Origin of the sequence: Affinirhizobium helianthi, from assembly GCF_042680945.1 — a bacterium.
GTDB lineage: Bacteria > Pseudomonadota > Alphaproteobacteria > Rhizobiales > Rhizobiaceae > Neorhizobium > Neorhizobium helianthi.
In genome coordinates this window covers 1-44,536 of record NZ_JBHUEQ010000007.1, presented here as the reverse complement: position 1 = coordinate 44,536, position 44,536 = coordinate 1, and the positions used below count along the sequence as shown (strand labels likewise).

The 44,536-nt window shown below is 54.3% G+C and carries 36 protein-coding genes, 5 tRNA genes, 2 pseudogenes and 1 other annotated feature; of the genes and pseudogenes, 29 read left to right on the top strand and 14 right to left on the bottom strand.

Annotated features, from left to right (window positions below; translation table 11 throughout):
- Positions 1-264: 264 nt before the first annotated feature.
- The gene (recJ, locus tag ACFSE1_RS06240) at positions 265-2,067 is read left to right on the top strand and encodes a single-stranded-DNA-specific exonuclease RecJ (protein WP_377397989.1); all 1,803 of its coding nucleotides are present in this window, start codon (positions 265-267) and stop codon (positions 2,065-2,067) included.
- A gap of 113 nt (positions 2,068-2,180) precedes the next feature.
- Here the strand turns inward: recJ and ACFSE1_RS06235 are convergent.
- The 5 genes from ACFSE1_RS06235 to gloA all read right to left on the bottom strand — a co-directional run bounded on the left by ACFSE1_RS06235 (position 2,181) and on the right by gloA (position 4,055).
- Positions 2,181-2,255: transfer RNA gene (locus tag ACFSE1_RS06235), tRNA-Glu, on the bottom strand.
- A gap of 172 nt (positions 2,256-2,427) precedes the next feature.
- Positions 2,428-2,502, bottom strand: a tRNA-Glu gene (locus ACFSE1_RS06230).
- 173 nt (positions 2,503-2,675) lie between these two features.
- Positions 2,676-2,750 (bottom strand) — tRNA-Glu (locus tag ACFSE1_RS06225).
- A 162-nt stretch (positions 2,751-2,912) separates the two neighbouring features.
- A complete protein-coding gene (locus ACFSE1_RS06220; protein ID WP_377397986.1) occupies positions 2,913-3,455 on the bottom strand; it encodes a hypothetical protein in 543 nt (180 codons plus the stop codon).
- 159 nt (positions 3,456-3,614) lie between these two features.
- Complete coding sequence (gene gloA, locus ACFSE1_RS06215) at positions 3,615-4,055, bottom strand: lactoylglutathione lyase (RefSeq protein ID WP_377397983.1); 441 nt, start codon at positions 4,053-4,055, stop codon at positions 3,615-3,617.
- A 213-nt stretch (positions 4,056-4,268) separates the two neighbouring features.
- Here gloA and ACFSE1_RS06210 point away from each other — a divergent pair, with 213 nt between their 5' ends.
- The 16 genes and pseudogenes from ACFSE1_RS06210 (at position 4,269) to ACFSE1_RS06135 (ending at position 22,020) form a co-directional block, all read left to right on the top strand.
- Positions 4,269-4,847, top strand: a complete 579-nt coding sequence (locus ACFSE1_RS06210; RefSeq protein ID WP_377397980.1) for a cold-shock protein — start codon at positions 4,269-4,271, stop codon at positions 4,845-4,847.
- A complete protein-coding gene (locus tag ACFSE1_RS06205; protein ID WP_377397977.1) occupies positions 4,847-5,323 on the top strand; it encodes a DUF192 domain-containing protein in 477 nt (158 codons plus the stop codon). The genes ACFSE1_RS06210 and ACFSE1_RS06205 overlap by 1 nt, the downstream gene beginning before the upstream one ends.
- Before the next feature lie 168 nt (positions 5,324-5,491).
- Positions 5,492-5,568, top strand: a tRNA-Pro gene (locus tag ACFSE1_RS06200).
- A gap of 138 nt (positions 5,569-5,706) precedes the next feature.
- On the top strand, positions 5,707-6,012 hold the full coding sequence (locus tag ACFSE1_RS06195; protein ID WP_377397974.1) for an ETC complex I subunit: 306 nt from the start codon (positions 5,707-5,709) through the stop codon (positions 6,010-6,012).
- A gap of 20 nt (positions 6,013-6,032) precedes the next feature.
- Positions 6,033-6,109: transfer RNA gene (locus tag ACFSE1_RS06190), tRNA-Arg, on the top strand.
- Positions 6,110-6,361: 252 nt separating this feature from the next.
- Positions 6,362-6,859 carry a PIN domain-containing protein gene (locus ACFSE1_RS06185; protein WP_377397971.1) on the top strand — a complete coding sequence of 166 codons (498 nt, stop codon included), beginning with the start codon at positions 6,362-6,364 and terminating at the stop codon, positions 6,857-6,859.
- Between the two features lie 362 nt (positions 6,860-7,221).
- The gene (locus tag ACFSE1_RS06180; RefSeq protein ID WP_377397968.1) at positions 7,222-8,247 is read left to right on the top strand and encodes a DNA adenine methylase; all 1,026 of its coding nucleotides are present in this window, start codon (positions 7,222-7,224) and stop codon (positions 8,245-8,247) included.
- A 6-nt stretch (positions 8,248-8,253) separates the two neighbouring features.
- On the top strand, positions 8,254-10,392 hold the full coding sequence (locus ACFSE1_RS06175; RefSeq protein ID WP_377397965.1) for an ATP-binding protein: 2,139 nt from the start codon (positions 8,254-8,256) through the stop codon (positions 10,390-10,392).
- A gap of 1 nt (position 10,393) precedes the next feature.
- Positions 10,394-11,899, top strand: coding sequence for a hypothetical protein (locus ACFSE1_RS06170; protein WP_377397963.1), 1,506 nt, complete (start codon positions 10,394-10,396; stop codon positions 11,897-11,899).
- 152 nt (positions 11,900-12,051) lie between these two features.
- Positions 12,052-13,740 (top strand): AAA family ATPase, encoded by a 1,689-nt coding sequence (locus ACFSE1_RS06165; RefSeq protein WP_377397960.1) that lies wholly within the window; start codon positions 12,052-12,054, stop codon positions 13,738-13,740.
- A gap of 160 nt (positions 13,741-13,900) precedes the next feature.
- A pseudogene (locus tag ACFSE1_RS19450) lies at positions 13,901-14,675 on the top strand (NYN domain-containing protein).
- A 103-nt stretch (positions 14,676-14,778) separates the two neighbouring features.
- Positions 14,779-17,166, top strand: coding sequence for a hypothetical protein (locus tag ACFSE1_RS06155; protein ID WP_377397957.1), 2,388 nt, complete (start codon positions 14,779-14,781; stop codon positions 17,164-17,166).
- Positions 17,163-17,750 (top strand): hypothetical protein, encoded by a 588-nt coding sequence (locus ACFSE1_RS06150; RefSeq protein ID WP_377397954.1) that lies wholly within the window; start codon positions 17,163-17,165, stop codon positions 17,748-17,750. Before ACFSE1_RS06155 ends, ACFSE1_RS06150 begins: the two co-directional genes overlap by 4 nt.
- Positions 17,751-18,291: 541 nt before the next feature.
- Entirely contained in the window at positions 18,292-18,897 is a 606-nt protein-coding gene (locus ACFSE1_RS06145) for a P-loop NTPase family protein (RefSeq protein ID WP_377397951.1), read from the top strand.
- Positions 18,898-19,457: 560 nt separating this feature from the next.
- A complete protein-coding gene (locus ACFSE1_RS06140; protein ID WP_377397948.1) occupies positions 19,458-20,075 on the top strand; it encodes a hypothetical protein in 618 nt (205 codons plus the stop codon).
- A 46-nt stretch (positions 20,076-20,121) separates the two neighbouring features.
- Positions 20,122-22,020, top strand: coding sequence for an AAA family ATPase (locus ACFSE1_RS06135; protein WP_377397945.1), 1,899 nt, complete (start codon positions 20,122-20,124; stop codon positions 22,018-22,020).
- Positions 22,021-22,140: 120 nt separating this feature from the next.
- Here the strand turns inward: ACFSE1_RS06135 and ACFSE1_RS06130 are convergent, their stop codons facing one another.
- A complete protein-coding gene (locus tag ACFSE1_RS06130) occupies positions 22,141-22,338 on the bottom strand; it encodes a hypothetical protein (protein ID WP_377397942.1) in 198 nt (65 codons plus the stop codon).
- Positions 22,339-22,445: 107 nt separating this feature from the next.
- Between ACFSE1_RS06130 and ACFSE1_RS06125 the strand changes: the two genes are divergently transcribed.
- The 5 genes from ACFSE1_RS06125 (at position 22,446) to hxsA (ending at position 27,675) form a co-directional block, all read left to right on the top strand.
- Entirely contained in the window at positions 22,446-23,021 is a 576-nt protein-coding gene (locus ACFSE1_RS06125; protein WP_377397939.1) for a PIN domain-containing protein, read from the top strand.
- A 201-nt stretch (positions 23,022-23,222) separates the two neighbouring features.
- Positions 23,223-24,053: a hypothetical protein gene (locus ACFSE1_RS06120; protein WP_377397936.1), complete on the top strand. Its 831-nt coding sequence runs from the start codon at positions 23,223-23,225 to the stop codon at positions 24,051-24,053.
- Between the two features lie 549 nt (positions 24,054-24,602).
- The gene (gene hxsB, locus ACFSE1_RS06115; protein ID WP_377397933.1) at positions 24,603-26,012 is read left to right on the top strand and encodes a His-Xaa-Ser system radical SAM maturase HxsB; all 1,410 of its coding nucleotides are present in this window, start codon (positions 24,603-24,605) and stop codon (positions 26,010-26,012) included.
- Positions 26,009-27,091 (top strand): His-Xaa-Ser system radical SAM maturase HxsC, encoded by a 1,083-nt coding sequence (gene hxsC, locus ACFSE1_RS06110; RefSeq protein ID WP_377397930.1) that lies wholly within the window; start codon positions 26,009-26,011, stop codon positions 27,089-27,091. Before hxsB ends, hxsC begins: the two co-directional genes overlap by 4 nt.
- Positions 27,001-27,675 (top strand): His-Xaa-Ser repeat protein HxsA, encoded by a 675-nt coding sequence (gene hxsA, locus ACFSE1_RS06105; protein WP_377397927.1) that lies wholly within the window; start codon positions 27,001-27,003, stop codon positions 27,673-27,675. Before hxsC ends, hxsA begins: the two co-directional genes overlap by 91 nt.
- 137 nt (positions 27,676-27,812) lie before the next feature.
- Here hxsA and ACFSE1_RS06100 read toward each other — a convergent pair whose 3' ends face one another.
- Positions 27,813-29,042 (bottom strand): hypothetical protein, encoded by a 1,230-nt coding sequence (locus ACFSE1_RS06100; RefSeq protein ID WP_377397924.1) that lies wholly within the window; start codon positions 29,040-29,042, stop codon positions 27,813-27,815.
- A 42-nt stretch (positions 29,043-29,084) separates the two neighbouring features.
- Complete coding sequence (locus ACFSE1_RS06095; RefSeq protein ID WP_377397921.1) at positions 29,085-29,858, bottom strand: metallophosphoesterase family protein; 774 nt, start codon at positions 29,856-29,858, stop codon at positions 29,085-29,087.
- A 194-nt stretch (positions 29,859-30,052) separates the two neighbouring features.
- Between ACFSE1_RS06095 and ACFSE1_RS06090 the strand changes: the two genes are divergently transcribed.
- The 4 genes from ACFSE1_RS06090 to ACFSE1_RS06075 all read left to right on the top strand — a co-directional run bounded on the left by ACFSE1_RS06090 (position 30,053) and on the right by ACFSE1_RS06075 (position 34,675).
- Positions 30,053-31,483 (top strand): hypothetical protein, encoded by a 1,431-nt coding sequence (locus ACFSE1_RS06090; protein ID WP_377397918.1) that lies wholly within the window; start codon positions 30,053-30,055, stop codon positions 31,481-31,483.
- Positions 31,483-32,301: a hypothetical protein gene (locus tag ACFSE1_RS06085; protein ID WP_377397915.1), complete on the top strand. Its 819-nt coding sequence runs from the start codon at positions 31,483-31,485 to the stop codon at positions 32,299-32,301. The genes ACFSE1_RS06090 and ACFSE1_RS06085 overlap by 1 nt, the downstream gene beginning before the upstream one ends.
- Positions 32,301-33,680, top strand: coding sequence for a hypothetical protein (locus ACFSE1_RS06080; protein ID WP_377397912.1), 1,380 nt, complete (start codon positions 32,301-32,303; stop codon positions 33,678-33,680). The genes ACFSE1_RS06085 and ACFSE1_RS06080 overlap by 1 nt, the downstream gene beginning before the upstream one ends.
- A gap of 68 nt (positions 33,681-33,748) precedes the next feature.
- Complete coding sequence (locus ACFSE1_RS06075; protein ID WP_377397909.1) at positions 33,749-34,675, top strand: OmpA family protein; 927 nt, start codon at positions 33,749-33,751, stop codon at positions 34,673-34,675.
- A gap of 1 nt (position 34,676) precedes the next feature.
- On the opposite strand, the gene ACFSE1_RS06070 is transcribed toward ACFSE1_RS06075, so the two are convergent.
- The gene (locus ACFSE1_RS06070; RefSeq protein WP_377397906.1) at positions 34,677-35,360 is read right to left on the bottom strand and encodes a thermonuclease family protein; all 684 of its coding nucleotides are present in this window, start codon (positions 35,358-35,360) and stop codon (positions 34,677-34,679) included.
- Positions 35,361-36,082: 722 nt separating this feature from the next.
- On the opposite strand from ACFSE1_RS06070, the gene ACFSE1_RS06065 reads away from it, so the two are divergent.
- Positions 36,083-37,675 (top strand): reverse transcriptase domain-containing protein, encoded by a 1,593-nt coding sequence (locus tag ACFSE1_RS06065; RefSeq protein WP_377397903.1) that lies wholly within the window; start codon positions 36,083-36,085, stop codon positions 37,673-37,675.
- A 70-nt stretch (positions 37,676-37,745) separates the two neighbouring features.
- On the opposite strand, the pseudogene ACFSE1_RS06060 reads toward ACFSE1_RS06065, so the two are convergent.
- Positions 37,746-39,030: pseudogene (locus ACFSE1_RS06060) on the bottom strand (IS3 family transposase).
- Positions 38,577-38,693, bottom strand: a sequence feature (AL1L pseudoknot). Its footprint overlaps the pseudogene before it by 117 nt.
- Between ACFSE1_RS06060 and ACFSE1_RS06055 the strand changes: the two are divergent.
- Entirely contained in the window at positions 39,008-39,355 is a 348-nt protein-coding gene (locus tag ACFSE1_RS06055) for a hypothetical protein (RefSeq protein ID WP_377397992.1), read from the top strand. The pseudogene ACFSE1_RS06060 and the gene ACFSE1_RS06055 sit on opposite strands and share 23 nt — an antisense overlap.
- 8 nt (positions 39,356-39,363) lie before the next feature.
- Here the strand turns inward: ACFSE1_RS06055 and ACFSE1_RS06050 are convergent, their stop codons facing one another.
- The 3 genes from ACFSE1_RS06050 to ACFSE1_RS06040 form a co-directional block, all read right to left on the bottom strand.
- Entirely contained in the window at positions 39,364-39,693 is a 330-nt protein-coding gene (locus tag ACFSE1_RS06050; protein ID WP_377397900.1) for a hypothetical protein, read from the bottom strand.
- 127 nt (positions 39,694-39,820) lie between these two features.
- Positions 39,821-41,992, bottom strand: coding sequence for an AAA family ATPase (locus tag ACFSE1_RS06045; RefSeq protein WP_377397897.1), 2,172 nt, complete (start codon positions 41,990-41,992; stop codon positions 39,821-39,823).
- A 29-nt stretch (positions 41,993-42,021) separates the two neighbouring features.
- Entirely contained in the window at positions 42,022-42,252 is a 231-nt protein-coding gene (locus ACFSE1_RS06040) for a hypothetical protein (RefSeq protein WP_377397894.1), read from the bottom strand.
- Between the two features lie 24 nt (positions 42,253-42,276).
- On the opposite strand from ACFSE1_RS06040, the gene ACFSE1_RS06035 reads away from it, so the two are divergent.
- Positions 42,277-42,588, top strand: coding sequence for a hypothetical protein (locus ACFSE1_RS06035; protein ID WP_377397890.1), 312 nt, complete (start codon positions 42,277-42,279; stop codon positions 42,586-42,588).
- A gap of 973 nt (positions 42,589-43,561) precedes the next feature.
- Here the strand turns inward: ACFSE1_RS06035 and ACFSE1_RS06030 are convergent.
- Positions 43,562-44,302, bottom strand: coding sequence for a hypothetical protein (locus ACFSE1_RS06030; RefSeq protein ID WP_377397887.1), 741 nt, complete (start codon positions 44,300-44,302; stop codon positions 43,562-43,564).
- Positions 44,303-44,536 lie beyond the last annotated feature (234 nt).

The following is a 44,536-nucleotide window of genomic DNA, read 5'->3' as shown; positions in this document are numbered from 1 at the left end:
CCTATGCCGCTATAATCAATCTATGTGCCGCACTCATCAACTCAAAATGAATGTCCACACGCCCTAGAGCGTGCCGCCATCTGCCCGCCTCTTTTCTCACGTGTCTGTTTTTCATTTCACTGCATGTCGAGTCTGCAGCGCAAGCACACGCGTTTCTGCGGCGGCCCTATCAGCGCATGTTCTAGGGCTGTGACTGTGTAATTGCGCGGGGCTTTGCCTAAGTCTGTTGTGCAAGTTTCCCGCTTCGCTTACATCCTTGGTTTCATGAGTGAACCCGTCGATCCTATTCAGCGCGCCTTTCTGGGTATTGAGCAGTCTGTCAGCGGCAACCGCTGGGTTTCCCGGCTGGATCAGGCAGGGCAGAATCGCGCGCTTGCCATAGCGCAACTGCACGGCATTCCAGATTTGATCGCCAGAGTGCTGGCGGGAAGAGGTGTGGCAGTCGATGACGCGCCCGCATTCCTGGACCCTACGATAAGGCGGTTGATGCCAGATCCCAAAACGCTTGTGGATTGCGAAAAGGCAGCATCCCGCCTTGCCGATGCCGTGCAGCGCCGCGAACGTGTTGCCATCTTCGGCGATTATGATGTCGATGGCGCGGCCTCATCAGCACTGCTTTCCCGTTTCCTGAAATATTTCGACGTGCCGGATCACATTTATATCCCGGACAGAATCTTCGAGGGCTATGGCCCAAACCCCGCGGCGATGCGCCAGCTCATCGCCAATGGTGCTAAACTAATCGTGACGGTCGATTGCGGGTCAACCAGCCACGAGGCGCTTGCCGCGGCCGCTGAAGAGAACTGCGATGTGGTGGTGATCGACCACCATCAGATGGGGCCGCAGCTTCCGCCATGTCTTGCTCTGGTCAATCCCAACAGAAATGATGATCTTTCCGGCCAAGGGCATCTCTGCGCGGCAGGTGTTGTGTTTCTGGTGCTTGTGGCGACGGCTCGTATCCTGCGAGAGCGCAACCACCCAAGGGCAAACGCGCTCGATCTGTTGTCCTGGCTGGATCTCGTCGCCCTGGCGACTGTTTGCGATGTCGTTCCGTTGAAAGGTCTTAATCGGGCATATGTCGTGAAGGGACTGATGGCGGCGAGGCATATGGGCAATGCTGGCCTTGCGGCCTTGTTCCGGCGCACGGGGCTTGGTGGCCCTGTCACGCCCTACCATTTCGGCTTTTTGATCGGACCACGCATCAATGCCGGCGGTCGCATCGGCGATGCGGCGCTTGGTAGCCGCCTGCTTACCTTGGACGACTCAATTGAGGCTGAAGAAATTGCCGGGCAGCTGGACGATCTAAACCGTGAGCGACAGGCCATGGAGGCACAAATGCTGGCGGAAGCCGAGGCGGAAGTCATTGCCGAATATGGTGATGGCCAAAACGCATCGGTTATCGTTACAGCACGGGATAATTGGCATCCCGGTATCGTGGGGCTTCTTGCCGCTAGATTGAAGGAAAAGTTTAAGCGTCCGGCATTTGCCATCGCATTTAACGGATCAGGAAAGGGAACAGGTTCAGGGCGTTCCATACCTGGTTTCGATATGGGCAAAATGGTGCGCAGCGCCGTAGAGGATGGATTGCTGGTAAAGGGCGGTGGCCATGCCATGGCTGCCGGTTTGACTGTGCAGCGTAAGAAACTCGGTCTCGTTCGAGCGCATTTTGAGGCGGCTGCACAGGCCGTCGTTCCGGAACTGGTTGCCAATCATGTTCTGAAGATAGATGGTGCACTGGCCGCGTCCGGTGCAACGCTTGCCTTGATCGATCAGTTGGAACAGGCCGGACCTTACGGTTCCGGCCACAGCCAGCCCGTTTTCGCAGTGCCAGCCCACCGAGTTGTCGATGCAAGATTGATTGGTGTCGCGCATGTGAAGGTCGTTCTTCAGGCGCTGGACGGCTCTCGACTGGAAGGCATTGCCTTCCGTGCTGGCGATACACCTCTTGGGCAGCTGCTTTTATCGTCGCGCGGCAGCCAGCTTCATGTGGCGGGCTGTCTTTCAGCGGATCATTGGCAGGGAAGCCGCCGCGTTCAGTTGCGTATACTGGATGCAGCAAAAGCAGCCTGAACCATCACAGAATGCATTTAAGCGACCATTCTGAAGGCACCCAAGGGGGCCGCGTACTCGCGTGAACGCAGCAGAGCAGACGCTACCGTAATCAATGTGACGAATGGGATAAATGGCACGCCCTAGGGGAATCGAACCCCTCTTTCCAGAATGAAAATCTGGCGTCCTAACCGATAGACGAAGGGCGCGTGCTGTGGCGCCCTTATATGGGCGAGATGGCTGTCATGCAAGTGTCAAAATGAAAAAATGAGAGGAAATTTGCTTAGTTTTCCACAGGTTAGGGCGGCATCGAAAATATGCACGCAACAGCGCATACATAGGAGAATGCCTAGCAAGCCGGGAAGAAAATTAAGGAAAAGATGGCACGCCCTAGGGGAATCGAACCCCTCTTTCCAGAATGAAAATCTGGCGTCCTAACCGATAGACGAAGGGCGCGTGCTGTGGGCGCCGTTATAACCGGCAATTTTGGATAAGCAAGCGAAAAAATCGGATTGAGACCAAGTTTTTTCTTTTTGCCTGTTTTGAAAATAGACAAGCATAATCAATCATCAAGCCGGAGAGCCTGACGTGTTGCGTGAACATTATTCTCGAATAAACATAGCGGGAAATGGCACGCCCTAGGGGAATCGAACCCCTCTTTCCAGAATGAAAATCTGGCGTCCTAACCGATAGACGAAGGGCGCGTGCTGTGGCGCCCTTATATGGGGCGACTCGCGGATAGGCAAGAGCCTTTTTCAACGTTCAGCGGAAAAAATTGCATCCTTTGCGGGACTGTGGATTTCGGAGGAAGTTTTCGTAAATACAATGAGTTGTCGATTGGTAGTTAAAGTTGATCTGTGCGTTTTTCACCAAAGGCCGTCCCCGTTCCCGCCTGCGGCAGGCTGTGTTTGTGAGGGTGCCTCTGCTGTTGGCTCCGCGGGTAGCCGTGCGCTGAAAACGCTGCCTGACATGGGGTTTATGTTCCTCACCGGTGCGTATGCAGCAATTCCCTCTGCTGCCGCCACTTGCGCATTGGCCAGCGAGTAAATGCTGTTGGCGCTGGCCGTGACAGCGGTGGGTTGCGTGACCACCTGGCCGAGATCGTTTGCAGGCGTCGCACTTGCGCTGGTGTGCGCCAATGCAGGCGATGCCTTTTGCGTTTGGGTGTCCGGCTTGTGGTTTGCTGCCATCTGGCCTGCCTCGGCGCGCTTCTGAGAGCCTGCCTTGGCAACCATAGGATCCACATAGATTGCGTTCCGCCCGGATTGCCGGCCGGGCGCGGATTGATCCGGGTCTTGAGGTGTTACGGTTTGGGTAAGTTCGACGGGGGTCTGCTTCTTTTCCAATCCCACTTTGGACAACAGGTCGACACTGCATCCGCTGAGGCTGGAGCCAGCGATAAGTGCCATCGCTACTTTGATCAGGCAGGAAGGGAGGTTCCCTATTGGATGCGGCATGAGGACGAACTCTCTCGTTAAAGCGAACGTCCCCATGCTGCTCTTTCAAGCCTGTGTGAAGCTTGGGACTTGGATGAAAGAGTGGCGAAAGAAGCGGCACTCTCCACCGGCTTACCAGCTGCCGGTGTTTGGCATGGAAAGCCAGGGCTCTGCAGGCTCGAGAGCTGGACCTTTCTGAAGCAGCTCTATCGAGATCCCGTCCGGCGACTTGATGAAGGCCATGTTGCCATCCCGGGGTGGACGGTTGATGGTAACGCCCATATCTCGAAGGCGCTGGCAGAAATCGTAGATGTTATCGACTTCATAAGCGAGGTGACCAAAATTGCGCCCGCCAGCATAATCCTCTGTATCCCAGTTGTAGGTGAGCTCAAGCAGCGGGGCCTGACGTTCCGTTCCGCTTGCGACATCTTCTTGTGCCGCTAGAAAGATGAGGGTGAAGCGCCCTTTCTCGTTCTCGATGCGGCGCACTTCCTGAAGTCCGAAAACGCGTGTGTAAAAATCAAGCGATGCATCAAGATCCTTGATGCGAACCATGGTGTGCAGGTAGCGCATGGGTGGCAAAAACCTCTGTTCGAATTGTGCATGGGTTAATATGCAGGCCCTTTGATATGATACGATGAACAGCCTCGGACAAGGCGGAAAGGCTACAAAGCTTTGGAAAAAGAGGGGTGAAGGGCTTGCGCTGGACGATTGGCGCAATGTTAACATATCTTCTAAGAATCAGTTAACCGTGCCATCGTGACGCGTAACCCAGGGGCTAACAGAATGGCTGATAGAATCTCATCGAAAGGCGTTGCCAGTTTCGAAGATCTCGGTGGGGAACCAGTTGAGCTGATCGAGATAACGGGTGTGGTTAAGTGGTTCGATGTCGCCAAGGGGTTCGGCTTCATTATCCCGGATAACGGGATGCAAGATGTTCTTCTGCATGTCACCTGCCTGCGTCGCGATGGATACCAGACCATTCTTGAAGGGACGCGCATAGTTGCCCTGGTTCAGATGAAGGATCGGGGCTACCAAGCCTTTCGCATCCTTTCAATGGATCAATCCACAGCGGTTCATCCATCGCAAATGCCGCCCATGCGGACACATGTTCAGGTCACACCAACGAGCGGGCTGGAGCGTGCTATCGTCAAGTGGTTCAATCGCACAAAGGGATTCGGCTTTTTGACGCGCGGTGAAGGCACCGAAGACATCTTTATTCACATGGAAACACTGCGTCGTTATGGCTTGACGGAACTGCGGCCAGGTCAGGTGGTTCTTGTGCGGTTCGGGGATGGAGACAAGGGGCTTATGGCTGCAGAAATTCATCCAGATGGCCCTTCGATCGTGCCTCGGGCTCACTGATGCACATGGCAAACTTCAAACTTGGATACCTGAGCGCCATATTGGCGCTCTTTCTGTTTATCCCATTGGCTGCACTGGCTCAGCTTCGGTTCGATACCGAACCATTGATTATCCGGACAGCTCAAGGAGAACATCATTTCCATGTGGAATTGGCGATCGATGCACGGCAGCGAGAGCAGGGGCTCATGTTCCGGCAATCCATGCCGGACACAGCCGGAATGCTCTTTGATTTCGAGCAGCCGCGCGTCGTCAACATGTGGATGAAAAACACCTACATCCCCCTCGATATGCTGTTTATTGATCAAGAGGGCAGGATTGAACACATTCACGAGGGTGCAAAACCCCACGATGAAACCGTGATTTCCTCCGGTGGAGCTGTGCGCTTCACGCTCGAATTAAATGCTGGCCTTGTCGATAAATACGGCATCAAGCAAGGCGATCGTGTCTTCAGCAGATGGATCGGTAATCTGGACTGAAGGATTGGTCCGCAACGGTGGAAATTTCGGCCCAGTGTGCTTCTGAGCATATGGCAAATTCGGGGAAACCCGCCCTTCTTGCTTTGGAATGAAAAATTCCCTGTTGGGTGATGAATTTAGGTGTTGCGGGCTGGCATCGAAGCGTGTATCTCGCACACATCGTTGGAACGGAGTGTAGCGCAGTCTGGTAGCGCATCTGGTTTGGGACCAGAGGGTCGGGAGTTCGAATCTCTCCACTCCGACCACCGTTAAAAAGCGGCGGTTAAGCTTCCTCCAACATATTGTGAGGCGTGACGCTTTCCGGTGGTGGACGAAGCCCGCAGCTGGAATTAGATTTCAGCATGTTGCTATTTGCAATATGTGTACCGGAGCGTGAGCAAAAGATGACCGCTAAGATCTATCGTCCTGCAAAAACTGCTATGCAATCTGGCAAGGCGAAGACTCATCTTTGGGTTCTTGAGTTCGATCAGGAAGAGCCTCGCCGGATTGATCCGATCCTGGGCTATACATCTTCTTCTGATATGAAGCAGCAGGTTCGCCTAACGTTTGAAACGCAAGAGCAGGCCGAGGCTTATGCGACCCGTGAAGGAATAGAGTACCGGGTCATTCCGCCGAAAGAAAGCTCGCGTCAGATCGTATCCTACTCCGACAATTTCCGCTTCAATCGTCAGCAGCCCTGGACACACTGAGTTTAGGTGACGATCATCGTGGCCCCTTAGCTCAACTGGATAGAGCAACTGCCTTCTAAGCAGTAGGTCGCAGGTTCGAGTCCTGCAGGGGTCGCCACTATTTGTGTAGCGCCAGATATGCCAAGAATATGTCTGGTGATTTTGCTGGCTTGGTTTGTCCGTCTGCGGGCTGATCGGGTCACTTCGCTGAATTTGAATTGGGCATCATTCACGTTAGGAAAACATAGCTAATCGTTAGGGGCACCCATTTTGTGCCTGGCTCATCATGGATAGTAACGTTTCGCCGGTGATTTCAGGGCATTGTTCTCTGCGAGGTTAATGAAGACCTCGATCTGAAGGAGAACCGAAATTGAAGTATTTAGTATCGTCTTGCGCGCTTAGTGAAACCAGCAAGCCGAGACCCTCGTTCGACATTTCCCGTGTGATTGCCGAGCACGATTGCGTGTTGGCACCTGAGACACTCATCGACATTCAGCGTGGGATTCACCGCCTTTCGATTTACAATCCGAAGCGTGCCGCCGAACTACGCGCATGGTATTCGAACATCGTCGGCTCATGGAGGTTGGTTGAAGGCCTAGCCCTGGAGAAGGCAAAGGTCTTCGCCTCAATGCTCGAGTGCCGCCCACTCAAAACTCTGTGGTTGCCAAACCCGAAGGCGGCAAATCCGAGCTTTGGTTATCATATCGCCATTGCTGCAACTGCGATCGTCCACGAATTGCCTCTGGCTGTAGTGTCTTCTCAGAAGTTCGTTTTGATTGATCGATACTTCCGGCTTCCCGGAATCTACGACGTGGGCAAAGACGTATGGATTTCATCGTTAAGCCAGGATGACCTGAGGGCGGCTTGATACCGAAAGCCGCCCCCACTCTGCGAGACGCGCCAGCTTTGCGAGTAAACCGCGTCTCAGTTGCTCCAGGCGAAACCGAATGGTGTCGCCTGGAGCATTCCACGAGGCAACTATGGCCGGTAAAACTTAACGAAACACCGGCGGGACATGATCCGGTGAATGATTCGCGTCAAACGCTCATCGCATGTGAAAAATTCTTGTTGGTGAGAAAGTCCATAGCGGCATGCGTGTAAGACTTACCGATGATGCTCTTTTATGTAACCTGAGATGTCTACATGGGACACAGGCGAGGATCATGTTGTGAAAAACTTGTCAGCGACATACGTTGATTGAGCGTCACGAATCGCGTTGGGGTTGAGTATATGAGAAGTGAAGTAGGTTCCAATAACGATGTAGACCCAATCGACGTGGTAAAATGGTGTACGCGTTCAGACATCTCTCCTCTTCGTTATCCGGGTGGAAAGCGAAAGCTAGCCCCTTTGATTGCTGACCTGATCTCGAAAACCCGAGTTCGACCCGCGCTATTTGTGGAGCCGTTTGCTGGCGGGGCTTCAGTCTCGATCTCTCTTCTCGAGGCAGACTATGTCGACATGATCGCCTTGGTAGACGCTGATCCTTTGGTCGCATCTTTCTGGGCAACCGTGTTTTCGCCAGAGGCCGAAACGCTCGCCGACATGGTTTACGACGCCAACGTTACTCTTGAGGAATGGCAACGCCTAAAACACTCGCCCGCAAATTATGGGCTAGCCGCGGCCTTCAAATGCCTATTCTTGAACAGGACAAGTTTCTCTGGGGCACTTCATCAGAACGCTGGCCCAATTGGAGGTATGTCGCAGTCCAGTGCTTATAAAGTTGATTGCCGCTTCAACCGTACAAAGCTTGCAGAGCGCATTCTCGAGTTGTCACGTCTACGCCATCGCGTCAGGTTCGTTCGGAACGAAAGCTATACAAAGACAATACGCGACGTGCGCAGGACGTCTATCGTCCGTGATCGCCCAGAAAGCCTGTTTTGGTATCTCGACCCCCCGTTCTTTGCTAAGGCCGACAAGTTGTACCGCTACCACTTCAGACGTGAAGAACATGAGGCTTTGGCAAATGAGATCGGGAAAATACCAGGTCGATGGCTTCTGTCTTACGACGATCACCCTGATGCCCGCCGCCTTTACGGTGAACACCATGGATACGCACTGGTGAACCTCCAGTACTCAGCAAGAATTGATGAAAACGAACGTCTTGTAGCAAAGGAAACCATGGTTTCGAACATCATTGCTGACTTGAGAGATCGTGGAGAGCTTCAAAACGGCGCTGATATCATTCCAATTCCGCGCCGCCGGCAGAATGCGTCGGCTAACATCGAGGTGTTGGCCCGAAACTACGCGATAGGATAAAAACGGATGATACAGGACCTTGTAAGCACGCTTTCCGCCGGAACAAACCCGCTTAGCGCGTTGCTCGATGAACAGTCCGGTGCGTCCTTGGTGGGCTACACGATCCACACCTCTTATGACGCCGTCACGGTCATGACCAACGACAAATGGCGCGAGGACGCTGGCGGCATCCCAATGAACAGCTACCTGCTTGCGTGCAGCGCTGATCCAAGTGAGATGGTCAAAGCTAACCCGATTGACAAACGTATCTTGCTTTTGAGGGTGGTGGGCCGTGCCGAGCTTGCGACCGATCGAGATATGGTTCGAGCAGTCATGGAACACTTCCAGGACAAACCGGATACCCGCGACCCTGCTTTCCGCATGGAGGAACCCATCTCGTTCTCGATGCTCCAGTGGTCGGGCATAGAGTGCAAAGTGCTTGGTACATTTTTCACCAACGGGTCCTCGGCGCTTACCTTTGGCGCTGATGCGGAGGACTTTTTTGCTGCACGTCACATGGTCGTCCGGAAGCCTGGATCAGCAGCACTTTCGACAATCGTCAACTTCGTGGACCCAATTCGCAAGGCGAAGGCCGACAAGGATGCTATCGCGATCGGTATGAAGCGTGCGCCGTCGCCTTTCGAGATAGGCACCGTCCGATTCACTTCCTCGAACCAGCTCGCTCTCCGTCCTGGGCAATCGCAGGTTCCGGTCAAGATTTTCCCTGGTGACTTCCTTGCGCGCCGCACCGCTGTGTTCGGGATGACACGAACCGGGAAATCCAACACCACAAAGACGATGGTGTCGGCAGTTGCATTGTCGGCCTTTGAGTCCGACACGCCGATCGGGCAGATCATCCTCGATATCAATGGTGAATATTCGAACGCGAACAACCAGGACGGGGGCAGTTCGATCGCCGATGTCTTTGCGGACAACACCGTTCGATATCGAATTGGGGCGAAAAGCGGCTTTCGGGATGTTCGCGTGAACTTCTTCGAGAACCTTGAAGTTGGGCACCAGTTCATCGCTGAAGGCGTTACCGCTGACGGCTCGAACCTATCGGAGGACTTGAAGTCTTTCGTTGCATGCGACTTCACGCGCCCCGACCAATCCGACTACGGCTCATATGGCCGTTGGAAGAGGAAGGTCGCCATCTATCGATCATTCCTCGCGAATTCAGGCTTCAAAACCAAGCCGAACTATAAGATCGAATTCGAAATCAACGAGGCGGTCCTCTCATTCCTGTATCCCCACGTTATCGCCGAGGCTGATCGAGACGCCAAAGCGACCTTGCCGCAGAAAGCCCGAGCTGTCGTCGAGTTCTTCGAGTTAGAGCCAATGAACAAGGGCTTCAAAGCTGAGCCTTCGGTTGCGGTGAGGTTCTGGCTAAAGGTCAGGGAAGTCGAAAAATTACTGGAATCGACGGGTGGCATTAAGAAGGGCAAGGACACATGGCTCGGTCCGGAGGACCATGCACTTCTCGCCATGTTAGCAGGTAGGTCGCATAAGTCTGACACACCTATACGAGCAGGAAACTACGTCCGCGCTTCGGCAAGCGAGTTCCACTCGCCCGATGGTTCGAACGATATTGTCAGCGAGATTTATGATCTGCTTTCATCCGGACGCATTGTCATCGTCGATCTATCGGTCGGTGTTCCTAAAATCCGGGAGACGATGGCCGAGCGGATCGCGAAAGGCATTTTCACTGCATCGTCGGCGAAGTTCACCTCTGGTCAGTCTGCTCCTCGGATAGTGCTCTATGTGGAGGAGGCGCATAACCTGATCGGCAAAAAAGCGGACCTGAACACGACGTGGCCACGCGTCGCTAAGGAGGGCGCAAAGTATGGCATGGCGATGGTTTACGCCACGCAGGAACCATCGTCGATTCATCCGAACATCCTGTCCAACACCGAGAACTTCTTCGTCACCCATCTTAACAACGACGATGAAATCCGGACGCTGTCCAAGTACTATGATTTCGGAGACTTCGCGCCGAGCCTAAAGCGTTGCCAAGACGTCGGTTTCGCAAGGATCAAGACGCTGAGTGCAAACTTCACAACGCCGACGCAGATTATGCTTTTTGACCCAGCTCGCGTCGGCGAAGAGTACCGCCGGGCGAAGTCTTCCTCGTCCAGTTGGTTCTCTCCCCTGAACGAGGGCGTCTGAAATGCCTTACTCGAACGAGCGCGCGTCCGCGGGCGGTGGTTTCGACGTTTTGAACGACGCCGAGGTGCAGCGATTCATTGAATCAGTCGACACCGTCAAAGATCATAGCAACCGGATTGGGTTCATCCGGAATCAGCTCGTGAATGTGAGTCACCTCGTTAGAGAACTCAATGAAGGAGTTGTAATGGCCAGCGATGCCTCGCCTTACGAGTCTGTCGTACGTAAGGATTTTCCTTCCGTGCGGGTCGGGGTCATAAAGTTCTCGAATGTTTTGATCTTCGTGGAACAGTACAAGCGGCTCCGCGATCGCAATACAGCTTTCGTTGATCCTGTTGCGATCGCAAAGCTCAAAGAAAAGTCGAACCAGAGCAAAGTCATTCTTCCTGGAGCAGGCATTACCAATGCCAAACACTCGAAGACGAAGTCTTTTTTCCGTGCGACCGTCTTTGAGGGAATCTTCAAGGCGGAGCAGTTCAAGTGCCAAGGAACAACGCTCTATGACACCTTCGTTGAGCTCCTCAGGCGTAGCGGCAAGAATGATGATCCCGCCAGGGGGCCTCAGCCTTATGGCGATGCTCAGGCAATTGGATCGATCGTTATCCGAGATGGGCGAGAGGGTATTGAGTTCAAGAATAAGTCGCCGATTGATGGTGAGGAGCTGCAGGGAAACCTCTTCGTGCCGATCGACCCGGGCTACGTCGACATAGATGACGACCCATCTCGACGGGTTTATGTAACTGACGCATTGCGAGTGCAAGAAGTCTTCAATGAGGAAGGTGGGAACACTGAGTGCTTCAACCGCCTCATGTCGGTCCTCGAACATCTTCTTGTGGTGCACATCATCCGATGCTCGTTTGAATCTGATCCATCGATAGTCGCGAACATGAACGTGATTATTGACGGTCCTCTGGCAATTTTTGGCGAGGCCGCCCGGTTCCATAGAAGCATCATGTCGCTATTGCATGATATTCGTGCGCAATGCCGAGACAGAGGCATGCGTGGACCGGTGGTTATGGGCATTTCCAAAACAGGCAAGGTAGTCGAGCACGCTTACCTTATCGAAAATCTCTTGAAGAAGGACGATGATAAACGAGCGATAGAAGGCACATTCATCCTCCCTGTTACGGATGAGTACCGGACGACGTTCATCGAGCCAGACAAGATAGAGACAAATAAGAACTTTGGTGATGAAACGTACTATGGTCAGACCTTCCTCGTGCGCACCAGTCGCAATAAGGTTTTCGACGTCACCCTCGCTTATCCGTTTGCCAAGAAGACGAGCATTGGAGGCGTGCCGTTCAAGCATGCCAAGGTCAATATTGCCAATTATGGCGATGACATATCGCACATGGTGTCGGTCATCGAGATGATGCAAACCGACCTTTTCCAGAATGCACTGATACCGGTCCACCTGGCTCATCGATATGCGTCCATTGCGCACTCACCAGGTGGAAAATCGCTGGATCGATTCATCCGCGAAGTCTTGGCTAGCAAAAATGCTATCTGATGTCTGTCGAAAGGTTTGCCGCTACTTCCAGCAGAAACCTGTTGAAAGCATGACATTTCGACGGCGAAGTTTACGGTTTGCATCGATCTGAGATTGTATTTGATGCTCCTTGAACCACAGCTGTACGCAGGCTCCTGATAGAGACGCGACTGATGATCTCCGAAATCGAATTCATTCAATACCGAAAACTCAAAGACATCACGTTATCGTTTGATCAACACATTAACTTGATCTCTGGCACAAACGGCACCTGCAAATCGACGTTGATGCACATCGTCTCAAACTCGTTTCAGGCGGTTAAAGGCTCAGATGACCATTACACCGACCCCACGGCAACAACCGTGCTGAAGCGGTTTGTCGAGAAAGTTAATCCGAAAATTGAGACGGTTTCCCGGGGCGATAAGAACCATTACAGCAATCCCGCAGAGGGGCGGGCCGGAACTCTGTTTAAGGTAAGATACGATAGCGGAGAAGAACTCGAATTCCGTCGCCATAACTCGAGAAGTGACCAGGATAAGAAAAACTTTCGTTTCTCGATAAAGCCAAAATATGCGAGAGACACCGAAGATCGCCTTCCATCGCTCCCTGTGGTTTATCTAGGGTTGTCTCGCCTCGTTCCGTATGGAGAGGTAAGCGACAAGGTTGCAACCAACACAATGCGAGACCAGCTCCCACTCGAAATCCAGGCTGCATTCAAGAAGCAGTTCGCTCATTTGACGCGGCTGGAAATCGATAAGCCGGTCATTCACAACATCCCGGACGTCAAGAAGCGCTCAGAATTTGTGACCAACGTTGATGGCGTAGATTCCAACACCATTTCGTCAGGCGAAGACAACATCAGCATCATACTGACCGCATTAAACTGCTTGCGATACGTATACGAGAGTGTCGCCGAAGGGAAAGCGCGAGACATTGAGAGCATTTTACTGATCGACGAGTTTGACGCGACGCTACATCCCTCGGCTCAGAAAAAACTATTCGATATCATCGTCGATTACGCAGAGAAATACAGGATACAGGTATTCTTTACTACCCATAGCCTCTTCATACTGAAGCACGCATATCTGCTGGAAAAGCGTATCGTCTACATCGTCGACCAAGACGACAGCGTCTCGCTGATGCCTGATCCGGCTCCAATGCAGATTGAAATGCACCTCAATGGAATTCTACGGACCGCGCTATACCAAAACGTTTTCATCCCTGTTTACACCGAGGACGCTGAGGCGCGCCTGTTTCTCGAGCGGCTGCTGGACTACATTTCGAAGTCATTGGATACGAGGTTCCCTGCGGCAAGAAACCTTCTACACCTCGTTGACGCTAGTATTGGTGCCGACGCGCTCAAAAGCCTATTCAAGGACTCAAAGCTCAACCAATCATCCATGCGTGCGATTTGCATTCTTGATGGAGATCAGGCCAAGGACCTGAAGCATCACATTATCGCTTTGCCAGGTGGCGCGCCCCCAGACCGAATGTTCTCCGAATACTTGAGGAAACTGTTGTCTGATTCTAGTTACAAGCCGTTCTGGAGCGAGGTGCAGGAGCATGGCTATACGAAGGTAACAGGCCGCGAGGTGCTCGAGGATTTTGACAGGATAGCGACGACTATTGAAGAAGTTAAAGCCGTGAAGGGCTCGGCCAAAGGCCAACAGCGCGAACTAAGCAAGGTACACTTCAATAAGCATCGGGAGTTCTATGAATTCGTCATAGGGGCATGGTTGGTAGACCCAGGCAACCTAGATGCAATCAAGGCTTTCCGCGACGACCTGTATGCCGCATTCAAGAAGACTGCAGCGTTTCATTCAATCGACGCGCGAATCTGGCCACAGAACGCCCCCGCATGAACAAATCTTACGGGAGCATTCCCAAGAGCCATAGAGGCCCGTCGACGAAATCATAAGGAAGCCGCCGTTACCGCGAGGGCCTGACTTCATCACGTTCAAGATCAGTGTCAATGCACGAATTTCCGGGTTCGGCTAGGCTGAACCTCTGGAGACACCGAAGATGACAGCAGACACACTCGCCCTTTTGATCGATGGAGACAACGCGTCCCCGAAGATCATCTCAGGCCTGCTTGCAGAGATCGCCGACTACTGAACCGCCAGTGTCAAGCGCATCTACGGGGACTGGACAAAGCCCAATCTCAACGGTTGGAAGGAGTGCCTTCTCGAGCATTCGATCCAGCCTGTTCAGCAGTTTGACTGCACAACAGGGAAGAACGTTACTGACGGCGCAATGATCATCGATGCGATGAACCTTCTCTACACAGGACGCTTTTCGGGTTTCTGTATCGTGTCAAGTGACAGCGACTTTGCGCGCTTGGCCGCTCGCATTCGGGAACAAGGGGGGACGGTTTACGGCTTCGGCGAGCGTAAGACCCCGAGACCGTTTATCACTGCCTGCGACAAGTTTGTCTATGTGGACGTCCTGGGGGGCGGGACTGTTGAGCAGGCTCCGGAAAAGGCGGCATCGACGCCCGAAGGGGGGGAAGCCTCAAGTTGAAAACAGCACGACATCACAGGGTATGGCCGCCAGCGGCAGGCTGGACGAGGCAGCCTTAGCGATGCTCCGCAATGCGGTCGAGGCATCTGCGGACGACGATGGTCGAGCTAACCCGGCTCGGGTCGGGACACACCTCTCAAAGCAGTCAGCCGACTTCGATGCCAGAAATTATGGCTATGCAAGGCTCAGCGACCTGGCGGAGGCTTCTGGCATACTGGATGTGAGCCGTGCTGGCGAGCAGAACAAGGTGGTTTTGGTGAAGTTGAGAGACGCTTGACACCGCGCCACTCACTCGGAGACAGACTGCGACAACTCTCGGAAAACATTCGACAACCTGCGGTCTATCCGGCATGAAGTCCCCAGTGACTGATGGGGAAGCTATGTATGTACCGCCATGGACGATTTTCGCTGGTCTCGGGGTTCTTGATCGTCGTGATCTCTGCAACCTGATTGCGAGCTTTGAGACTACCACGCTGTTGTCGATGAGCATGGATCGAGTCAGCGATGTCATCTCTCGATTTCAGAAAGATGGTCAGTCGTCGGACACCACGGCCTTCGCCCGCCGTTTGAAGGCGGCCGCAGACGATCTGTTCGCCTCAGACATCTCGGAACGCGCGTTACGCATTCGACTGTGGGTCAGGATTGCCACGGCCCTCGATCTGGATGCTACACTTCCCCTGTCGTCGAGAAGAGCCAATGCCGTCGGCGCGGGTGTGGCTTCCAAGGCATCCTCCGTGATGTCCGTGCCAGTTGCGGATGACAGTGAAGAGACACAGCAGACTGGGATTCAGAGAGCTTGGCAGGCAGTGAAGGCGCTCCGTGGACGCCCGCATCAGGATTTCTCTTTCCTGGTAGCCGAGCAGGCGCAACTCGTTGCCAAAGCTGTTGCCGAGGCGGCAGTATCCGGTGATATCCCAGACGATCTGGTAAACGAACTCGAAGAGCGTGTACGGGACCATATCCAGAGTCTTCCACCGGAGTTCCAGGATGACGCCATGCGTCACGCATTGACCGCGGGAGACCGTGCCTCGCTTACCGTGCTCGCGACGGGAACGGCGGCGTTCTCAATTGGCCTGGGCGTCAACCTCGCGGGGTTCAGTGCATACATTCTTGCCGCCCAGGCATCCGCGTTCATCCCGTTTATGAGCGGACCAGCCGTCGTCTCGACACTGTTCATGCTCGCGAACCCACTGTTCAGCATTCCTGCCGTCCTTGGCGTCGGATACCTCGCCAACAACTACGTCAACGGCGGACAGGCCGCCAAGCTTGCGGCTCTCGTTTCGGTCCAGCTGTCACTCCGTGCCCTGTCAGCAGGACGCGATGGTCTTGCGGACGCACTGAATGATTTCCGGTCCGCCACCGAGGCCGATCTTGCTACGTTCCCGAAGGAAGCGGAGGGGGATATCATCTCTCGCAATGCGGCCATCGTCAGTGCGACGGGCGGCAGCTTGCTGAAGCCTCCTGGAGACCTGAAAGCCTCGGCTTCTGTCCTGGATAGACGGGGCGCTCTGCTTGAAGGCGTGCTGTCAAGGAAACAGGGGGACGGGCTGGAGCTTGCCGCCGTGACAGCGCTGTCGGCGGGAGACATCCTATACAACGCGGTATCCATCGATCCGATGGTGCTCGCCGCAGCGGACTTCTCCCGCTCGGAGGACCTCGGCGACATCTTCCAGTTCGGGGTGTTTGCAGACCGCATCGGATCGATGGGCGAGGCCGCCGCAGGTGGTGCAGCCAATAACCTCCGCGGATACGTGTCGGAACAGCTCGTGGCCGCGCGTCTGGTGGAAGTCGGACACGTGGTCAGCTTCCCCGAGACCTCGAACAATGCGGGCTTCGATCTCGTTGTGGACGGAGTGCCATTCCAGGTTAAGTGCCTGCAGAGCCTGGAAGGTTTGAGAACGCATTTCGAGAAGTATCCTGACATGCCTGTCTACGCCAATTCCGAGTTAGCGGAGGCTGTGATCGACAGCGGGGCAGAGTGGTCGAAACTCGTGTTCTATGTCGATGGATTCGACCGCGAGATCGCCGACCTTATCATGACGACCTCCCTGGAAGCTGGCGAGGCTCTGGGTGACTTGAATGTCCCTTACTTTGCCATGGCCGTTTCCTCGGCCCGTAATCTTCATCGTGTCTGGCGCGGCCGCATGCCGTTGTCCGACCTACCATTCTCGGTGGTGTTGGATGCGAGCGTGAAGGGTGGCCTCGCCACAGTCGGAACTCTGTCGGGCAAGGCTCTTGGGCTTCTGGCATTCGGTCCCGCAGGCGCTCTCGTTCTCAGCGGCGTCGGAGGCGTCGGCGCTCTGGTCGGGGCAGGGTGGACAAGGGAACAGGCGACCCGCTTGCTGTCATCCGAATGGCTTTCTGAACTTGATACGTCCACCGAGCAGTTCCGAGTGGCGGTTATGATGGCGGTGCGTGCCAAGGTCGCCATGCTCAAGGAAAAGCGGGCCAGCGTTCCGAATACTATTCCCGAAATCAATGACTGGATCAGCGCGCGCTTTGCCGATGACATCCTGTTCCTCGAGGAGGTTGCCTATGACCTTGCGGTGACCATTCCGACCATGAGTCACCCTGCGAAGGCGCGGGCCAGCCTGTCTGCCATGGATGCGGCCAAGGTCCACCCCCTTGCCGTCGAGAGGGAGTTGACTGACCTTCTCGAGGTCTTGAGGCCCGAGCCTTCGAAGACGCAGGCGGCAGGCAAAAAGGTGTCCGAGGTTTGGTCTTCCGTGAGATCGAGGATTCCTGCAGGTCGGAGCAGACCATCATGATTGACTGGGATTTCACGGGACTGAGCGGCGAGGAAATCGAAGCCTACATGCGTGCGGTGAAGGACGGTGACGATCTTCGCGGACACTTCGGAGAGCGCTCTCTAGACTTCATCGTGCGCAATTACGTCAGGCTGGCACAGATGGGAGAACTCGAGAAATCATGGCTAACGACCTATGTCCTCACATCCCATTTCCAAGATGTCGGCTTCGATCGGCTCAAGGCGATTTTCGACGCATGCGACCGGTCAAGACTACAGGCTCATCATGATTGCGTTCCGGTTGCTGAAGGCATATCGACCGAGAGGATTTCCCTCTTCCGTGGATGTGCGGGTCCCGTTCACACTCCAGGAATGTCGTGGACCACGTCGCTCGACAAAGCGATCTACTACGCCAAATGGCACGCTAGCATCCTAGTTGAGCGTGGACTGTTTGCTGATATGGCCGTCTATGCTACCACGGTCGACTTAGGTGAGGCGTATTGCCGGGTGAATCGAAACGAGGACGAGTTCATCGTTGTGCCCGATAACCTCTGGCGCATAGATATTCCCGAAGCCGAATTCAGGCTCGACCGTCCGAGATACTGACGCAGCGCCGCCGACACCTGTTGGCCAACCAGGCTTACAGCGTTAGTCGCTCAGGATCGAATGTCGGGGCTAAGGCATGGACGTCCAAGCGGTGGTTGGTCTATCCCCTGCGGCACCTTCCGACGGCCGACTGCCTTAAAACCCTTACTGCCAATGGCAGCGCCGAGAGAACCCTTTTGGAGAACTCTCCTGGCATGCTTTGATTTTTTCACTGGTCTTTCCACAAGGCCTGATTGTTCGACGACAGCACCATGTGCCGGGATCGACAACTAGGCAACCGCGAACTCCTGGGCCGTCGCCTATTCATCTCAGATCAGAGCCCATCCCAAGGTCCTGACCACGATCAAGGCGACGAGCGCCAGCAGGAACATGTTTCCCCTTGGCCCGAGGTCAGGTTCATACTTCGGGTCTGGTGAGTTCTTGTCGTATCCAGATACCATCTTGGTCCCCCCGGTAGCCGTTGATAGTAGGATGCCATCTCAGATAATCAACGTAATGCTGAAGGCAACGACCCGGGCCTGAGGTTGAAAAAGAGGTAGCCATGACCAGCTCGACCACAACCAACAGCGAAGCAGTCCAAACCGATCTCGATCAGTTCATCATTCGGAATGTGGAGGAGATGGCGTTTGAGCCTTCCGAATGGGAGGTGAAGACGCTTCTGGAAGTGTTGGCGCTACCCCGTGTGACCGTCACGCGTCCCCCGGAGGAACAATTGCTTGCCGTTGGCATGCGGCCGAATGACTGCCACGCGAATTGTGCGGCGCAGGTTGCAAACGACACGGAGGGACGGAGCTGCCACGTTTTGGGATGGTATATCCATGGCTCCGATCTGATACTTCCCTCGGTCGTGGATATCGGCGGGGACTGGTATTGTCTCACGCCGCAGACAACCAGTTTGCCTTCACGGTTCCAATTTATCCCTGATGACCAAATCGAATGGCGGGTTTCATTCGACGTAATGGGTATGGACGCATTTCGGGGCGGAATGCCACTTCCTTTGGCACTCCGGAAATACCCTCACGTGCATGTTCCGATGCGGAATGAGTTCATGGCGCTGATCGCGGCGGGCTTGGCTGCGATGGATGCACGGGACCGGGTGGCCGCTAGCTGGGGTGCTGAATTCCGGAAACTTGATCCTATCCGTTAGGGCGATCAACCCTCCGTCAAAACGCAAGTTTGTAGACGCAGCGCAACGCACAGACCCCAAGCGTGGGAGGCCACCATTGGCCGCCAGGGTGGAAAGACTGCTCGCCCGCAATCTATAGCGCTGCGCAACTTCATTAACCGTAGTGCCGGGCCGCAAGCTTTCCGAAACGATTATCGCCTTGATCTGGTCAGGCCAGTGTCGGTGAACTTCACTTCCAGGCTTGCAGTTTGTGAGAAACTCAAGTGTAGTCTCCACGGAGAAACTCCCGTTCTTCATCCATCGATAAGCCGATCACAGATCAGGCGACATTGGACAACGTGAGAGCAGAACACCGGTTACAAAAAAATGAGTTTGGTCAAGGTGTACGGAAGACACCGCTTACGACCTGTGACTGTGAGGTTACAACAATTATTTCGGTCCTGTGGGTTGACATTTTCTTTTTGTTCATGAAATGTTCGCAACATGAGCAACGGCATTCCACATAACTTCATACGAATAGGTTGACTCTCGCTGCCGCGGTGTCCGCGGCGACGACCAATCTTTTTTTGTCCGAGGATGCCATGGGAATTGCCAAGCAGGCGGCAATGCTGCGCACTGCCAGAAACTCCGCGTCAATCAGAACCTATCATCCTGCGGGAACCGTGAAGTGTGAAGGTGTTCGCCTGTTTCGCTCGCAGGTGGCCCGCGATGTCGGGTGCATTTTGGATGTGAACCCCTCTGTCAAAGCCTGGCGATGCATGTCTTCGCCCTTGGATGCCGGCGGTATTGTTCATGTGGCCGATTTCCAGGTGTTCGATGAAGAAGGGTCCATTCTCTACCTGGATGCACCGGATCGCAGTCTCTCAGCCGAGGCAGCGGCTATTGCTTCAGAAGCCGCACGCATCAATGCCCGTTACCGACTTCTTGACCGTGCCGAAATCTACGATGGTTTCAGGCTACGGAATGCACGGGACCTGTTGCGCTATGCCTCCCACGATACACCTCTTGGGGATCGGCTTCGCCTGCTAACGGCGCTCGACGAGCATGGTTCTTTGCCGCTCTCGGACTGCCTTAGGGCATTTCTGGAAACCAAGCCCGTGGCTGGCATCGCATCACTCATTCTCCATGGCTTTATCGAGGTCGATCTCGACGAGGCTCCGCTTAGCCCGGAGACAGCAGTCAGACGAATAGCACGGTGAGACAGACGTCGTCGCCATCGTCTCGTTGCCCTCGGAGAAGCTTTCAATGTCATATCGATCAGTCAATCGGGCGAAGTCGTCCCCACATCTCGCAATCGCGGTCGCGCTCTGCGGTGTCCGAGCCGCGCTTCGGCCTTTCCTTCGCCGCCCAAACCTACCGTTCATCGCGGTGCTCGTCGTTCCCGAGAATGCCACCGATTACTACCGTCGTGCCGCTTCCAACCTCATTGATGATCCGACCAATGTCGATGAATATGGCAATGACCGCACGGTGGTGTTTACCGTCGCGCAATCATCGATCGACGCGCGATCAGTCTATGATCGGGTCAAACATGCCCGCCAAGTGGTCGTCGTCACCGAAAACAAAGACTACCTGCCTGCGGACTTTCTCGCGGGAGCCGATCTGATTTCGGAGATCGTTAAACCTACCCCTGACCATTTCCTCGCTGCGGCGCGAGACGCCAAAGTCCCCGGCATGACAAGGTCGCATGCTGAGTATTTTTCCACGAAGTCATTGGACGCGATCCTCGTGTCGGTGAGACCGAGCCGACCACTCTTGAGCTCTTTACGCCAGCTGAAACGGATGACGGCGAAACCAGCCGAACGAGAGGAGGGGTCGCCGAAACCAACCTCAATGGGTCTCGAGGATATGCACGGGTATGGGAAGGCGAAGGACTGGGGCCTGCAGCTCGCGTCAGACCTACGCGCCTGGCGCGACGGACAAATCTTGTGGGAAGACGTTGACCGTGGAGCGCTCCTCTTCGGTCCTCCCGGATGCGGAAAGACTAGCTACGCGCGGGCGTTGGCCAATTCCTGTGGCGTCAAGCTGATCACTGCCTCTGCAGCGAGATGGCAGGCCAAGGGTCATCTGGGAGACTATCTGAAGGCGATGCGGTCGGCGTTCGCTGAAGCTGCGCGCAGTGCGCCTTGCATTCTCTTCATTGACGAGGCGGATAGCTTCGGTGATCGGGAAGTGGGTGGCGATCCTGATCATCGCGATTATCGCCGGCAGGTAATTAATGGGCTTCTCGAGTGCCTTGACCCTGTCGAGGGCCGTGAGGGTGTCGTCGTGGTCGCAGCCTGCAACAATCCGAGCGGCATCGATAGGGCGCTGCTGCGCTCGGGAAGGTTGGAGACCCAGATCGAAATCTCCCTGCCGGACGCGCAGGAAAGGGTGGCTATTCTACGCCATCACCTTCGCGGCAAGCAGGTTGAGGGCGACCTTAATAGCTTCATCTCCGGATCGGTGGGATGGTCGGGCGCGGATATCGAAAAGCTTACTCGCGACGCACGTCGCCTGGCTCGCCGCAGGGGCGTGCCCCTCGATGAGGCTGTACTCATGGACGCTATGCCACCGCGCCGCACTCTTTCCGGAGAGGAGTTGTATCGTGTGGCCGTCCATGAAGCTGGTCACGCCATGGTCGCAACAATCCTTGGCACCGAACCTGTCGTTTCGGCATCCATCTCCCGTGACGTACCTACATCCGGCTCAAGTCGAGCACTCGGCGTGACATCGTTCGCCCAAGAATGGGTCGGATACCGAAACGCAGCCTACTACGATAACTGGATTGCTATGCTGCTCGGCGGCACAGTAGCCGAACTGTTGGTCCTCGGGGATAGGGCTGACGGTGCCGGCGGCGCTCCGCACTCAGACCTAGTGGTTGCTACCGATGTCGCTACACGCGTCGAGCGGCAGCTTGGACTTGGTGTTGGCCTGTCAACAGAACTCGGATACGGAGATCGTCCTCTCGAACGTCTTCGTTCAGGTGACCCGGAACTGCGACACCTTGTTGAACTGCGCCTAAAAACCCAGTTCAGCCACGTCAAACGCCTACTCACCGGAAAATTGTACCAACTGCACGTGCTGGTAAACACCCTTCTAGCGAAGGGTAGCGTGGACGGTGACGAGGTAAGGTCAATCATTTGGAGGGATGAGGAGGAATAGGCGGTCGGTTTATCCGGCTTCCACATCATCGCTGGATGCGGATTCCTCGACGCGGTTTAGGTACTCAAGTGCGATCTGGAGGACCGATGCAAATATGCTAATCAGCTTTATGGGGCGAGCTTAGATTCCGTCCACGTCGTCCTTCTTCAGATGGGCGTCGTTTTCGAGTAGCTCGTTGATGGATCGACCGAGCTTGCGTTCAAAAGACACTTTGAACGCTCCATCTGGAGCCAAGATATATTGAGACGACGCGCGAGCCGCTTCCAGCAGGCCTGCAATATCGGCGGATGCCTCGTCGATCGTCCAATTCTGTGACATTGTCACCAGCTCTCCGGTTTCCAAACTCTTAAACGTTCGCCGCCATCTTTACCGAAAACCGGCATTTGCCGGCTACTACCTCTTTCGTTACGTAAAAGAGGTTAAAAATGGCAGACCTCATTTATTTATTGGATACTAATGTACTTAGCAACGCTGGGCTGAGTCAGCCGCCACCTGGCCTTCATTCCTGGTTGAAGGCCAAGGGCGCTGGTTCACTAGCGATTTCGTTTCCACTCATATCAGAGTTGAGGCGAGGTGCCCATCTAGCGTTGAAACGTGATCCACAGAAAGCGTCGAGGCTTCATAATTGGATCGATGATATCCTGTCAGTTGAGTTCCAGATAGCTGACCTGACGATTGAAGCGGCCAATCTTTATGCGGAAATGACGACCGTGGGGTCGCTTCGGCACCTGTATGTGTCCAACCCTTCGCAAAAGAAGGATAAGCTTAGCCACGATCTTATGTTCGCTGCGCTTTCGATCACCCACCAGATGCCCATCGTGTCTTTCGACATAGAGGATTTCGTTCTGATCGATAAGTACTTCCCGCTCCCAGGAGTTTTTCATCCGCTGGAGGAGAGATGGTATGTGCCGTGCCGCCTGCAATTGGCTGGCCAAGCCGATGGAGTTAGCCCGCCGACGTTTCCGGAGTTCGTCTCCGGGGGATTCGGTTTCCTACGTTAGCCAGTTTGGGCGGGTTTCGACCTCGGGTGATATCAGACCATGAGACCAGGGCTAGAGGATAAAGATCGGCCTTCAGAGAAGTGAAGCGGCATTGGATTCGACAGGCCATTCACGAATTCCCACATTAAAACGTCGTCAACCGATTGGAGTTGGTCGCGCGGTCTGCTAGTGGCAAAGTTGTATTTCTGTGTTGGGGAAGACATGTCCAGCAAACGGTTATTCAAATTTGTTTTGGCCACTGCCATAGTGGTTCTGCAATGTGATCTTCTCGCCGCTCGTGATCTAGATATCCGCCTATTCGGACATCGGGTCAGCATCGCGAAATCGAACGATGATCAATTCAGCCTGAAGGTGGATGACCGAGAAATTCACAGAAACTATTTCGTCGATATCGATGACGTACATGTCGTAGGAGGTACGCCTGTCGCCGTTGGCGCTTCTTCGGGGGGAGGCAACGCATGCGAGAGCAGTCCGTTTGTTCTGTCTTTTCCCGAAGGACAAAACGCGCGCATCGATGGGCCTCTCGATAACTGTATGCCCGTTAAGGTCACGGTGTCGCAAGACAAGCTCTATTTTGCCATCGCGCCGCAGCCTGGTACGCCTGGAAAGAGATGGGAATGGACTGCTGGTCAAGGGTTTCGTGAGGTCGGTTCTGAGGCTTTCGTGGCTGACACCTCCAAGGGGTGGGATCAGCTTCGAGAGCGTACGATCGATCATCCTGCAGCTTTGCTGAGCTATGCCGAAGTGGCTCGACAGATCAATGGTTTGGCAGGTGAAGATGAAGCCCTGGTCAAGGACATCCTTTTGGGCGTCGGGTCGGGAGAATTCAAAGGCGATCTCTTCGTCGGCACGACTTGCACACGGCATATGTGTGACGAACAACAAGCCATCGTGGTCGCCGATCTTCGGTCCAGAAGTGTGTATCTGGCCTGGAAACCATCTGGACAAAAGATCAAGGTTCAACCTGTTGTTGGCGCTTGGCCTGAAAAGGTCAAGGCAGAGCTAAGGCTGTGGGCAGCTAAATGGAAGTGATCTCGTTGATCGTCAACGATACGCTGTTGAGGTCGGCCGGTGGACTGGAGACTGGAACAGGGCATGAAAAACTATGGCGAAGCGGGCTGAACGGTAGGCCCGATGCCAGAGTAAATACGAATGGCTGATTCAATACATAGGTCTACCCAATGCGCGGTCAACTTCCCAAACCTCTGAAATACGTGTTCTACAGCGATAGCGATGTAATCCATGTGAGCCCATGGGAGATTAGCGACGAGGCAATGCCAGAAGGCGTAAAGCCTCTCGTTACGGGGTTGCTACGATGATCAGCGGCGGGGCCAGCAAATTCCTAATTTCGGTGGACACGACTTTCGAGCCGTATCTTGCTGCTGCTCTTGTGCGTTTCCGTTACCTTCGTCCAGACGCGGCGGTGGCGACCCATCAAGGCCATGTAGAGATCATCCTCAGGCAGCCCGATGAAGATACAGCGCAGGTGGCACAGGACTTTCAGTTCTGTCTCTACAGGGAAAGAATCTATCGGGAGACGTTGGAAATACGCCACACAATGATCAGGGGCTTGATGGGCCCATGAATGTTTTTCCCCTGAAATTCAGGAAGAACGCGGATGAAAGCCTGATATTCGCAGACGACGCAGGTGGCTTCTTCAAATCTGACGTTCATTTCCTGGAACGGTATGCTACCGGACGAATGGACGGTGCGGATATGGATTTCCTCGCTCGGAACGGTCACGCATTCGTTGAACCCGATGATCTCGCGTACACAAGCTTCGCATATCGATGGGCCCAACGGCTTTATCAGCCGAGTGGTCTTGATTACGTCATTCTGGTCCCGACCCTCCGTTGCAATCTGTCGTGCGGCTACTGCCAGGTCAGTCGTGTCAATGAAGGAACGCCAGGCTTCGATTGGACGGTTCATACTGAGAAGGCGGTGATTCAATTCTTAGATGGTTTGTCAACGGAATCTCTGAGAATCGAATTCCAGGGAGGAGAACCATTACTGGCACTAGACATCCTGAAACGGGTTCGGAATTTTTGCAGGGACCGCTTCGAAAAAAGTGAATTTGTGGTCTGCACCAACCTGCAGGACGTTAGCGAGGAAGCGTGGGAATTTCTGGCTGATAGCGATACTTTTATCAGTACGTCTCTCGATGCCAATCGCGAGACCCATCAACAGCAGAGAACCGGGACCAAGACGAAGAACGACGAGTTCTTTGCCAATTTGCGAAGAGCGATCAGGTCTTTCGGGAAAGAGAAAGTCTCGGCTTTGCCGACGCTTGACGTTCGTGCTCTGCCTTCTCCGGGATCGATAATCGACAGCTTCACGGAGCACGGATTGCATTCGATATATCTCCGACCGGTCAATTATCAGGGCTTTGCAAGGAAGCGCTTTCTCGCGAAATCGGCTGGGGCAGAGTGGAACGCATTTCATGCCAGATTCATCGATGCTCTAATCGAATATAATTGGGAGGCGATGAACCCGGTTGAAGAGTATTATCTCGTTCACTGCCTACGACGCGTTCTGCGATCCGGCCACCACGGCCATGCCGATCTGCGTAATCCAAACATTCTGGGCCGAAGCTATGTCGTCATAGACTATGATGGGAGCCTGTATCCGACGGACGAAGCAAGAATGGTAACACGGATCGGTCAACTCGATCTTTCCGTGGGGCACATCCTGACTGGAATTGAGGTCGACAAAATTGATGCACTGAACGCAGAGGCTTCGAATACATTTCACCCCGATTGTGTTCATTGTCCATATCAAGCCTACTGCGGCGTCGATCTGGTTGATGACCTTTCTCGCTACGGCAGGATTGATCTGCCGAAACACATGACGGATTTCTGTCAGCGCCATATCTACATGTTCGACAAGGTTTTTGAGTTGCTCTACAGCGATGACCCTAAGGTCCGAAAATCGCTGGCTTACTGGGTCGGCGCACCTGAATTCGATGCCGGAATAGCCAAGGTCCATCGATGATTGATCTGCGTATACCTGTAGACCCGCTGCCAATTTCTGAACCGCTGGTTCTCAGACTGCGGGGGAATCGAGCAGAATCTGAGCATGACGCCGTCTTGATCGAGACAGCTGACGATTACCGTGAGTATGAATATCAAGGCTTTTCGTTGACTGTCCGGGCTCCCGCTTCTGCTGACCTGGAAGGCGACGTGCTAATGCTGTTGCCTGGCAAACCGAGTGCACACCGCCTGATCCGCGCGAACTCTGCGCACAATACATTTCTGCTGACAGAACAATGTGACCAACTCTGTCTAATGTGCTCCCAGCCCCCGAAAAAGCATCATACCGATCTATTCGATCAATTTGCGATAGCCGCGAGTCTGGCACCTGCGAGGGCTTATCTTGGGCTTTCAGGAGGTGAACCCCTCCTTCATAAGTCCAGGTTATTCCAGTTCTTGTCTTTGATGGCTTCTGCCCGTCCGGATTTGCGGTTTCATGTGCTAACCAACGGCCAGCACTTTGAAGAAGAGGATGTCGAATGGCTCTCCGAGATTGGGCATGACCGCGTGCTTTGGGGAATTCCGCTATATGCACCGGAGCATTATCTGCATGATCAAATCGTGGGTAAGCAGGGCGCTTCCGAGAGGCTGGAGAAAAGCTTTTCGATATTGGCGCGGGCAGGGGCAGCCATTGAATTGCGCACCGTTGTCATGGCCCAGAACAATACGATGCTGCCTGCTCTTTCGGACCACGTTTATTTCAAGCTACCTTTCGTCCGGCACTGGGCGTTGATGCAGCTGGAAAACATCGGATATGGGCGCATGAACTGGGACAAGTGCTTCCTCGATACCTCCACCGATTTCCAACCCTTATCTGCAGCGCTGAACCGAGCGATTTCTAGAGGGATCGAAGTGAGTCTGTTCAATTTCCCGCTCTGCACACTGCCTGAGAGATTTCGATATCTCGCACCGTCCACAATCTCCGATTGGAAACGAAAATATCTACCTGAGTGCGACGGTTGCTCCTTGATGTCTACTTGTGGTGGTTTCTTCGAGTGGTATATTCCCGACAAAGGGTTCGCAAGGGTGGGGGCACCGTGAAGCGCAAGTTGTTTCTTATTCCGTCTTTTTTGGCAGCCGGCTTATTCCCGCATAGATCGGATGCTCTTCCGTTGCCTGGAATATCCGATACCAAGGATCAGACACCTACACTATTCGAACGGTTTCGGCTAAGTCACGTATATACCCTAGCGGGGCACCGGTCCCATTCGAGTCATCGGTCTCATTCGAGCCATAGATCAAGCTCGGGGGGAGGGTACGTGTATACTCCGCCAAGCCGGAGTACGACAGGTTCCTCGTCAACTGTACCTACAAACTCCGGGTCGAATTTTTACGGTAATCAACCAGGTAATTCGTATCCTGTGGCACCGGTTGCTCCGTCTGTTCCGCCTTCAGCCGCAACGCCTTTAAAAACCTTGCCTGGAAATTCCGACAGGTTCAAGCAGATCGTTATCCAGGTTCAAACCGCCTTGACTGTCTTTGGTTACTACTCTGGATTAATCGACGGAAAAATCGGGCCAGATTCCAAGGCAGCGATTTCTAAGATGCAGTCAGACTATAACCTGAAGGTAACTGGAACTATAACTCCTGACCTGCTGAATGCGTTAAGGATCGTGGCTAATTAGCCTTTCGCGGATTGGCTCCGCTAAACCCTGCGGTTAGTGACAGTTCCACGACGCGCAGCTAACCGGTTGGGAGCCGCGGCTACCGATCACTGGCCTGTGGTGCGAAGTCAGCAGATATGATCTCTGCGCCGCGGGCCTCAGTGGATGTAGCGCCGCAAACGTGTTCGGAGGGTCGCAGCTGTCAAAGGTTCATCGAAACCGATCTCGACGAGATGGACACCGTTCTCTCGGCATAAGCGCCGCTTGATCTCATCACGCTCCGTGGCCCGTTTAAGTGCCTCCTCTCCCCCAAACGCGCTGACAGGTCGATAGTGCTGCTCGCCCTGATGCTCCAAGGCTAGGTTCAGCGTTGGGATGAACACATCCAGTCTCTGCCGACCAAGCCATGATGGCGATGCCTCACGCATGACGACGTGGTCAGGGAAGAGCTTCTTGACTATGCCATGCATCTCCGCCTCCCTGACCCAGCGGCTAATCCCCAGCGTTTGCTGGACCTCGGCGCGGGCTGTTGCCTTGTCTGTGCCGTCGGACAACATTAGCTGGTTGACGTATGGAGCTACGAATTGCTGGATTGCGTCTCCATAGACAATTCCCGCCATCTCAGGCCCGGATCGGCGCGCAATGCATAGGTGGCAAACAGAGTCTTCGTAGCTGGCATCGGTCAGCAGGCTGACAACCTGATGCGGCCATGAGCCGGCCGAACATTGTCCGGTCATCCCGCGCGCCGTAGCCAGCATTTTGTCGTTCGCGGTCCGGGAACAGGAGCAGACGCGCCTTTTCCCCGTTACCATGTGGTCAAAAGATACGAACTCGAAGTCCGCTATACCGTGTTCGAAACCCTGCGAGCGCGGTCCCGGTCTCGGATTGGCGACATAGGGCTGTTCTAACGGCGGCAGTGATTCAACGGCGCTCAGGACTTCGGAGAACACCGATCTCGGAATGACAACATGATTGAGGCGAAGCACATGGTTGACCTGAGTTTTTAATCTCTTGGTGGTCAGCTGATAAGAATGGCTTTCCAGTCCGTAGTTTATCGGCTTCAGCTCTAATCCCGTCGCGACGACGTCGATGTTGTCCACGGCACTTTCCAGAGCTGAGGAAAATACCAGATCGACGTACCATGTCGCATATCCATCCCGTGCCAGATGGAAGAGTGTCGCGCAACGGTCGGCAAAATACATCGGGTGCAGTCGCACAGACGGAGGTTTGAGCAGCTGCACTGACTGTGAGTTGGAGAGGCTGCCAATGATCGTTTCCGTGAGGATTTGCTCCACTGCATCGACAGGACGGACACCTGGAATTGAGACCTTGGTAGCGAGATTACTCGAGAAGGTGTCGGGCAATTGGATTGCAAGCGTCGCAGTCATTGGCCATCGAGTTTTTGAGGCAAATACAAAGTCCGGTACAATCTACTCCACCTCGGGAGCGGAGCTATGCACGATACCCTCGATCCGCTCCCATTCAAAGAAGTCAGGATCGAAGCGACGCGGTTCAACGGAGAACCCCGTCCGCTCGTTGTGGGTGATTATGACATAGCTTCCGTCATTTATGTATCGCCAGTTCTTCGGGCCCGCGCGCTGGCCTTTCTTTGCAACCATCACCTTCTTGTCGAGGGCGCTGACGTTGATGAACCGCTGGCCGCGATATGTGACATCCTCGAATTTGTGGATTTGACCGAACAGAAAGAGCGGGACACTTGGGAGGTGCCCTTGGGTCTTCGTCAGTCTATAGTGGCTCATCACAATGGTCCGTTCTGGATTGCCCGCTGCTACGATCGCCGATAGCTTTGCGCGCTGTTGCTGGAAGTACAGGCTGTGATCTGCCTCGATGGCCGCACTGTCGCTTGCGGAGCTGTTTTGACGCCTAGCTTCCCATTCCAGGTCGATGCCATCCACCGTCTCCCCGACGACACTAAGGCCGTTAAGATCGAAAGGCGACAGGTGAACATGATGGCACCGTTCACCGAAGTCCTGGCGATATTCGAGGCGATTGTCCCAGTTGCCGTACACATAGAGGACCGGGCAATCGAAAGTTCGCAGTACTTCGAAAACTTCGTCGGCGTTCTGGCTTTCAATGTCACCCGCCACGATCACCGCGTCGAAGTCGTTCGTTTCCAACGAACCAAGTTTGCGGACGGCTTTGACGTTGTTGTGGATGTCGGAACAAGCGAGGAGTTTTACCATTTCGAGCTATCTCTGGATCAATTGTCCGCACCAACGCTACTGACCACTGAATTGGCGGCGGGCAGGGCCCCATAAAAGTTGTGGCTTAGCAGGGGGCGTTGTAACCTCCCTCGACAATGCAATGTAGACGCGAGACATTGTGTCGGCTACGTCTTTCAACGCTCTTCATGTAGTTAAGAAATTGAAATTGAAAAATGGCCGCACGCTTTGACGCCTTGAACCGCCTATGGGGTAAAGTTCGAGAAACCAACCACGATTTTCGCGCCTCCACTGATGTCTTCCCGATGCTTGATACGGAGAAACTCGGACGCACGCTTGAGCTCACAGAGCTGGGTAGCGCGGCCGGGACGGCCAACAAGCCGCCTAAGTCGGCGCGCGCTCTCGACGAAGTCGAGCAGCGCATCGTCTCCAGGATAGAAGAGGAAAAGAAAGCTTCATATCAGGTTCTCGAAGACCAGTTTAAGCACTTTGAGGACAGGTTGAACAATCTCGACTTCGAGGGTCAGTTCGGGCTCATCCGCCAAGCAAACTACACCAGTCTGTCAGACTTTAAGGCTGAGGTTGCGATTGGCCAGAACCAGTTGCATGGTTTGCGACGCGACCTTCAAGAAGTCGAACAGGAGCTGGACCACTTCAAGGATAAGCATGGCCTGCGTCGAGCGGCTAAGGTCAGTACCGCTGGATGGATGTTCTTCAAGGTCGCCTTCCTTGTTTTCCTCCTTTTATTGGAAACGGGCCTCAATGGTTCGTTTCTCGCCGAAGGGAGCGCACTCGGCATCCTTGGAGGTGTGACACAGGCGTTCACGCTTGCGGCACTCAATATTGGTTGCGCACTCCTTCTCTCAATCTTTGCCGTACGGCTCGTTATCCACCGATCCATTTTTCTCAAGCTCTTGGGGCTTCTGGGGCTGGGGGCTTACGTGTGCATCGCGCTGGGGATCAACGTTGCGCTGGCGCACTATCGCGAAGTCTCTGCCATTGCCTTCGGTGACGCCGGGAGGCAGGTCATGGATAGGCTGTGGACCGCGCCACTTGACCTGGCCGACCTGAACTCCTGGGTCCTCTTCGGGTTAGGACTACTTTTCTCGATCTTGGCATTCATTGACGGCTGCTTGATGTTCGACCCCTATCCGGGTTTTGGGAACGTGCAGAACCGCGTGAACAAGGCCAGGGGCTGGTACAGCACCGAGGTCGAAGCCCTGATCGAAAATCTCAAGGAAATCCGAGACGACCATAACGAAAAGGTCGAGCTGATCATACGTGATCTGAGCCAGCGTCGTCAGGAATCTCAGGCCATCATCCAACATAGAACCCGTGTGACGGGCCTTTTTAAAGAACACCAGAACCAATTGGAGCGCTCCGCGAATACCCTGCTGTCGCTCTACAGAGAGGCGAACCGAAAGGCTCGTACAGAACCCGAACCCAAGTACTTCGCGACGCCGTTCAAGATGGAGCGGATTAGCCCGACGTTACACAGTGCAGAGGAATGGAACGATCGCGAACTGGCTGAGCGTATCAGGACTGCGCAAGACGAGTTGTCCGATCAGATGAAGAAGATCGGCGAAGAGTTTGAGGACGCGGTGAGCCGCTATCGCCAACTCGATGCACTGTTCCCAGGTGCATAATGGCAAGGCGCAGAGGCAAAAAATCCAACAATGCGGCCGCTCCTGTGATCGCGGGTGTCGTCGTCTCGATACTGTCTGCCGGTCTGATTGGGGGCTACTTCTATCTAAGGAGCGTAGCTGGTAGCGCTGTAGCGCTCGATGAGGACTCTCTGTGCCCCGTCGATGGTCCGAAATCCGTGACCGCGTTTCTTCTCGACGTCACCGATCCTATCGCTGACGTAACCGCGCTCGATCTTAGAAATGAGTTCCAGGCTCTTGTCGCCTCCGTCCCACAAGGCGGCCTTATAGAGGTTTACGCTCTCACCGATCAGGAAGGACAACTTGAGCGAACTTTTTCGGGCTGCAATCCCGGCGACGGGGCTTCGGTTGACCAATGGACCAGCAACCCTCGGCTCGCGCAGTCTCGCTGGGAGAGTGGTTTCGAGAAACCCTTGAGGGACGTGTCCGACCGTCTGAGGGAAGGCGTATCAGGTCAGCAGTCGCCTATAATGGCTGCGGTCCAACGCATTAACGTTGAGGCCTTTGGCATCCCATCGCACCAATCGGTGCCGAGGACCCTTGTGATAGCGTCTGACATGGTCGAGCACACAAACGCTTTTTCGATGTACCGGAACGGTGCCGATTACTCGAAATTCGAGGAAAGCGACGCACGACAGAGGTTTAGAAGCCCGCTCTCTGGCACGATGGTTCGCATTTTGCAGTTTCAGCGACCAGAGATGAAGTTCTCCGACGAGGAACTAGCTGAGTTCTGGGATCAGTGGGTGCTGGCCAATAATGGCCACCTGACCAGTTTCAAGCGTATGCAGGGAGTTATGTGATGGCCAAGGCAAGCGGCGCGAGCCTGTTTCTTAGGCAACACGGTCCTATGGTCCTATTCGGTTTCCTCACCATGTTGGGTGTGTCGTTCATCTGGACCGCCAAGCTGTGGGATTTGAACACGGCCTTCGTTACGGCCGCTCCGATCGGAATCATGTTCTCCTACCTGATGTTGTCCCTGGTTGCAGGCAGCATGCGAGTGCACAACGAGCAAGCTGGCGACAATCTCTACTACATGGGGTTTTTGTTTACGCTCTCCAGCCTTGGGGTGTCGCTCTATCGTTTCGTCGGTGACGCATCGATCGACGAGATCGTGCGAAACTTCGGCATCGCGGTAACATCGACTATCTGCGGGATCGCGTTCCGCATCCTGTTTAACCAGATGCGCCGCGACCCAATCGATATCGAACGCAGTGTCCGCCATGAACTTGCGGAGATGACACGCCGCGTACGAACGGAACTGGATTCGTCCGCGAGGGAGTTTTCGAGCTATCGCAGAACGAGCAGCCAAATGTTGCTCGAAGGCTTCGAGGAAATTGCGGAGCAGGCGGAAAAGACCGGCGAGGCAGTTCAGAAGGCAATCGAGACCCTATCCAGGGAATCCCTGAAACCGATTCAGGACGCGGCGGCAAAACTGGCCGTCATCTCCGAGGAAAACCTGAAGCTGGTTGAACAACGATCGGCAAAGGCCACTGAGCTAGCTAATGCCGCCTCCGAGAGATTGAACGAAGCAACCGACAGGATCGCGACCATCGTCGGTGGTTTGGGTTCAACGTTGGAGGCTTTGACGACCAACCTGAACCAGATGAAGACACCCGACGAAGTCCTAAGGGTCGAAGTAAAGCCAATCCTCGACGCTGTTTCGAAGGTGACCGAGCTCCAGAAGCTACAGTCCGACGACATGGCCAATCGGACCGAGGCGCAAATTTCTAGCTTCCTTGAAGCGGTCAAGCCCGTCACGACCATCCCGGGACAAATTGAAGCTTCGCTTCAACCCGTGGCTGACCTTTCTAAAGCCCTACGGGAAAGTCTTGCCGCCTTGGCGGAAATGCCACGTCAAATGACTTCACTCGCAAAGAGTTTTTCGGCGACTTCCGCTTCCATCAGGGAACTGGTGGCCAGTCATCCGCCGGACGATAGTTCCTCGCATCAATCAATAAGGATGAGAATTGGGTCCCCAGATAACGAAACACCTGAGCTCACCGCGCCGAAAGAGCGATCCCCTCAACTTGAGGCGATCTTTGACGGGATTGGAGGAGATGCCAGTATCATATCTAGGTCGGCCGACCAGCCGAACGTCGTTGGACCGGTGGCTGTAGATATACCTCCAGGTGATGACGACGATGGGAAGCCAAAGAGAGGCTGGTTCAGAAAGTGGTAAGTCCAGCAGAACCCGCCAGAAAGCTTGAACACAAGGGATATAATCGGGGATTGATCCTTGGCCTGACGATGGCTGAGTCAATGCTTCTGCTCGTGTTTTGCCTCCTTCTAGTAGCTGGAGCGATCATCAAGACTGAGCGGCAGAAAGCGTCTGATGCGAACGTCGCACGCAGGGATGCTGAGTTAACGGTTGAACAGCTCACCAAAGAGGTTCGCATCAAGGCCGAAGAAGCCCAAAATTCCTCCGAGCGCCTTGCCGAGTTGGAGCAACGAATGCGGCTGGTAACGGCCTCAGGCCAGGAACGCGAAGCGCTGGAAAAGGAATGGCGTGAACTCGTGAAGGCGAGGGACACGCTCAAGCGGTTCGAGGCACAGGGCCTCACACCGGAAGCAATCGCTGATGCGAGAGAAATCCTTGATCGGGTCCGCGAGGTTGGCATCCAGACAACCGATGCTCAGGCTTTAGAGGATCGGCTTCGTGAGCTTATCCGCGCAGAGAAGGAACAGGCTAATTCTCAGCCGCACGAGTGGCCCCCGATCATCAACCTCAGCGAGGCAGGAGGCTACTTCTTCAAGAGCGGCAGCGCCGAACTTGACGAGCAGTTCACCGCAAAGCTACAGGGGCCAATTGCGGCAGATATTGCGCAGAACCTGGAGCGCTACGACGTCGATATCATCGAGGTGATCGGCCACACAGACGAACAGCCGATCTCTCGCACTGGTTCAAATCTGGACAAGATGATAATCGAAGTCGTCGACGGCGAGAGATCGATTACCTCAATTGTGCCCGCGGACAATGCGGGTCTCGGTATGACCAGAGCGCTAGCCGTGGTGAACGTTCTTCGAGCCGATCCGCGGCTCAGCAAAGCTACAATTCTTCCAATGTCAGGTGCGCAACTCGTGCTGCCTGGTGATAAATTGACCGTCGGGCAGGCTGGTGACGTGGAAGCGCGACGGCGGATCGAAATCAGGATACGCCGCCGAAATGAAGGTTAGGCTACCGCCCCCAGCGAGGGGCGCGCCAACCCGCAGCCACGGCTTCCGCCTCGGAGCAGAACCAGCGCTCGCCCTTCTCCACGCTGATTTTGGTTTTCGTATACCAAGGCGACCAGGGCGCATGGTAGATTTGGCCTCCCTCCGATATGTTTCCCTTGATCGGGCAACCGTGGGGGGTCTCCTGTTCAGCGAAAGCCCACTTTTCGGCGCGGAAATCCCATGGGGTGATGGTTTCAGCCTGCCAAACTCCCAGAGCGTCTCTATGGGCGGTATCCTCGATCTCTGCGTAGTCCATGGAATACTTCCGAAACGCCCACGCCAAACCCATTGATACAAGTTTGGCGTTGATGTCTTCTGAACCGATCGTGCAAACTCCGATCGTTCTACCATAGCCATCCGCGCCACGGTCATCACAGGTGACGTTGTCGTCGGAGACGAGAGTCTCAAGAGCTTCGATCGCCTGTTTTCCGCATGGCCAGGTCTTGCCATTCGGACGCCTGCAGGTCTGTCCGGCCTCTGGTGCATCGATGCCGTGCAGCCGGATGGTCTTACCGTCTATGTCCAGAGTATCTCCGTCGATTACCCTGACACTAGCGGCCTGCGAAACAGAGACCGTGCCGACTTGCACGAGGGTTACCGAGATCAATAGTGCCGCCGATAAGCGTAGAGGTTTTTGTAGATGCATAAAATACGATCCGTGAAGGACGCAGGCGCTTGAATTTGCCGACGTCAAAAGGTGATGAGAAGCCTCTTGCAGGAGAGGACGGGTTTCACTCGGTCGATTAGAATGTGCACAGGTTAAACCGACACTGAAAGCCTTCTGGCGGAGACGCCTCGGGCGTTAGGACCATTGGTAGAAAAAGATACCTGACTGAAGAAGAGGGTCAAATTAATTAGATAAAATTTGACTGTCAGCGTTAGCTGTTGCTTCAGGGAGTGGCTCGTATGCTTCAGCTGCTGGCAAGTCCCGGACATCTATGGTCAACGGACGAACCTTGGTGGCCGACATGCCGATTCGCCTGCTCCAACGAGTGTCGCCCGCTCAACTCCCGAGCCCGAACCAGACATGGACGGGTAGGATTAATTCCGGCAATGCCGCTAGCAGCTTTGCGTTGACGGGCGTCAGGCTCCTGACTCGAGCCACTCCTGCAATGATATCTTCAGCAACCCTTTCAAGAGCCGCCATCATAATGATTACGGCTCTACTTACGATCGAAAAGCCTGTTGAAACTTTTTATCGATTGGTTGCGGCTCTATTCGTTCATGTCTCGTCTTGTTATTGATTCCGTTACGAGGTCTCCCCTCGCATACGCGCTGTAGTAACTGCGGCGTAAGAGCGAATGTATCTACAATATCGTGCGCGCCACTTCTTCCGGGATGCACATGGCGTGATTGGAGGGAGACCTCGTGCCACATCCACTACTCGCTTTCGGCGGCGTCAGCTTCCGTGTCCGTATACCTACAGAGATGGTCGACCTGCCGACCTTTCTTGGCCACCTTTGTCTCTCGGAGGCCGAGTTACGCAAGATTTGGTGGTTCCGGGGTCGGATGTACACGAATTTCTCAATTCCTTCGAAATCCGGTAAAGCCAGAAAAATCAGCGCACCGGATCGCCGCTTGAAAATGTTGCAGCGGACGATCGCACCGCTTCTCGATCAAGTCTATTCTCCGCGAAATCCGGTCCATGGGTTTGTGCCAGATCGATCCGTAAAGACTAACGCGACCGCGCACCTGAGAAGCAAGTTCGTCGTGAATTTGGACGTTGAACGTTTCTTTCCGTCGATATCGGAGAACCGCGTTGCCGGCCTTCTCAGGGCCGTCGGTGTTGACAAAGACGTCGCTGCTGTCGTTGCACGCATTTGCACAAACCAAGGCGTCTTGCCGCAAGGGGCTCCGACCAGCCCAGTCTTATCGAACATGGTTTGTTTCAAGCTCGATAAGGAACTCCAGGCGATCGCCAAAGCGACACGGTGCATCTACACGCGGTACGCTGACGACATCACGTTCTCGAGTTATCAGCCACCTGGAGGATTGTTTGCTGAAGGTATTCCACCCACGGGCAATTTTCCCCTGGAAGTGCTCTCGCCGCGGCTGATCGAGGCGTTTACGAATAACGGTTTTAAGCTGAATCCGACCAAGTCGCACTACGGTGACAAGCACAGCCGCCGGATTGTGACGGGGCTCAAAATCAATTCGGGTTTGAATGTTGATAGGTGTTTTGTCCGAAACATCCGGGCCACAATGTACTCCATCGAGACACTCGGTATAGCCTTGGCTCAAAAGAAATTCGAAGTGGAACACGGGGGAACGTGTGACCTTGGCCACCATCTGAAAGGCAATATTTCATGGCTTGCCAGTGTGAAGGGACAGGCTGACCCAATCTTCCGTGCAATCGCCGCCCGCTATAACGCCTCGTTTCCCACTCAGCCGATCAAGGTTTCACCGACTAAGGCACAATTCCGGAGTCGAGCGGTATGGGTAATCGAACACTTCGAGGGTAAGTTCGCGCAGGGTAGCGCGTTCTTTTTAAAGGATGTTGGCCTGGTTACAGCTGCGCATTGTATTGAGGAGGCGGTCGGGCACGAGATCGATGTATATCATCCCTCAAAGCCGTCCAACGTCTTCAAGGCGAGGGTTCGAAAACACCATACCATCCGCGACCTCGCTATCTTGGACCACGATGTTCCTAGTCATGAGTTCTTCGAACTCGAAATGGCGACAAAAGCGCCTGCGCTAGGAGATGCCGTGGCGGCCGCCGGTTACCCTCACTACGGCCCGGGAGACAGCTTGAATGTTCGTTCCGGCCATATCAGTAGCTTCTCGGTAAAAAGTGCGGTTCCGCTAATCGAAGTTACGCAAAAGCTGACCCAGGGAATGTCGGGAGGACCGATACTTGACGTCGACGAGCGGGTAGTTGGTGTCATCCACAAAGGCGGCCCAGAAGAGGGGCGGGATTTCGCGGTCCATATCGACGCCTTATTGGTGTGGCTTAAAGAGTGACGTCATTTAACGATCAATCCTACACCGGACGTGAACCGCCCCGGCTTTGCCGGAGACCGTTTGGTTTAAGTTATGCGGCCATGGCTGGCGCGTCCAGCATGGCATAGTATCGTTCTTCTGCCTCGGCGGGCGGGATATTCCCGATGGGCTCAAGCAGGCGGCGGTTGTTGAACCAGTCGACCCATTCGAGCGTGGCGAACTCCACGGCTTCGAAGTTTCGCCACGGTCCTCGCCGATGGATGACCTCGGCTTTGTAAAGACCGTTGATCGTTTCAGCGAGAGCGTTGTCGTAGGAATCGCCAACACTTCCGACCGACGGCTCGATGCCCGCTTCTGCCAGCCGTTCGGAATAGCGAATAGACACGTATTGCGATCCGCGGTCGGAATGATGAACCAGTCCGCCACGTTTGACGGGCCGCCGATCATGAAGTGCCTGGTCGAGAGCATCGAGCACAAAGCCCGCATGAGCAGTCCGGCTTGCCCGCCAGCCGACGATGCGGCGGGCGAAGGCGTCGATGACGAAGGCCACGTAGACGAAGCCCTGCCAGGTCGCGACATAGGTGAAATCGGATAACCACAGCATATTCGGCGCTGGAGCCTTGAAGTGTCGGTTGACACGGTCGAGCGGACACGGGGCAGACTTGTCCGACACGGTGGTTTTGACTGGCTTGCCGCGAATGATGCCTTGAAGACCCATCTTTCTCATGAGCCTTGCGACAGTGCAGCGTGCGACGTCGAAGCCTTCTCGCTGCAACTGACGACAGACTTTCCGCACGCCATATACCTGGAAGTTCTCGTTGAACACCCGGCGTATCTCGACCTTCATGGCCATGTCGCGCCGGGCGCGGGCCGACAGGCGACCCACATCCGTGCGCTTGGCAATAACTTCATAATAGGTGGACGGGGCAATCGGCAGCAATCTGCAGATCGGCTCGACCCCGAGCACCGAGCGGTGTTCGTCGATGAAGGAAATCATCGCTTCAGTGGGCGGTCGAGCTCCGCCTGGGCAAAATATGCCGAGGCTTTGCGTAGAATCTCATTCGCCTGACGAAGCTCCCGGTTCTCCCGTTCCAGAGCCTTCGTTCGTTACTGCAATCGATTCGCCGGATCGATTGCTCCCTTCGGGACCGCTCCTCACTCTCGGCCACATCGCTCGGCATACCGGCACGCTTGCCGCTATCGACCTCGGCCTTCTTCACCCATTCATGAAGGGTATGCGCCGAGCAACCGATCTTGGCTGCTATCGAAGAAACCGCAGCCCAGCGGGACGGATGCTCGGCCTCGTGTTCTGCCACCATTCGAACGGCGCGGGCACGGACTTCAGGAGAAAATTTGTTCGTCGTTTTGCTTGTCATAGACCCTACTTCTTATGAGTTGGGGTCTCCGGCAAAGCCGGGGCGGTTCATAGTAGAGCGGCTTGGAGATCATGGGTACGACGAGATTTGCCGACTACTCGCCGCAGAGGAGTCGGAGGAGTGGGCGCGCCAGTTTCGCGACGCTGTAGACCGGGAGATCGAAGAAGGCAGGAAGGTTCAGCTGCAAGTCGAAGAGATCGAAGAGACGAATACACTGCGATTACTGAGGATTAATGCGATCTATGAGTATCGGTCTGTTAGAGAGTTTCTGACAGGCGTTGAACTTTCGAACTCTTGCAATACCGTCAGTGTACCAAAGTTCTAAAATGCTCACTACATCGCTGCCAAACGCTTTGCGTTGGCGATTTGCGATGCGAATTTTTTCCGTACCCAAGGCAGCGCTCGAAAGAGTTCCATCATTTCCTGATGGCCTAGATTGAGCGCCGCTCCTGGTCCATGTATTTTTTCCATCTCGACCCATGTTGCGAGCTGCGCACGTATGCCGTCACATACCTTTTCCTGCTCGGGTGAAAGATTTCTTGACAGCCATTCGGCTTTTTCCCGAAACAGGTAGGAGATGAAGGTCGCGTTCCCAGATTCTCGAAAATTTACGAGCATTTCAAATGGCGTCGGTGCACAATTTGAAAAGGTGAACTGGCTCATAGCTGCTCTCCAAAGACTGCAAGTTGTCGTTCAAGGATCACGTCAAACTAGCGCCGGCGCAAAGACGGAAGTGCTGGACCGAAAGCGGTTGGCATAAAGCCAATCGGAGAGCCTCGCCCGCAGCGCTTTAGCGCGGGCGAATCATCATGTCGTAGTGACCGCTATGACCGCTTCTATCGAACACCTCCTTGAATACGCGCAAATACCGCGAAGCTGTCTGGTCATCGCAGACGAGGTAGAGGTCATCATGGGCGCTATGGGAACCATCGTTGATCCAAGAAAACAGCGAGTTGCAAACCTGCTGATCTTCCCCGTCGAAGAGTTGGACGATCTCGTCCTTATTCACGTTCCCGAGAATATGGAAGTAGTTCTCGATAATACGTCGTAGGGTGTTCTGGATCGTCAGGTTTGAACGGTTCTCGTCCCGGACATCCTGCCAAAGCAGTTCGTACGTGGTCTTCACGGGATTTGTGGTGTGTCCCACCAGTTCCGAATGCCCCATACCCTTTCGAACGACCCAGAAGGTTTCGAAGCTCCGACGCTCGCCAGACCGGCTTGGATCGAACGTCACCTCCTTATGGAAATAGATGTTATGGGTGAGAACAAAGACCTGCTTTACCGCACTCGTTGGATTGCATGCCTGGTTGATGATCTTTCGGATGAGATTGCTGACAATGAACAGCACATCGCTATCAAGGCTTGATACGGGGTCATCGAAAACGACGACGCGGCTCGAAGTCGTGCCGGACTCCGACATGCTTCCGCTGATGCGATGATAGAAATAAAGGAAGGTGACGAATGTCTTTTCGCCTTCGCTGAGGGTATCGCCTGCATCCGTGCCATCGTTTCGGACGATCCTGTAGGAAAGCTCCTCGCCATCAACGGTGGCCAGCTTGAAATTTCTGAACCCGAACGACGCGAGCAACTGGTTTATGGCGGAAACGGTTGGCTCGACGCTGGTGACGGTTTTCTCAAGTTCACGCAGGTCCGCCAACTTTTGATCTCGCTCGTCAGTCTTCGCTTGAATTCCTCGAGCCAGGCCACCCTGAGCGGCGACTAGATTGTTTCGCTGTGTCTTGTAGGTAGATAGCGGTATCGAATACTCGTCCGCGATATGCCTCCAGACGTCATTCACCAGGGAAGCGCGTTCGGCCGCCAGGTTGTCCACGAGATCGTTGTGTTTTTGGATGTCATCATTAGCGATCTTTATGACGTCATTGATTTCCGTCAGCAGGCCTTCAAGCCGCTCGAGCTCGACAGAAGAACTCAGCTCCCGCTTCTTGCGATCGAGATGCTGTAAATTCAGGGAAATGTTGGACTTCAACGTATCGTGGAGCCGCGTAAGCGTAGGGATATCTAGGTGTTCGGAGCCGGTCGAAATCATGGCCTCGAGTCCGCTGAGGATAAACGAGGCTTGCCGCTCGTATCGCTGGGCTAGGGTGGCGATCGCGTCCACGTCCGCCTGATACTGTTCATCGAAGTACTCGTTGATCTTGTCGCGAAGTCCGTGGTCGGTGTCTTGCTGGCAGAATGGGCAGCGGTCGTCATGGAAGTATTTGAGACCTTCCTTCACCCAGTCGCTGTTGCGTAGTTTTTTGATCAAGGGACCGATATCGACGTCCTCCTTCCCCACGATCCTTTTTCGGAGGAGCGGTGAGGTCTCGGTCTCAATCAGGTCGCCGCGGTCTGGATAGCGAAGGGGCTGCACGCGCTCCTTGACGGGACCGAAGACGGTCGCGGCCCTCTCAGACAATTCTGCGATGTCCTTGAGCCCAGACTGATTCTCGGCGTCTTCCTTTATCAGGCGCTCTGCGAACCTTTCCTTAGAATTCAGGACGCCCTGAAACGCTTCTTTGAATTGATCCTCATGTTTGAGCTTGGCCTTCCAGCTCTCCTCGCGGAAAGCAGCATTCAATTCTCCGAGCTCCCTAGTCTTGATTTCTAGAGTGCCTTCTTTGCCCGTTATGTGTTCGCCAAGGTCAGCAACTTCCCGCCGACCTTTCTCAATGTTTGCGAGAGTTTCGGCATCCTGCTGTCCGAGCGTGAAAATACCCCGCATCCTCGAAGTGAAGTTCAAGGCTACGAAGTCTCGATTATACACAAGGCATTCCAGCGGGACGTTTTGCGCCCATCGGACGGCGCAGGTGTGATACTCCGCTGGAGACGCGATGATCCGGGATATCGTAGTCTTGCCAGAGCCATTGGCCCCGTAGACGTAGTTTATAGAACGAAGTGCGGTGAGACTTTGCTGAGGACCGAGATAGCTCGCCACACCGTCAATATCGATCTGCTCCAGCATTACTCGCTCTCCAGCCTGGCAGAACTCTATCACCGCGTGTAGTCGGCGCAATCTACTTCAGCCGCTATCCAGCAGAATATTGGATCGTCCACGAGGGGAGGGTGAAGAAAGGCCGCCATGTTGAGGAGCAAGGTTCCCGCATCCGTCAGATAGTAAACTGAGGCCCAGAAATGCGCTTCCGCCAAAGGTTGTAGGAGTGGTGCGTAGGTCTCGTCGAAAGCAAGGAGAGCCGTTGGGTACTGGCCAAGCTCGTCCTTCATTGCATTCCACGTCCAGTAACCGACGTGAATGCGCCGTCCCTTTTCGTACTCGCGTATCTGGACGGAAAGGTTCTGAAGCGCGCGATCACGGTCCGCAGTCGTGACAATGTGGAATTCCGTAAGCGGAGGATCGATTTCGAGCGCACTATCAAAGTCGGCTTCGAACTCTTCTGCTGTCAGCTTTGCCGTCCCAGTCTTCAGCTTGCACTGGATTCCAACTCGATTTCGGGGGGGGGCTCCATTGCGAATGCCGATGATGTCTATGCCATCCTGCCCCGTCCCATGGCGTCCATATCTTTGGATATGACGGTCACCGAGCTTCTCGCCCCACAGTAATTTGCACAGACGTTCAAAATCCTAATGGTTCTCGGGCTTTGGCACCTGCGTGCGTGAAATCGTCATAGCTTCCTTCGGTCGGGCACCCAAACCGTGATCGGAGCCTAAAGAAAACATTGTGCCCGATCAAGTCCCCCACTACCAACAGGAGTTCTTCGTCTGTTCACGATCTCCACAGGATAGTGGAAGGGATATGTATATCGACCTTATGGGCGTAGATGGACGTACATTTTTCTAATTAATCATTATTGTCACATTCATGGCGGTAGAGTTGCGATAACCGGGACCGAAGTAGACCCATCGCCGGCCGGTAATCGTTAAGAATTGCGGCGATCTCTGTCGGAAAAAAAGCTGCGACGGTCGGTCAGTATGAGAGGAAACCGCCGCTTGACCTTTAGGTTTTAGAAACACCGATCCGCTACTGAGATCGTTGTTTCCGACGAACGTAGCGAGACTTAGAAATTGATAAATGAAAACAATCTTGCCGCCGCGCATGAGGTGGGACATCAACTCATTGGGAAGGCTCGCGGCCTCGCTATTACCGGCGTTAGCATTCGACACGGTGAAGAACTGAATCCTTTCGCGTCTTACGACCCTACCCAACCAACGCCTCCAGACGATCAGATGGCCGAAATTCTTTTGGCCGGATGGGCGGGAGAAGCATACATCCTCTCGCACCCGAGAGACTGCCATACGTTCGATGAGCGCTTGTTTCAGGCTAAAATCCGCGAGGGGAGAACTGGGACCGGATGGCCGTGGGGGCTCTTAATCGGAGGAGATAATGATTGCGGGCGAATTGCACGATTGCGTGGTAATCGAATTCGTGCGCTGTTTCCCAAGACTGTCCTGACAATGATCGCCAGAGAAATACACGATCGTAGAGAAACCTTCTTCGAAATCGTAGACCGACTGGTAGAACACAAACGGCTATCAGGCGAAGTCGTAAATGCGTTGGCTAATGGTGAAAACTGGTCTAACGAACTATGTAAGAGGAATAATTCGGCAACCTATGAATCTGATCTAGTTTATTTCTATCCAAAAGACGAATGATCTGTTCAGCTTGGCAAGCCGAGTTCCCCGGAAAGAGCATGACTCCTGCCAAGGAACCATTTGTAAATTCGAGCTCGACAGCAATTTGATCTGAATCGTGTTCCATACGAGGGGCGCGCAGATCGTCATAATTGTAGACACTGATAGAAGGGAGGGAACCTTCCTCTCGCGGGTTGTGAACGACGTATAGTCCAGTCTGGCCAAACCCCCATAAGCTATATCCGCTGTTAGTGAGGATGCCTCGAGCGCCTCGTGCATAGCCGCGAACGAGCAGCTCGCGAACGCGCTTGGCGCTATCGACAACGTACTGCGCGCTTATGAACCCTGCAGCCGCCGTCGGGAGGCAAAACACTGCCAAAATGATCGTCATCAATGGAGCGCGAAAATATATGGAGCCGAGAACGGCCCCCAGTAGAAGAAGAGACACGATTGCGAGGCCAGCGCCCCAAAATAGAACGTCCGCTTTGAGTGCCGTTTTCTCATGACGCCACGCAGTCAGTTCCCCCTCGCAGAGCAATACGGCGGCTTCGCGATCTGGCGCTATCACTGCCTGTAAAACATCGTTACGCGCCGAGACGAGCGTTTCCAGCGCCGAAACAGCCTCAGACCTAGCGTGATCCCATGCATCAAGGAGAGCGGTTTTGGAAAAACTATATACCTTCATTTACGTCCACCTGTTCTGGTTCGATCGAACTTCTCATCATATGGTCATCGCAATTGACTCATGGCGCAAGCCACCTGCCACAGACCCAACAAGGCGCAAGTGCGCCTCAGATGCTGACGCAAATGCTTGCCCGGTTCATGGCATGCCCCTCCGGAGCTAACCTGAAAGGTAATCCTCCCGGCAATTAACGGGCTTCAAAAGTAGAATTTTCTCGGGCTTTATGATCGAGGAGAT

Excerpts from the sequence above, each read along its gene's own strand:
- recJ (WP_377397989.1), top strand. The coding sequence starts at position 265 with ATGAGTGAACCCGTCGATCCTATTCAGCGCGCCTTTCTGGGTATTGAG.
- ACFSE1_RS06220 (WP_377397986.1), bottom strand. The coding sequence starts at position 3,455 with ATGGCACTTATCGCTGGCTCCAGCCTCAGCGGATGCAGTGTCGACCTG.
- gloA (WP_377397983.1), bottom strand. The coding sequence starts at position 4,055 with ATGCGCTACCTGCACACCATGGTTCGCATCAAGGATCTTGATGCATCG.
- ACFSE1_RS06210 (WP_377397980.1), top strand. The coding sequence starts at position 4,269 with ATGGCTGATAGAATCTCATCGAAAGGCGTTGCCAGTTTCGAAGATCTC.
- ACFSE1_RS06205 (WP_377397977.1), top strand. The coding sequence starts at position 4,847 with ATGCACATGGCAAACTTCAAACTTGGATACCTGAGCGCCATATTGGCG.
- ACFSE1_RS06195 (WP_377397974.1), top strand. The coding sequence starts at position 5,707 with ATGACCGCTAAGATCTATCGTCCTGCAAAAACTGCTATGCAATCTGGC.
- ACFSE1_RS06180 (WP_377397968.1), top strand. The coding sequence starts at position 7,222 with ATGAGAAGTGAAGTAGGTTCCAATAACGATGTAGACCCAATCGACGTG.
- ACFSE1_RS06175 (WP_377397965.1), top strand. The coding sequence starts at position 8,254 with ATGATACAGGACCTTGTAAGCACGCTTTCCGCCGGAACAAACCCGCTT.
- ACFSE1_RS06170 (WP_377397963.1), top strand. The coding sequence starts at position 10,394 with ATGCCTTACTCGAACGAGCGCGCGTCCGCGGGCGGTGGTTTCGACGTT.
- ACFSE1_RS06165 (WP_377397960.1), top strand. The coding sequence starts at position 12,052 with ATGATCTCCGAAATCGAATTCATTCAATACCGAAAACTCAAAGACATC.
- ACFSE1_RS06155 (WP_377397957.1), top strand. The coding sequence starts at position 14,779 with ATGTATGTACCGCCATGGACGATTTTCGCTGGTCTCGGGGTTCTTGAT.
- ACFSE1_RS06150 (WP_377397954.1), top strand. The coding sequence starts at position 17,163 with ATGATTGACTGGGATTTCACGGGACTGAGCGGCGAGGAAATCGAAGCC.
- ACFSE1_RS06145 (WP_377397951.1), top strand. The coding sequence starts at position 18,292 with ATGACCAGCTCGACCACAACCAACAGCGAAGCAGTCCAAACCGATCTC.
- ACFSE1_RS06140 (WP_377397948.1), top strand. The coding sequence starts at position 19,458 with ATGGGAATTGCCAAGCAGGCGGCAATGCTGCGCACTGCCAGAAACTCC.
- ACFSE1_RS06135 (WP_377397945.1), top strand. The coding sequence starts at position 20,122 with ATGTCATATCGATCAGTCAATCGGGCGAAGTCGTCCCCACATCTCGCA.
- ACFSE1_RS06130 (WP_377397942.1), bottom strand. The coding sequence starts at position 22,338 with ATGTCACAGAATTGGACGATCGACGAGGCATCCGCCGATATTGCAGGC.
- ACFSE1_RS06125 (WP_377397939.1), top strand. The coding sequence starts at position 22,446 with ATGGCAGACCTCATTTATTTATTGGATACTAATGTACTTAGCAACGCT.
- ACFSE1_RS06120 (WP_377397936.1), top strand. The coding sequence starts at position 23,223 with ATGTCCAGCAAACGGTTATTCAAATTTGTTTTGGCCACTGCCATAGTG.
- hxsB (WP_377397933.1), top strand. The coding sequence starts at position 24,603 with ATGAATGTTTTTCCCCTGAAATTCAGGAAGAACGCGGATGAAAGCCTG.
- hxsC (WP_377397930.1), top strand. The coding sequence starts at position 26,009 with ATGATTGATCTGCGTATACCTGTAGACCCGCTGCCAATTTCTGAACCG.
- ACFSE1_RS06100 (WP_377397924.1), bottom strand. The coding sequence starts at position 29,042 with ATGACTGCGACGCTTGCAATCCAATTGCCCGACACCTTCTCGAGTAAT.
- ACFSE1_RS06095 (WP_377397921.1), bottom strand. The coding sequence starts at position 29,858 with ATGGTAAAACTCCTCGCTTGTTCCGACATCCACAACAACGTCAAAGCC.
- ACFSE1_RS06090 (WP_377397918.1), top strand. The coding sequence starts at position 30,053 with ATGGCCGCACGCTTTGACGCCTTGAACCGCCTATGGGGTAAAGTTCGA.
- ACFSE1_RS06085 (WP_377397915.1), top strand. The coding sequence starts at position 31,483 with ATGGCAAGGCGCAGAGGCAAAAAATCCAACAATGCGGCCGCTCCTGTG.
- ACFSE1_RS06080 (WP_377397912.1), top strand. The coding sequence starts at position 32,301 with ATGGCCAAGGCAAGCGGCGCGAGCCTGTTTCTTAGGCAACACGGTCCT.
- ACFSE1_RS06075 (WP_377397909.1), top strand. The coding sequence starts at position 33,749 with ATGGCTGAGTCAATGCTTCTGCTCGTGTTTTGCCTCCTTCTAGTAGCT.
- ACFSE1_RS06070 (WP_377397906.1), bottom strand. The coding sequence starts at position 35,360 with ATGCATCTACAAAAACCTCTACGCTTATCGGCGGCACTATTGATCTCG.
- ACFSE1_RS06050 (WP_377397900.1), bottom strand. The coding sequence starts at position 39,693 with ATGAGCCAGTTCACCTTTTCAAATTGTGCACCGACGCCATTTGAAATG.
- ACFSE1_RS06045 (WP_377397897.1), bottom strand. The coding sequence starts at position 41,992 with ATGCTGGAGCAGATCGATATTGACGGTGTGGCGAGCTATCTCGGTCCT.
- ACFSE1_RS06040 (WP_377397894.1), bottom strand. The coding sequence starts at position 42,252 with ATGAAGGACGAGCTTGGCCAGTACCCAACGGCTCTCCTTGCTTTCGAC.
- ACFSE1_RS06030 (WP_377397887.1), bottom strand. The coding sequence starts at position 44,302 with ATGAAGGTATATAGTTTTTCCAAAACCGCTCTCCTTGATGCATGGGAT.